Below are 57671 nucleotides of genomic sequence, written 5' to 3'. Positions count from 1 at the left end.
GAATGCTGAAATAAGAAAGTCCAAGCGATTTTTTTATAAGAGCATTTGCTTTTGTTTTGTTGTCAAAAGTAAAATTACCATTTTTTAGAGTTAAAGAAATTAGTTGTTTTATTTCTTTTTCTGTTGGTAAATTGAATCCAATAGAAAAGTCAAATCTTCTTAATAAGGCATCATCAAGCATTTCTTTTTGATTAGTTGCAGCAATGACAATACTACTTTGAGGTAAATAATCAAACAATTGTAGAATTGTATTTACTACTCTTTTCATTTCTCCATGATCTTGACTATAATCTCTAATTTTTCCTAAAGAATCAAATTCATCAATAAAAATTATACAATCTTCAGAAGCTGCTTTTCGAAATATTTTTGAAAGATTCTTGCTAGTTTCACCAAGTTTAGATGATACAATTGCTCCAAGATTAACAACTACCATCATTTTTTTAAGTTCTCCAGCTACAACGTATGAAGCTAAAGTTTTCCCACAGCCAGATGGGCCGTGTAATAATAACTTATTAGCAATAGGCAAACCGAATTTTTTTAAGACATCTGATTTATGGTGCTCCTCTATGAAATGATTTAAATTTTGACTAACATTATTATCTGCAATAATGTTTTCAAGTTTGTAGTCAGAGGTAAGTTTTTCTAAAATAAGATCGCCAGTTTCACGATCTTCTATTCTATTGAAGTATGATTCGGTGCCTACTTTTGTAAGAGTACTGATTTTTTGTTCACGAATAGATTCTTTTAATATAGATTGCAATTGAATTGCAAAATTTGTCTTTTTACTTTTTTTTGAATAATCAATGAATTCATTCAGAGCAGACAATAATTTCTCCTGATCATTCTCAAGACCATATTTAGCAATATCTTTTATGTAATCGGATTGACTCATCTCGCGCAAAAGTAATGATTTTTTTATGTTTTTCTGAAATTTGTTTTTATTATGAAAATTATAAATCCAACATAAAATTTTATTTCCAGTTTAGTAATTTTTACTTCTAGGTTACAAAAAACAATTACACCGCAAATTAATATCTATCTTTGTTTTCAATATAAATTTAGCATTATAATTTAAAAAAACAAATAAAAGTAGGTTATTTCTTTCTTTTTAAAATAAAAGCATATCTTTGTTCTCGACAAAACATTTTATCGGCAATCGAGAACTTTGAAACTTTATAAGTTAACATAAGCGAAGCCCTCATTCACGTTGCTGGAGCTAGTGATAGCCCTAATCTCATTCGATAAGAATGTTTTGTCACAACCGAAGATGAGGGTTTCGTGCGTTTAATATTTTCAGAAAAATGACAAAAGAAAATCAAAAACCAACACATCGTGATGTAGTGCCATCCGTAATTAATTTCCTTTCAGACGAATTGTTTGAGGGAGATTACAAAGAACAGCCCCTGTATTTGCAGGAAATCTTCGAGATTCTACTTCGCACAGAATATGGAAACGATCTCGATTTAAGGCAAAAGATGCTAAGTTGTTTACGAACAAGCAGAAATTTTGCAGAAGCATTATCTCCATTTTCAGATAAACAAATTTATGAAGCTTGTGCCGATGTAAATCGGTAAAAGAAACCAATAAAAACTTAAACCCCACAAATACCAATTGTGGGGTTTAAGTTTTAAAGTAAAGAAATAATAGAGTATTGAAAACCTTCATAGTCAAAGGCAGAACAGTTAAGTCAGGCAAGTAAAAAGGAGGAAACAGTGTTAAGAAAAATTAACAAGAGAATTATATAAATAGAAAAAAACTTCTACATTTGCACCCGTAATAAAAAAACAAAAAATACAGATGATACTTTCAGTAAGACAATATTTTGATCACTTAGCAGGAAATCTTCCGGCTAAAATATCAGGATGTATCATGTATTTTTATGAAATTGAAATGTAAATTTTAGAGTTCAACTCAACATAAAATATAAAAGCGTCCTTATTTCGGGACGCTTTTTTTGTTTTTAAGCATTTCGATTTTGGTTAATAAGCACTTCGACTTCGCTCAGTGTGACAAAAAGTTGGCGAGAATGACAAGAAAAATGATAAAAAATAAACCATAACTAAAAATAATTAAAAAAATAATTGACCAAATGTTTAATGCATAATCTAAATAGCGAAATATAATCTTGAAAAGTAATCTGATGAGAGACAGTCATTTGATACAAAAAGGAATCTGCACCAGTATGCGGACAAGGATTTCTATGTTTTAATTTTAAATATAACTATTTGATAACCAATAAAATAATTTTAAAAATGATTTGGATAATTGATTTTTTCGACTTTATCTTTGCCGAAGAAAATTTGAAAACAGAAATTCAAATATCAACAACAATTTCAAAATATAATACAACATATAAAATGGCTTTACATAACAACATATACAACACACAACTGCTAGACCCGAGATTCGATCTTGGATGTTTAACAACACAGGTGCATCAATACAGGCAATAGGATAGTTATATCATATTGAATTTATAAAGCACCTTTAACCGGGTGCTTTTTTTATGCCCAAAAATTAATGATTTTGTAGCTCAGCTGGATAGAGCGTCTGTCTTCTAAGCAGATGGTCGAAGGTTCGAATCCTTCCAAAATCACTCGTTCTCTAGAAGGAACTGGCTCATTGGGGTTACTGGCTAACCTTCCCGACTGTCTCTCGGGAGAAACGGGTTCGACTCCCGTATGGGCCGCTTTTTTAAAGGTGCTGAGGTTCTGAGGGACTAAGGTACTGAGGAAGGTGCAGAGGTTCAAAGGTATCTGCACAATCAAATTTAAACTTAGCGTCTTTGCGACTTTGCGAGAGATTGACAGAGTATGGGTAAAAAGATTAAATGGCGAGCAGTTTTCTCGCAAAGTCGCAAAGACGCAAAGAAAAATAAACGCAATGTCTTTGAATTTTTGTGACAGAACATAAAATGGTGTTTTTAGTTTATTAGGTAAAACCTCGGGCTGTGAATCCGAAGAACAGGGTTCGATTCCCGAAAACACCCAAAACTGGGAAGATAACGGTGGTTATCCGATAGCTACCGTGATTGCTTCCCAGACAAATGGAAATACGCTAAAGTTGGAGAGTTAGGTCGGTCTGTAAAACCGTTGTCTTTTGACTGAGTAGGTTCGAATCCTACTATTTCCACAAATTGAGCAGATTTACTTGAAGTAAAAACTTTGCGACTCTGCGACTTTGCGAGAGATTGACAAAGTATTGTAAAGAGAGCTGGCGAGCAATTTTCTTGCAAAGTCGCAAAAACGCAAAGAAAATAACCTTTGTGTCTTCGTGCCTTAGCGGCAGAAAAAAAATGCAGGAATGGCGCAATTTGTAGACGCGGCTGACTTAGAATCAGTTTTTTGAGAGTTCGTCCCGATAGCTATCGGGACTCTTCCTGTACAAATAAATAGATTATGTGAGAATTAAATTTAAAAACAAGTAACATTTAAAATTAAAAACGATGAAACAAAAATACAACCGAATTGCCCTTGTTGGAATTGAACAGGAAGAATACGACATTATAAAAGCCCAGTATTCAGGACATGTTATCTGGCATCAGTCTATACCAAAAATTGTGGTTAAAGATGAGGTTTTGTATATGGAAAAATCGATTGGAGTTGGAATGTTACCTGTAGATAAAGTGGTCTATTACGGAATTTACGATAATGATTTTGATTTTATTGCAGGTCTTGCGATCTGGAATGGAGATTGTTATCCAAAGGCTTCAGCAATGCTGGACTGCCGTTTTAAAATTCCTTGTCTGGTAAAAGCATTGTCTCTTTCAAGATTCAGCGCTCCACGCGGATTTATAAGTGCAGGCGCTTCTGTAAACACAACAGGAGATACGATTGCAAAATGGGGAAACTGGCATTGTGGTGAAAACAAACATCGCTTTACCGGAGAATGGGAAAGCGAATTTACCGCAACGATTGAACCTTATTTTGAAGGTGAAGCTGTTCGTATCATGATGATTGGCGAAACCTATTGGCAGATAAAACTTGAAGGTGACGATTGGTTAAAATCTATCCATCCTGATAATGCCAATTTTATGCCTGTCGATCAGGATTTGTTAGAAGATACGCTTTACATCAAGAATGTTTTGCAAATGGATATGATAGGAAATGATTACATCGTTGGAAAAGACGGTTCTAAATATTTATTAGAAGTCAATCATATTCCCAATATAACCCGATTTGATGAGGTTAGACAAGTCTATCTATCGACTGTAATAGAATGGATTAACTAAAAGTTTTTGCACTGCGCAAAATTACTGCGCAGTATAATTTGAATATTTGTTCAGGAATTAAAACAAGTTCTTTTATAAAATGAAATGCATCAAAGTTTTGGCTTTGATTAAAAATATCAAACAAGCCCAGTTGCGTGTTTCTGTATAGCACCATTGTAGGGAACTTTCCGCGAAAGCGAATTATGTTTTTCTATGCAGCTTGGTTTGGAGGTTTTCGGGAGGTTTTCCAAAAAACTATTCCACCAAGATCTATGTGTCATGGGTTCGACCCCCATTCGCAGCAATGCGATAGCTCAGTCTGGTTAGAGCAATAGAAATTTGCAGGTTCGAATCCTGTACTGATACGCTCAGTTTGACAATTGGTAGTCACGCGGGTCTCAAAAACCTGTTGAAAAGAGACCATCACTCTTAAAAAGATGACCAAAAAAAAAAAGCTGATTTGTCTTTGTCAGTGAAACTAAGATTTTCGAATCTAAAATTTCACACTCATGATAAAGCCAGTGCGAAAAGCAATGTTTTTTGAAATACTTGTTTTCTTTCCGATTTGATTGTGAAGATGATTTGGGGATCGTCTCTGCAAAATACAATCGAAAACAATTCGGGTAAACAAATTACAAACTCTTCATCCGTTTTTTTCGGAGGAGAAAGGCAAAGAGGTTTTTTTTATTAAAAAGTTAGATGTTAGAAGTAAAAAGTTAGAAGCAAGAGAATAGAGTAAAGAGGATAGAATAAAGATTTTCGACCGTTCTACAACTTGAAACTTGAAACAAAAAAGACCTGAAACAAAAAATAAAAATATAGAACAAAGATTTTCGACTGTTTCACAACTTGAAACTTGAAACAAAGAAAAACTTGAAACAAAAAAATACCATGATTAAAAGAATTAAAATCGAAGGTTACCAAGTAGGTTTGGTTTTCGAAAACAGAAAATTAGTAAAAGTATTAGAAGAAGGTTTGTACTGGATTTTTGGAGATAAAAATGTGATGATTTATGATATGAATGCCGTTTTTCACGCACCTTTTGAATTAAATATTTTATTGCAGAATGAAGTTTTGGCTTCAATGCTTGAAGTTGTTGAGATTGCCGATAATGAGATTGTTTTGCAATTTGTAAACGGAAACTTTAAAGGAGTTTTAACTCCGGGAAGACATGCTTTCTGGAAAGGAATTGTCAAAAATGAATTCAAAAAAATTGATCTTTCTAAAATTGAAATCACAGAAAATATTCCGGTAAACTTATTAGAACATAATCAATTAAGATACTTTACAAGAAAGTTTATTGTAGCAAGCAATGACAAAGCGTTGTTGTATGTAAATGGAACTTTTGTTAAAGAATTAAAATCTGGAACGCATTATTTTTGGAATAACGCGATTACAATTGAAGTAAAAACAATCGATACAAGACAACAGCAAATTGAGATCTCTGGTCAGGAATTATTAACTAAAGATAAAGCAGGATTAAGAATCAATTTTTTTGTGAGATATCAGGTTGTTGATATTATGAAAGCTTTGATTGAAAACAAAGATTTTGAAAAGCAATTGTATGTTGCAATGCAATTGGCTTTAAGAGCTTTTGTTGGGGGATTGACTTTAGATGAATTACTGGCGAAGAAAGACACTATTGCCGAATTAATTTTGGCCGAAGTGACAACTAAAATTGAAGACTTAGGTTTGAAGATTTCTGATGCCGGAATTCGTGATGTAATCTTGCCAGGAGATATGAAAGAAATCATGAATCAGGTTTTGGTTGCCGAGAAAAAAGCACAGGCCAACAGTATCATGAGAAGAGAAGAAACCGCTGCAACAAGAAGTTTATTAAACACAGCAAAGCTGATGGAGGAAAACGAAATGTTGTGGAAATTGAAAGAGATGGAATACGTAGAAAAAATCGCCGACAAAATTGGAGAAATCACAATTTCCGGAAGCGGAAACGTAATTGGTCAATTGAAGGAAATCTTCGTGAAATAAGAAAAAAGATTTATAAACACATAGAAACATAGATTTTATTCTTCAAAAAAGAGAATAAAGAGAAATGTATTTCTTTCACATAGCATCTATGTGAATTTAAAATAGTGAAAGTCTTTATGCGACGTCAAATAACTATGATTCTATGTGTTTAATTAATTACAAAAAATCAGAAAAAATGAAAACTACAGATAAAATTATCATCATTGATTTAGAAGCCACATGCTGGCAGGGCGCGGTCCCGAAAGGTCAGCAAAACGAAATTATCGAAATCGGATTAGCCGTTTTAGATTCAGAAACCGGACAAATTACCAAGAACAAAGGTATTTTAATTAAGCCGCAGCGTTCTAGCGTAAGTACGTTTTGTACCGAATTAACAACCATAACTCAGGATTTACTGGATAAAAATGGAGTTAGTTTTGAAGATGCTGTAAATGAATTAATCGACGAATATAATCCCGATTTATACACTTGGGCAAGTTACGGTCAGTACGATTTGAATATGCTTAAAAAACAATGTAAATCGTTTGGAGTTCCTTACCCAATGGGAGACGATCACATTAATGTAAAAGAGCATTTTGCCGAAAAATTTGGTTTACAGAGATCAACCGGAATGAACGGCGCTTTACAATTGCTGAATATTCCGCTGGAAGGAACACATCACCGCGGAATTGACGATGCCAAAAACATCGCTAAGATTTTACATTGGTGTCTTCGTAATTAATTAAAAAAGGCTGTCTTATTAAGACAGCCTTTTTCTTTGGTTAAAAATATTTTGGTTTATTAATTGTTCCCGTATATTTTAGCGTAAAGATCTTTATAAATCTCTTTAATAATTTTACGCTTTAATTTTAAAGTAGGAGTAAGCTGCCCGCCGTCGATAGACCAAACATCTGGAGTCAATTCAAAACGCTTTATTTGTTCCCAGTGTCCAAATTTTTTGTTGATGCTTTCTACTTCTTCATCAATACGTTTAATAACATCAGGATTTTGACTAATTTCTTTATCAGAACTTCCTAAAGTAATTTTGTGGATTTTTGCCCATTCTTTTACAAATTCAAAGTTTGGCTGAATAAAAGCGGCCGGCATTTTTTCGCCTTCACCAATAACCATAATCTGCTCAATAAAACGAGATTGTTTCATAGCATTTTCGATCATTTGCGGCGCAATATATTTCCCTCCCGATGTTTTGAACATTTCTTTTTTACGATCTGTAATTTTTAAGAAACCTTCGCTGTCGATTTCACCAATATCCCCAGTATGGAAATAACCATCCTGCAAAGCTTCGGCAGTTTTTTCAGGATCTTTGTAATAGCCTAACATTACGTTTGGACCTTTACAAAGAATTTCTCCGTCTTCAGCAATTTTTACTTCAATATTGCGAATTGGTTTTCCAACAGTTCCAATTTTAAACCCTTTGTTTCTTTGATCGTTAACGGCAATTACCGGAGAAGTTTCAGATAAACCGTAACCTTCCATAACCGGAATTTCTGCAGCAGCAAAAACTCTTGTTAAACGAGGTTGTAAAGCGGCACTTCCGGAAACCATTAAATCTAAATTGCCGCCCAAACCTTCTTTCCATTTGCTGAAAATAAGTTTGCGTGCAATTTTTAACTGAAATTCATACCAAAAGCCGTTTGCTCCGTATGGTTCGTATTTTAAACCTAAATCAATAGCCCAGAAAAACAGTTTTTTCTTAATCCCTGTTAATTCAGTTCCTTTAGCATAAATTTTATCGTAAACTTTTTCTAAAAGTCTTGGTACAGCTGTAATAACAGTTGGTTTAACTTCTTTTAGATTGTCACTGATTTTATCAATAGATTCTCCAAAATAAACCGAAACACCATAATATTGATAAATGTATAAAATCATTCTCTCAAAAATATGGCAGATAGGCAGGAAGCTCAATGCAGAACTTTTACCCGGATCAAACGGAATTCTTGGTGCGCTGTCTAAAACATTCGAAACAATGTTTTTATGCGAAAGCATAACACCTTTAGGCTTTCCTGTAGTTCCTGAAGTATATATAATAGTGGCTAAATCATCGGTTTTGATGCTTTCTTTTCTGGCTTCAACTTCATTTTGATTGCTTTGGTCTTCGCCTAAAGTTAACAGCTCTGACCAGTGCTTACAACCCGGGATTTCATTAAAAGAATAAACCTCTTTTAAAGTTGGCACATTAGCCCTGATAGCTTGTACTTTTTGGTAAACTTCATCATCAGAAACAAAGCAGTAGATACTGCCGCTGTGATTTAAAATATATTCGTAATCTTCTTCGGCAATCGTTGGATAAATTGGAACATTTTGCGCACCTGTCTGCAAAATACCAATATCCATTACATTCCATTCTGTGCGGTTATTTGAAGTAATTAATGCGATTTTATCATCTTTTTGAACACCCATGCGCAATAATGCTCTCGAAACGGCATTAGCTTTTGCAATATATTCTTCGCTAGATGTTTTTTCCCAGACTCCATTTTTTTTGGTTGCAAGAGCAACTGGAAGGTTATAAGTTTCTTGTTGATAATAGGGAAAATCAAAAAGTCGTGTGATTGAAACCATGTTTAATATATTGAATTTTACTGCAAATTAAATAAAAATAAGGTATGATTTTTTATTTTATGGAATTTTATGGGAAAATTTATAGAGACTATTAAAAATCAACGAAAACGTTTTCTTTTTTATAGCGAATATTCCCAAAAATCAAGAAAAATTTAATTTGAAGGACGTTTTTAAAGGACTATTGTACGTTATAATCTTCGTATTCTTTTACTCTTTCTCCCATTAAGAACATTTTTTTCTTGGCAAAATGAATAGAGAATTGAGAATAAAACCATTCATTACCCTCAACAGGTCTGTACCAAAATGTATACGATTTACTATTGAATCCTTCCTTAAAAACCGGAGTTCCTTCTTCGGTACATTCAATTCCCCAATTGATCTTTTGTTTACTTAAGTCATCAGCCTGAATAAAACCTGTTCCGTCTGGGTTTAAAACCGTAACGGGTTGTTTTAAACCAATTGGAGCATAAGTTCCCTGAACAGGATAACCAATAGTTGTAGTAATATAACGTTCTTTAGAATTATGGGTAATTACATTTACTTCAACTTGAGAATATGATTTTGAGGCAATAAAAAAGAATGTAATCAGTAATAAATGTAAGGCTTTCATTTCTATATAAGATTAAAGTGTTTTTGGGCATCAATATAAAATCTGCAGCAGATTTTATGTAGCGAATATAACTTAAATTTTAATAGAAATTTTGAATCTAAATAACAAGAGATGCAATTTTTTTCAATTTATATTTTTCAGCCAAATTTTATTCTGTAGAAAACTGATTTTCGAGTAGTTTTTCTTTAAAATCAGATTTAAAAGTATAGGCAAAAGTAAGCATTACAGCGCGGGTATCTGATTTGTTTATTCTTGTATTACTGAATAATAATGTAGTGTTTTTATATCCGCTTTCGAGAGTATTGAACATATCCGTTACTACCAGCCCCAAACGTGCATTTCCTTTTCCTAATTTTTGCTGAAAACCCATATCAATATTGTAAATCGGAATTCGTTCTCCCTGAGCTGTTGCCAATGCCGAATTGTAATTCCCAATCAGCTGAAGTTTTCCGCCTTTCCATGGTACAAAATTATTAATGATTTTTCCATACCAGTTAAAAGCATCACTTACAGTATCTTCCGTTAGGTTAGAAGCATCTATATGCTGATGGAAAGCTGTTATGCTAATGTTGGCATCATAAAAAGGAAATGGTTTTAAACTAAAAATAGTTTCTAAACCATAGGTTACAGTATTTCCTATATTTCTGGGCTGTAACAAAACAACGCCATTATCCTGAAGTTCTGCATATTGTCTGATAACATCTTTTGCATTTCTGTAAAAAACATTAGTTGAAAAAGAATAATTTGTCCAGGTTTTATTATAACTCAATTCGCCAATATGAACAATTTCGGGTTTTAAATACGGATTTCCTCCGTGTGGATTCAACGCATCTGTAATATCAATAAACGGATTCAAATCATCTAAATCAGGACGATTAATGCGTTTGCTGTAGCCTAATTTTACAAATTCATTTTGTGCAGTATTCAGCTGAACTGATGCCGATGGAAACAATTTTAAATAATTATTACTAAAACGGTCGCTATTGTTTTTCGTCGCTCCGGTGTTGGAAACATTTTCTGCACGCAAACCTAAATTGTATTTCCATTTTGGGTTTTCCTTATCGCCGGTAAACGAATTCAGCATTCCGTAAACAGCATTAATCTGTTCGTTAAATTTAAAAGAATTGCTCGCTAAAGGATTTATAACATAATTACCATTTTCGAAATCAGCACTTTCAAAATCAGAATTAAAAAAACGGAATGTTCCTTTATAACCGGTTTCTACAATTGCTTTTTCTGAAACTGGAAGTGTGTAATTAACGATAGCATTAGAAATATTTTCGTTTTCATAATTATGAGTTCTTTGTAAAAAAGCATCGCCTATTTGTTGATGATATTGGTCATAATTATAGGTGTCAATATCTGTATTTTCTTTATGTTTTCCGAAAGAAGAAGTAATAGAACCAGAAAGGCTTTTTCGTTCGTCAGAGAATTTTCGGTCATAGATAAAAGCCAATTCGCCTACTTTTGAGCGTTCTAGTTCTAAAGAATGTCTTCTGTTATCAGAGAAAAACTGATTTGAACTTGTGTTTACACTCGTGTACAAAGTTTCGTCATTATCCTGAGTTTCGATGTTTCCTAAAGCTTCAAATGAAAAAGTATTTCTTTCATTTGGAGTAAAATCGACATTGAATTTTAAATTTTGTAAACCTTCCTTGCGTTCATCATTTCTGTTTTGATGGATATAATGTTCATCATCAATAAAATAATTAGTACGATCGGCCTTTATTTTTTTGGTTCGGCCGGCAAAACGATTATCATAACCCAGTCCAAAATTCCATTTTTCAGTTTTATGATTCAAAAGAACAGAGCTGTTTATTCTTCCTTTTGCACCAAAACCGGTTCCCAGAACTACTGCACCATTCAAACCGCTTTGGTTGTTTTTTTTAAGTTTGATATTAATAATTCCGCTTTCTGCATTTGCATCGTATTTTGCCGTAGGATTATTAATAATTTCAATACTTTCGATACTGCTTGCCGCAATTTGATCCATATTTGTAATAGCCAAATTTTTGCCATTAATTAAAATCATAGGTGATTTTCCTCTTAACGTAATTCCGCCCTCTGCATCGACTGCAACAGTAGGGATATTTTTTAGCATATCTGTTGCTGTTCCTCCAGATTGAGAAATGTTTGAAACAGCATTAAAAATGAAACCTTCATCCGTTTTCTGAATTTGCTTTTTTTGGGAATTAACCACTACAGTATTCAATAAATTGGTGTCATTTTTTAAGACAACGGTTCCAATAGAAATAGGAGATCCTGTAAAATTTATTTTTCGGATATCAGTTTTATAACCCATTAATTTTAACTGAAGCAAATATTCACCGGCATTAATGTTTTCTAAAGAAAAGCTTCCAGAAACATCAGTTATAGTATAATTGACAATTTTAGTAGAATCGGCAGTATTTTTTAAAACAACATCAACAAATTCGACAGGAAGTTTTCCGTCTGTAATTTTTCCGTTTAAAGAAGAATTCTGCTGACCAAAAGCAAATTGGTTTGCAAAAAATATAGCAAAAATAAGTGCAGTTTTAATCATTTTTTTCATAAAGCAAAGATATTTATCTCCATAAATGAAGCTTAAAAAACCGTCTTAAGATATCATTAAACTAGTCTTACGTATGCATTAGAGCAAGGTTAAGCAAAAAGAAAATGGGGATTTTTCCCCTTCGAAAAACAGTAGTTTACCTAGATTATATGGTATTGACTTGTTCTATTTTTACGCGGATTAAAATGCGTAAGCCGAAAAGCATATAGAGTAGGCACTAACCAAACTAAAAATATGGAAACTGCCTTCTATTTAGCAATGGGCTGGTGCGGAACCAAATACCCAGGCTGGTGGAATCGCTTTTGGAGAAGTCCTCCGCCGCCTCCGGATCCGGAACCCTGGTGGACGATTGTATTAATTGGAATTGGATTGGTGGCTGGAGCCGCCGGCGGATTATTCTTTAGTAATGCAATCGCAGAAAATCAGTTTTTTGCAGGTCAAAATGCAATTGCTTCGGGGTTATTTGCATTTGGAACTGCCAATATTGTAACCGGAATCGCATCAGCTTTTAAAGACTGAAAATAAAAAATGCTTCGGCTTAGGGATAGCGTCGGGGCATTTTTTTTTATGTTTTAGCCACGAATTATTATTTTAAAAATAGCCACATATTAAAGGGATTAAATGATTTTTTAAACTTTAAAAATAATCTGTGATAATCCCTTTAATATGTGGTAAAAAAAACACCCGAATTTATCGGGCGTTTTTAATAAAATATATTTCTTAGTTTTTCTCAATCCATTTTCTGGCATTAACAAAAGCTTCGTGCCAAGGCGAAACCTCGTCATTTCTGTCTTTTGGATAATGTGCCCAGTTCCATTGGAAAGTCGAACGCTCAATGTGAGGCATCATTACTAAGTGTCTTCCTGTTTTATCACACATCATTGCTGTGTTGTAATCAGAACCGTTAGGGTTTGCAGGATATCCTTCGTAAGCATATTTAGAAACAATGTTGTATTGATCTTCTGAATACGGCAATTTGAATTTACCTTCTCCGTGAGAAACCCAAACTCCTAAAGTACTTCCAGCCAAAGTCGATAACATAACTGAGTTATTTTCCTGAACTTTTACAGAAGTAAAGATACTTTCGTGTTTCTGGCTTTCGTTATGAAGCATTTTTCCGTGAACTTCGTGTTCCGGATTAATAACTTCTAATTCCATAAACAACTGACATCCGTTACAGATACCAACAGAAAGCGTATCTTCTCTTTTGAAGAAATTATCCAAAGCTGTTTTTGCTTTTTCGTTGTATAAGAAAGCTCCAGCCCAACCTTTAGCAGAACCTAAAACGTCAGAGTTAGAGAAACCTCCAACAGCTCCAATAAACTGAATATCTTCAAGCGTTTCACGACCAGAAATTAAATCGGTCATGTGAACGTCTTTTACGTCAAAACCTGCTAAGTACATAGCATTTGCCATTTCACGCTCAGAATTACTTCCTTTTTCACGGATAATCGCCGCTTTTGGTCTCGGTTTAGAGTTGTCTATTTCTGGTTTCTTTCCTGTAAAATGTGCAGGGAAAGTATAATTTAAAACCTGATTTTTATAGTTTTCAAAACGCGCCTGAGCTCTTCCGTTTTTAGATTGTTTTTGATCTAATAAATAAGAAGTTTCAAACCAAACGTCTCTGTAAGCTTTTATGTCTAAAGTCCAAGGTCCAAGGTCTAAAGTCTCAGTAGTTGTCGCTTTTCCTAATTTGAAAAATTCGATGTTGTTTGCATTTAATTTAGCTTCAACAGCTGCATCAGATTTTGCCTGGAAAACAATTCCGATGTTTTCTGCGAAAAGGATTTTCAATAAGTCTTTTTCCGCGAAAGCGCTGAAATCAATTTTTGCTCCTAAATTCACATCAGCAAAACACATTTCTAATAAAGTAGTGATTAAACCACCGCTTCCGATATCGTGACCTGCTAAAATTTGGCTTTCGCCGATTAATTCCTGAACTGTATTAAAAGCATTTTTGAAGAAAGCCGAATCTTTAATTGTAGAAGTTTTGTTTCCGATTGTGTTTCTGATTTGTGCAAAAGATGAACCTCCAAGTTTGAAATCATCCTGAGACAAATTGATATAATAGATTGAATCTCCATTTTTCTGTAAAACTGGTTCAACTACTTTTCTAATATCTGTACAGTTTCCAGCAGCCGAAATAATAACCGTTCCCGGTGCGATTACTTCGTCGTTTGGATATTTTTGTTTCATTGAAAGTGAATCTTTTCCTGTCGGAATATTGATTCCTAATTCGATGGCAAAATCAGAACAACCTTGTACAGCTTCGTATAAACGAGCATCTTCGCCTTCGTTTTTACAAGCCCACATCCAGTTTGCAGATAATGAAATTCCTTTTAACTGATCTTTAATTGGAGCCCAGATAATATTTGATAACGATTCTGCGATCGCATTTCTACTTCCCGCAACCGGATCGATCAACGCAGCAATAGGAGCGTGACCAATAGAAGTTGCAATTCCTTCTTTTCCTAAATAATCCAGAGCCATAACTCCAACATTATTCAATGGCAATTGTAACGGACCTGCATTTTGTTGTTTTGCTACTTTTCCTCCAACACAACGGTCAACTTTGTTTGTTAACCAGTCTTTTGAAGCAACAGCTTCTAAACGTAAAACGTCTTTTAAGTATGATTCAAAATCTGCAGCGTTATAAGCAACGTCAGTATATTTTCTGTCAACGGTATTATCAGTCATAACCGTTTTTGGAGAACTTCCGAAGAAATCTTCTAAAGCATAATCCATCGGTTTTGAACCGTTTGACTGCGATTGGAAAGTAAAACGGTGATCTCCCGTAACATCTCCAACTTCGTACATTGGCGAACGCTCTCTATCAGCAATTCTTTGTAATGTATCGATATCTTTTTGACCAATAACCAATCCCATTCTTTCCTGAGATTCGTTACCGATAATTTCTTTTGCAGAAAGAGTAGGGTCTCCAACTGGCAATTTATCTAAATCGATTAAACCTCCAGTTTCTTCCACTAATTCCGAAAGACAGTTTAAGTGTCCACCCGCACCGTGATCATGTATCGAAACAATTGGATTGTTATCACTTTCTACTAAACCACGAATTGCGTTTGCAGCACGTTTTTGCATTTCAGGATTTGAACGCTGAATGGCATTTAACTCGATTCCTGAACCGAAAGCGCCTGTATCTGCAGAAGAAACCGCAGCACCACCCATTCCGATTCTATAATTTTCTCCACCAAGAATTACAATTTTATCGCCTTCTTTTGGTTTGTGTTTGATAGATTGATCTAGTTTTCCGTAACCAATTCCACCCGCCTGCATGATTACTTTATCGTAACCAATTTTACGGTTGTCTTCTTCGTGTTCAAAAGTTAAAACAGAACCTGTAATAAGCGGCTGACCGAATTTATTTCCAAAATCAGAAGCTCCGTTTGAAGCTTTGATTAAAATATCCATTGGTGTTTGGTACAACCATTTTCTTTCTTCAACTGCATTTTCCCATTTTCTGTCATCGTTCAAACGAGAATATGAAGTCATGTAAACTGCAGTTCCTGCTAATGGCAATGATCCTTGTCCTCCGGCTAAACGGTCACGAATTTCTCCTCCAGAACCAGTCGCAGCTCCATTGAAAGGCTCAACTGTTGTTGGGAAATTGTGTGTTTCTGCTTTTAAAGAGATTACAGAATCAAATTCTTTTATTTCGTAAAAATCAGGTTTGTCTGCCGATTTTGGTGCAAATTGCTGCACTTTTGGTCCTTTTACAAAAGCAACGTTGTCTTTGTAAGCAGACACAATATCGTTTGGGTTTTCCTGAGATGTTTTTTTGATTAATTTAAAAAGAGAAGTTTCTTTTTCTTCTCCGTCGATTACAAATGTTCCGTTGAAGATTTTGTGACGGCAGTGCTCTGAGTTTGCCTGAGAGAAAGCAAAAATCTCAGAATCGGTTAATTTTCTTCCTAGTTTAGTTGAAAGATTGTTTAGGTAATCAACTTCTTCTTCGCTTAAAGCTAAACCTTCCACTTTGTTGTAAGCAGCAATATCATCAATCTCCAGAATTGGTTCCGGCTGAATGTTGATAGTGAAAATTTCCTGATCTAATTGATTGAATTTTTGAAAAAGCATTGGGTCAAAATCGGTAAAATCTTCCGTTGCCGGATGAAATTCTTCAATTCTGATAATGCCGGGAATACCCATATTTTGAGTGATTTCTACAGCATTTGTACTCCATGGAGTGATCATAGTGGCGCGTGGACCAACAAAAAAATCCGTCAGTGCGGATTTTTCGATCTTATTCGCGTCGGCAAAAAGCCAGTTTAATTTTGAAATGTCTTGAGCTGAAATTTCGTTTTGCGTTTGTACGGCAAAAACAGTTTTGCTTTGGTTTTCAAAGAAATGGATCATTGTGATGTGTAGTTTGTTGTATTGAGCTGCAAATTTAGTGTAAATAAATAGCAGGCGCAAATTTGATAACAAACTCTTTTGAAAAAAATGAACTTGCTCTGAAATTAGGCTAAAAATTAAGAATTTATCCGTTTTTTATTGAGGTGCTAAGTTAATAAGATGCTAAGGATCTAAGGTTTTTTTTATGTACTGAGTTTTTTTGTTTCACGCAGATTAAGCAGATTGTGCAGATTTAATGGGTTTAGAGTTATTAATAAATCTGTGTCAATATTTATTAAGTTTTCCTGATCTGCAATATCTGCTGAATCTGTGTGAAAAAAATATTTAGTTGATGATTATTTTTTTAATAATTGTTTTTGAATCTTTTTCGATTTTAACCAAATAAATTCCGCTCGAAAGATGACTTACTGATATTACAGAATCTGCAGCATTTTGTTTTTCGAAAACTTTTTGTCCTGAAAAAGAAAGAATTTCTATTGAATAAGGCGAATCTAAACAGTCTAAACCAACGTAGAAATTTCCGTCAGAAGGATTTGGATAAATTACAATTTCATCTGAAGTTTCTACAATTTCTTCTGCAGGTTTTACTATTTTGCTTCCTAGATTATTACAAGTGTCAGATGAGTACGAATCCCATTGAGCACTTAAATTAAAAGTTGTACTTGGAGAAGTAACAGTAGATTTTCTTCTTAAAGTTACATCAATGGCAAAATTGGCAGTTCCGCCATTAAAAGTTCCAATGATATCGATTAAAACTCCGTTTTTGAATAAACCTACAGCATCATTTCCATTAAAAGTCAATTCAGTTGCTGTTGTTGAAATATTTGCTGAACCTGGTGAAAAGCAAGTTGAAGAAATAGAACTGTTTACAATTACAAATTTGCTTCCGGTTGCTAAAGTTCCGCTCAAAGCCAAACCTGTACTCCACGAACCAGAACCATTAGTTTGTTTTTTAATGGTATAAGCCGATAAACTAACAGAATTTCCGGTATTGTTGGCGATTTCTAAAGCTTTGTTATTTCCAGAACCTTCAATATATTCTGAGAAAAGTAAATCGGTAGCCGTTCCGCCTGAGCTGTTTGTTGTAACCGAAATGGTGTTGCTTGATGCAGAAGTATTTCCAGCCGCATCTTTTGCTTTTACATAAATAGAATAAGCTGTGGAAGCTGTTAAACCCGTAATTGTAGCTGTTGTACCAGAAACAGTTGTTTTTAAAGCGCTGTTTGCATAAACATCGTAACCCGTTACGGCTACATTGTCTGTAGATGCTGTCCACGAAAGTGAAATTGAAGTTGCAGTTTTTGAAGTCGAAGCTAAACTTGTTGGAGTAGTTGGTGCCTGAGTGTCTCCAGAAGGAGTTCCGCCCCAAATTTGATTTACATATTCCGGATGATCAATATATGGATTTCTATTTCCCTGACGTGCATACACTGCATTGTTTCTTGCAATTTCCCTTGCACTTACAGGATCCTGCGCGTGCCACGCCAAAAGCATATTTAAGAAATCCGTTGTAAAAACTTGGTTGTTTGAACCATTAAACATGGCATAAGAATATCCTGCAACTGTATTTTCATATCGTGTAGCAAAGTAAAAATACATTCTTGCAATATCGCCTTTGAAAGCATTGATTGGTTCAAAAACGGTTCCAGAGTATCCAGAAACAGAACTTGACCCTAGTTTACTTCCGTTTTGAGAAGTATACGTTGCAGTACTAACAGTTCCGTGTGGATAGTTAGAACGCATTCCGTTTACTTTTCCGTCGGTTGGGGTGATGAAATGTGCATCGGCAACCATTGGAGACTGCTCATTAAAAACTGATTGTGGAATTATATGTTCTCTGTTGTAGCAATCGCCTTCTGCAGAATAATTTCCGCATCGTTGTGTACTTCCTGTGCTGTAATTGTATGGATCTGTTCCTGATGGATTTTCAGAATACATGTCTAATACTGTTCCGTCATTTTCATAAAAATTATCAACGTCAGAAGTTTGATATGTGGTGTATAAACCTGCATATCCGTTATCAGTATGACCTTTAATAATATTATACAATTGAGTTTTTAAAGTGTAACCCGTTCCGGTTGCAGTATTGTAATAACCGGATGGAATCTGAGCAAAGCCAATTGCAGAAAACAACAATAACAGTAAAAAGTAGTTTTTTTTCATAAAAATAGGGGTTTTAGGTTTGGTTATAATACTTTTTAAAAATCTGATTTTTAGAATTTTAAATAAGTATTGTAGCAAATCTATTACTTTTATGAATACGAAACGTTAAGCGATGTTTATTTTTAGGTATATTTTCTTACTGGTGGGTCTTGTGCCATTAGGCACATAAAATCGGTAGCCAATAGATCTAAAGTTAGCTGGCGTGCCGTAGGTACGCAATATTATTTTATCGCGTACCTACGGCACGCTTAATTATTCTCCATTTATGTTTTTCTACCGATATTTAGTGCCTAACGGCACTTATTTATACTGAAGAACTATTTTCCAACGGACTTTTTATATGGTTTAAAAATTTTACTTCGGAAAATCTTTACTTTGATAAGCGCCCAAATCAGGAGGAGAAGTTCTGGTAATTCCTAAAATATCTAACGGAATACTATACGCCTGATTCCCTTTCGCGAAAGCGGAAGAAGTTTTATCAATATTCAACTGATTTTTAGAAACATTATAAAACTTCGGATTTTCATTTAAAATGATGTTGTTATAATGTTCCGTATCAGTTTTAAATTGATAATCAGCATTTGATGTGTTGCCAAATTTCAAAAGACAATTATTTAACTGGTAAACAAAAGCGGCACTTGTATTTTTTTGTAAATTAAATTCATTCGTGCTGGAGCCGTAAATAATACAATTATTGAAAGTAGCCTGTGTTAACGGATTTGTTTCCGGAGTTGCTCCTGCCAGACTATTACTTAAATTAACCGCAAAATGTGAACTGTTTTGCCAATTATTGTTGAAAGTACAATGTGTAAAACTGTAACTTCCGCCATAAACGCAGGATAAACTCGAAATTCCGGCATAATTAATTACAATATTTTCGCCATTGATGTGAGCGTTTTGAGCCAGAATTCCATATTCGACGCAATTGTAAATTTGTGTGTTTTTAATTTCAATGGTGTTTAGCGGATTTTTAAAATCTAAACCAACAACGGCATTTTTTAAAGTTAAGTGATTGATCGAGTGATTTGTACTTCCGCTTGCAAAAATTACAGATTTCCATTGCCCCGGAATATCAGAATAAAGAGATTCCAAACGATCGCCTTCAAAAATAACTTCTTTTTCAAGTTTTTCGGTTGTTGAAATATCTCCATTAATTTGAAGAGTAGCTTTATTCCCAACATACAAACCAGAATTAGAATGGAAATGAACTCGCGCTCCGGCTTCAAAAGTTACCGTTTTATTTTCCGGAACTCCGGCATACCCATAAATTACATAAGGTTTTTGTTTGGTAAAAATAAGTTCGTTTCCGTTTTCAGAATCATTTTCGTCAAGATAAAATCCGTCAACATCTTTACCGTCAATTTGGATTTTTTCTTTCGTTCCGTCGGCATTTTGTTTTGGATAAAGAAAAACAGCATCCTGAATCAAGGTTACCAGTGCAACTTCCTGCAGATTAGCGCCGCTGTCAAACTGAATTTCATCAGTATACAAAAAATCTGTCGGGTCAGCATCAGTAATATCAGCAGTAGTTTCTATGAAAATATATAAACTGTCTTTTGCTAAAAGCGTAACATCTTTAAATATTTTTCCGTTGTTGCCGGTCATTCCGTCAACGGTCATTCTGTATTTAGAGTTTAATCCTTTTTTAAGTTGTATAATCGGAATCGAAATATCGTTTTTACTTCGGTTATAAACTTTTAACTGATAAGTACTTGAACCAATATTTTTAAAAACAGTATCCAAATAAACAGTGTCTTTTGAAAACTTCAAATCTCCGGTACTGGCAACGGTGTCAAAATCAGTTCGGCAAGAACTAAAAGCCAGAATTATTCCGAAAATAAAAAGTACAAAGTATTGACGCATTTGAATAGTTTTTTTAGCCGCGAATTCACGAATTATTTATTTTTTAGATTAGAAGAATTCGTGAATTCGCGGCGAAAAAATTCAACGCAAAGTATTTCGAAATCCTTCTAATCTGTGTAATCTGTGGCCCAAAAAAGCCAAAGATTAATGTTTGATTGTTTTTGTAAAAATAGCAAAAAACTTACATGTTTGAAGTTGAATTTTAATTTTAGAATATGATTTTAGATTTGTATCTCATCTTTTCTTTAATTTTACGATTTTAAAGTCTATTTTAATGAACTATACAAAAGAACAAATTATAGCGTATTGCAATGAGTTTTCTAAAAACACGTTGATGGAAACGCTAAAAATTGAATATATCGACGCCGGAGAAGATTTTTTAACGGCAAAAATGCCAGTAAATCCAAGTGTTCACCAGCCAATGGGACTGCTTCATGGCGGCGCTTCTGTAGCGTTGGCAGAAAGTGTAGGAAGTGCGGCTTCTCATTTTTTTATAAATCCAAAAGAACAGGAAGTCCGCGGAATCGAAATCTCTGCAAATCATTTAAAAAGTATTCGAGAAGGTGTCGTTTTTGGCACAGCCAGAATTATTCACAAAGGAAGAAGCCTTCATCTTTGGGAAATTAAAATTACAGACGAAGCAGGAAATTTGATTTCGCTTTGCAAACTAACTAATATTGTTTTAGAGAAAAAGAAAATTTAAAAATCCTGCATCACTTAATTATTTAAAATTTAATGACCCAAAATTACAAAGCTCCGGTTTCTTCTACTTTCAAAAAGATGACCACAAAAGCGATTCTTTCTGTTTTGTTCTTTTTATTAATTTATATCCTTTTAATTCTTTCCGGAATAGGTATTACCGCTTTAGCAGTTATTGGCGGAATAGCAATTATAGCTATAAAACCAATGTTTGTAACCATTATGATTGGAGCAGGGTTATTGTGCATGGGATTACTCGTTTTGGTTTTTCTTTTCAAATTTATGTTTGTAAAACATAAGGTAGACCGTTCTCATTTAATCGAAATTACCCGCGCTGAAGAACCAAGATTATTTGCTTTTATTGATGAAATTGTAAACAAAGTCCAAACCGATTTTCCTAAAAAGGTTTATTTGTCATCTGATGTAAATGCTTGTGTTTTTTATGATTCTACTTTTTGGAGCATGTTTCTGCCTATCAAGAAAAATCTGCAGATTGGGGTTGGACTTGTAAATTCAGTTTCAGAAATTGAGCTTAAAGCTATTTTGGCACACGAATTTGGACATTTTTCTCAAAAAAGTATGAAAGTAGGAAGTTATGTTTACAATGTAAATCAAATTATTCATAACATGCTTTACGACAATGATTCGTATAATTCTATTGCACAAAGCTGGGGAAGTGTTAACGGATATTTTGCTTTTTTTACTATGGTTGCCGTTAAAATTGTAACAGGAATTCAGTGGGTTTTGCAGCAGGTTTATAATGTTGTAAATATTAGTTACCGCGCATTATCAAGGCAAATGGAGTTTCATGCTGATGCCGTTGCGGCAAGTGTTACAGGATCAAGACCTTTGATTACATCGTTATTGAGATTAGATCTTGCAGATCATTCTTTTAATGCTGTTTTAGATTATTACGGAAAGAAAATTCCAGATTCAATTGCAACAGAAAACTTATATCAGCAGCAGTCATTTGTAATGAATTTTATTGCCACAAACAGCAATTTACACGTTGAAAATGATTTACCTCAATTAACTCCGGATTTTTTAAACAGATTTAATAAATCAAAACTGGTTATCGAAAATAAATGGGAAACTCACCCAAGTACCGAAGATCGAATTAAAGAATTAGAAAGGTTAAATCTGGATGTAACAAACGATAGTAAAGCACTAGCGATTGGATTGTTTCAGGATGGAGTTGCATTGCAGAGTAAATTTACCAATAAACTCTTTTCGTCAATAAAATATTCTAACGCAGTTGTTTTTCATAAAAACGAAGATTTTATTAATGAATATGAAAAAGATTTTTTTACGAATTCATTTAATGAGATTTTCAATAAATATTACGATAACAAAAATCCTGAAGTTTTTGACATAGATTTATTAGGAAAAGAATCTTCAAATAAAGATCTTAAAGAATTATTCAGCAATTCGGCTGTAGATTTAGTTTATAATTCTATTTCATTAGAAAATGATGTCAATGTATTAAAACAAATTGCAGGCGGGAATTTTAAAATAAAATCATTTTCGTACGACGGACATAAAATGTCTTCTAAAGATGCTCAGGAATTAGTAAACGAACTAGAACTGGATTTGAAGAAAATTAAAGAAGACGTTCTTGAAAACGACAAACAAATCTATTTCTACTTTTTAACTTTGGCAGATAATCAAAATAAAGCCGAAGAATTAAAGCAGCATTATAAAGATCTTTTCCTGTTAGATAAAAGCTACGATGAAAAAATCGATTTTTATATAAAAATGATGAATGCTTCTGAATTTATCTACAGAACCTGTACAATAGATGTTATCGAACAGAATATGCGTTTGCTTAAAATAGAAGAAGACAAATTTAAAAATGAAATAGAAAAAATGCTGGAAGACGATATTTATAGAAAAGCTATAACAATCGATATGAGAGTTGCTTTTAATAAATATTTATCTGAAGACTGGAAATATTTTAATGGAAATCAATATCTGGAAGAAGTATTAAAATTACTTTCTGAATCTTTGAATAATTATCAGACTGTTATATCAAAAACATTCTTTCAAACTAAAAAAGAGCTTTTAGAATATGAAGCTCAACTTTTAAATCATGAATAATTTTTTCACAAAAATAAAACAACATTACAATCAAAACTTACCTTTTGTAATGTATTCTAAACCTAATACAACAAGTGTTTTTGGCCTTTTACAACAAAATAACACTTTATATAAAATTACTGATTACAGTGAAAAAGGATTTGTTTTTGCTTCTTTTGATGAAAAACAACTCGTTTTAATTCCTGAAAGCGAATCGGAAATTATTACGACTGAAAAAGAAATTACAGCATTTGAATCAACAGAAATTGATGATCTGAATTTTAATGCTGAAGCTAAAAAACAATACGAAGATTTGGTTTCAAAAGGAATTGAAGCCATTAAAAATGAAGAATTCAAAAAAGTAGTTTTATCCCGAAGCGAAAGAGTAAATTTATCTGAATTTGATTTTTCTGAAACGTTTCAGCATTTGGTTCAATTATATCCAACTACTTTTTGTTATTGTTTTTTTCATCCTAAAATTGGATTTTGGATGGGAGCAACGCCAGAGCAGCTTTTAAAAGCAAACGGAAATGTTTTTGAAACAACTGCTTTGGCAGGAACGCAAAAAGCAAATCTGGAAACCGAAATCAGCTGGGGACAGAAAGAAAAAGACGAACAGCAATACGTAACTGATTTTATTGTAAAACGTTTACGTGAAGTTGCCAATTCAGTTGTGGTTACAGAACCATATAGCTTAAAAGCCGGATCGATCTGGCATATTAAAACGGATATTTCGGGAGTTTTAAATGAAAATTCGACTTTAGAGGAAGTAATTGATACGCTTCATCCAACGCCTGCCGTTTGCGGACTGCCAAAGAAAAAAGCAAAAGCATTTATTATTGAAAATGAAAATTACGACAGAACTTTCTATACGGGTTTTCTGGGCGAATTAAACAGCAGTTTTGCCGGCAGTAAAACTAGTTCTGATTTATTTGTAAATTTGCGCAGCATGCAGATTCAGGATAAAACTGCGATTTTATACATGGGCTGCGGCATTACAAAAGAAAGTGTTCCTGAAAAAGAGTGGGAGGAAAGCGTCAATAAATCAATGACGATGAAAAGAGTTTTGAAAAAATAGTTTATAAATCGTTTCAGGTTTCAGGTTTCAAGTTCTGTTGACAACTTGAAACCTGAAACTTGAAACTTGAAACAAAAAATAATGAAATTAGACATATTAGCCTTTGGCGCACATCCTGATGATGTAGAATTAGGTTGTGCCGGGACAATTTTAAAAGAAGTTTCCTTAGGGAAAAAAGTAGGGATTGTGGATTTAACACGCGGCGAATTAGGAACGCGTGGAACTGCTGAAATTAGAGATGAAGAAGCAAAAGCTGCGGCAAAGATTTTAGGTGTTTCTGTTCGTGAGAATTTAGGTCTTCGTGATGGTTTTTTTGTTAACGATGAAAAACACCAATTAGAGGTCATAAAAATGATCCGAAAATACAAACCGGAAATTGTTTTGTGCAACGCAATCGACGATCGACATATTGATCACGGAAAAGGAAGTAAATTAGTCTCTGATGCCTGCTTTTTATCTGGATTGATGAAAATCGAAACTTCAATTGATGGAGAAAAACAAGAAGCCTGGAGACCAAAAGTAGTTTATCATTATATTCAGTGGAAAAATATTACTCCGGACTTTGTAGTAGATATAACAGGATTTGAAAAAAAGAAAGTAGAAGCAATTTCGGCTTATAAAACACAATTTTATGATCCAGATTCAAAAGAACCTGCTACGCCAATTACTAGTAAAAACTTCTTTGAAAGCTTAAATTATCGTGCGCAGGACTTAGGAAGACTAGTTGGAAAAGATTTTGCGGAAGGTTTTACTGTTGAAAGGTGTTTGGCAGTCAATAGCTTAGAAAATTTGTTGTAATTTTTTCATTTTTTTCTTTGTAGAACTCAACCTTTGTTATATATTTGCACTCGCTAAGCAAAAATGGTGGTTGTAGCTCAGCTGGTTAGAGTAGCGGTTTGTGGTGCCGCGGGTCGCCGGTTCGAACCCGGTCAGCCACCCAGATTTAAAGCCTTGAAGAAATTCAAGGCTTTTTTTGTGCGTTTAACTTTTTTTGAACCATATAAGTTATATAAGGTCATTTTAGATTTATGCTTGAATGCTGTAATTAATAAGTTTAAAAAGAAAATAGCTCAATATTCTTATATCTAAATTTTTTTGTATTTCAAATATAGTCCGCGGTTTCAACCTTGAGGACGTTTTGGGTGCGTTTTGTATAAAATGCGTTGTCTTATCGTTTCGTCTTAGCGGTTTAAACCGCTGTCTATGTTTGCTAATATGACTTATAATTAATTTGCATTGAAATAAACACAAAGCAATCTAAAATGAACTTACATCACTTATATGCTGTAAAACAAAAAAAAAGCATGACGGTTAAATCATGCTTTTGGTGGTTATTATAATTTGGTTTAATGTATTATCGAATTTCTTCAAAGGTTGTACCTTGATTAATGTCGCCTGTTTTAAAACCTTTTTTAAACCAGTACATTCTTTGTTCTGATGTTCCGTGTGTAAAAGAGTCCGGAACAATTTGTCCCTGCATTTTACTTTGAATAGCATCGTCTCCAACTGCATTGGCAGCACTTAAGGCTTCTTCTATATCACCATCATCTAAATTTTTCTGATTATAATGCGCCCAGACTCCAGCGTAAAAATCGGCCTGTAATTCTAAAGCTACTGAAAGTTTATTGGCTTCGGCCTGACTTTTTCCTTCTTGTTCCTGATGCATTTTGGCAGATGTTCCTAATAAGGTCTGAACGTGATGGCCAATTTCATGAGCAATAACATAAGCAATGGCAAAATCTCCGCCTTTAGCACCAAATCTTGTCTTAAGTTCTTCAAAAAATCCTAAATCCATGTACACTTTTTGATCTGCCGGACAATAAAATGGCCCTGATGCAGATGAAGCACCTCCACATGAAGTTTGCACAGAGCCTTTGAAAAGGACTAATTTTGGGTTTTTATAGGTCATACCATTTTCGGCAAATATTTTCCCCCAAATATCTTCTGTATCAGCTAAAGTAACTTTTACGAATTCTCCTAATTGTTTATCTTCTTCGCTTAATGGTGCAGCAGCTTCAGTTTGTGTTTGCCCGCCCTGCATTTGTTCTAAAACAGGAGTAATAAGTTTTGCGTTTTCACCTCCAAAGACATTAAGAAGCAGAATAATTATTCCAATAACGCCGCCTCCAACTGCAATTTTTCCTCCTGAGATTCCTCTGCGGTCTTCTACATTATCACTTTGTCTTCTGCCTTGCCATTTCATAGTAAATTGTATTTAAGCTTTTTAAGTTTTTTCTTGTACGAATTTATAGAATTTTTAGCAATTACTAATTATTTCAGGCCATTTAGTTTTAATTATTTTAACCATTTTACCAAAGTTTCTTCTACTGAACCTTTCATGATAGGTTTTGAAATATAATCGTCCATTCCGGCAGAAATACATTTGTTGCGTTCCTCTTTTTCTGCTCCAGCTGTTACAGCAATAATTGGAATATTTTTTCCTGCAATGGTATTTCTGATGGCTTTTGTAGTTTCATAACCATTCATAATAGGCATTTGAATATCCATAAATACAAGCGTTGGATTTATGCTTTCGAATTGTTTTACAGCTTCATAGCCATTTTCGCATTCGTAAATAAAAGCGTTATTGTAGAGGTTTTTTACAATCGTTTTTAGCAGCAGCATATTTACCTTATTATCTTCAACAATTAGGAAACGTATGCTTTTGTTATTGGTTTCGATATGATTTTCTACGGTCGCTGCATTTAAATTTTTAAGTTCGTTATTATATTTTTCGTTAATACTCTGATTGCTGGTTTTTAAATTTAAATCGAAGAAAAAGTTACTGCCTTCACCAATTGTACTTTCGAGCTGTAGTCGGCTTTCCATTAAGGCCAAGAGCTGATTTGAAATTGTTAATCCTAAACCTGTTCCGCCAAATTTTCTTGTTGTAGAACTATCTGCCTGCGAGAATGCTTTAAAAATCTTTTTCTGGTTTTTCTCCATAATCCCAATTCCGGTATCAATTACAGAAAAACGAATAGTGCAATTGTTGTTTTTGTTTTTTTCCAAAACAGAAACATTCAATTTGATAGAACCTTCATTGGTGAATTTTACTGCATTTGAAAGCAGATTAATCAGGATTTGTTTTATTCTGACAATATCGGTCCAGATATATTTCGGGACATCCGGATCAACATTCAGTTCCAGCTGCAGATTTTTTTGATTGGATTCGAAAACAATTAAATCGAAAACCTGACCCAATACTTTTTTAATATCATATAAGTCGATAAAGAGCTCCAGTTTTCCAGCTTCGATTTTAGAGAAATCGAGAATATCATTGATGATTTCCAATAAAGAATGTGCCGATTGATTAATGGTTGTCATGTATTTTTCCTGAATTTCTTCTAATTCAGTTTTCATCAATAAATGAGTGAAACCAATAATTCCATTCAAAGGAGTTCTGATTTCGTGCGACATATTGGCCAGAAAATCAGATTTTGATTTATTGGCAGCTTCGGCTAGTTGTTTGGCTTTAATCGCATCTTCGGTTTCTTTTTTATTGGTGATATCAAAATAAATTCCTCCTACAAATTCAATTTCATCACCTTTTTTAATAACGTCTCCAAATTCTTCAACCCAGATATATTCGCCGGTTTTTCGTTTAATTCGGTAAACGTTATGCAGAGGAACTCCGTTTTGAAGATTATCGATTTGATTATTAATAACTTCGTCCCGATCTTCATGGTGAATAAGTGATAAGAACGACAAATTGTTTTCGATAAATTCTGCTTTAGAATATCCGGTTAAATTATAAATTTCATCGTTTAGGAAAATTTTAGTCGAAAATGCATCAAACTTAGACAGATAAACCGTTCCCGGAATATTATTGGCAATTAATTTGAATTTTTCCTCACTTTCAATAATCTTGCTTTCATTTCGGTTTCTTTCTAATGCAGATGAAATATTATTGGCCAAAACCTGAAAAATATATATCTCTTCTTCAGACCATCTTCGTTCTTTGGTGCAGTCGTCAAAGCCAATGAATCCGGTAAAAATATCGTTGATATACAACGGAAGAATCAGGATTGATTTTATTTCATTATTGATTAGCAGTTGCTTAAAAAATCCATCTTCTAACTTTCTTGTAAAAGTGTTTACGATGCGTTTATTTTTTGCAGCTTCGAAAATTTCGTTCAGATTATCTTCGCTCATGTGGCGCAAAGGTGTAATTTGATGCGGAATTCCTTTTCTGGACCATTTGTATTTTTGCGAAACGGTATTGGTTGTAAAGTCTCGTTCATAATAAAACATATGATCTGCTTTTGAGGCTTTTCCAATTAAATCATACGTTTCCTGAAACATTTGCTCTGTAGATTTACTCAGCAAAAATTTCTCTGTACAAAGCGAAAGTGCCGATAAAAGCTGACTTTTGAATTCTAATCGGCGTTCTGTTTCCAAACGCATCTGCATCGAAATGGCAAGCGAAATAACATCCGAAATCGTTCGGGCATAATTAATATCCTCATTATCCCAATCTCTTTGTTCTTCGGTACTTTCAAAACAAACCACACCAGCCAGTTGTCCGCTTAAAAAAATCGGAACATCCAGCATTGATTTTATTTTGTTTTTGGTAAAATAAAGCGTTTGAAATTCTGATGTTTCCAGTTTATTAAAAACGTCTGGTGCGTTTATTATGGCTTTGTTTTTTAAGGTTTCAAAATATATAGGATACGATTCCTTGTCCAGAATATTTTTATCAGTCAGGTTTTGATTATCAACGCTGTATAGGTTTTTGCAGGTAATAAGGTCTCTGGAGTATTTCCAAAAGCTAACGCGATTTGATTTGCTTACAGTCGAAGCTTCTTTAATAATATAATCAATAACAGTATTTAAGTTATTGTAAGTACTAAAATCGGTTGTAGATAATTTTTTAGTAGAATTATTATATGCTTCGATTTTTTCGAGACGTCTTTTTTTCTCGTTTTCTGCATTTTTAATTTCGGTAATATCTCGTGCAATTCCCGCAAAACCAATAGTTTGATCTAAATCATTTTTACGAATAATTATCTTTTGCGAAATCCATAATTCCTGTCCGTTTTTCTTTAAAATAGGAAGTTCTATTATTGGGAATTTGTTTCCGTTATTTTCAAAATTTTCATAAAAATCAACTGCTGTCATCGAATAATTTTCATGAATAAAATTCGAGTAATGTTTTTGGATTATTTCATCTTCGGCATAACCCAGCAGCGAATAGGCAATTTCATTTATAAAAGTAAAATGACCATCGGCATCAACTTCAAAAATAATATCGGTTGCGGTTTGAATTAAGTTTTTGTATTGATCCTGTACTATAACCTGCTCGGTAACATCCTGACCAATACTGATAATTAAATCATCGGAGAATTTTTTATCTTTCCATTGAATGTATTTATATTCTCCATTTTTGCTCTTCAGTTTTCGGGTATAAATTTTGTTTTCTTCACGATTTATCGGGGTGATATTCTTATGGTATTCATCGCCTTTTGTGAGTCTCCAAAAATTTAATCCCATAACTTCTTCCGGCTGATAACCTAAAATTGAAGTTATAGTTTCGCTGCAAAATAATATTTCGCCTTTTTTATCCGTCGCAATTGTTAAGGAATTTCCTTTGTGGACAATTTCGTTGGTAAACCTGAAATTATCTCGATTATTTTGTAAAACTGCATATTTTACCTGATTGATAATGAAAATCAGGATGCAGAAATTTATCAATAAAATAGAGGATTTTAGTGGAATAAGATGAAATACTACGGTCGAAATAAGAAATACAAAAACGATTGCCACAAAAAACCAGTAAATTTTTATTGGTTTTAAAATGTTGTATGAAAAGAAAAAAGAGATTAAAAAAACGATTATCGGAACAACATCATTATACAGGAAAACAATGTTGTAGCAAACGTAGCTGATATAAATAAAGAAGCTGAAAATAAAAATCTTCTGAATTCTGTCTCTTAGCCATTTTACTTTATCAGTAACTATATAGGTTACAAGAACAAAGAAACCAATTGAAACATTTACAACCAATAAACTTTTTGGTCTTATTTTAAAAATTTCATTTATAATTTCGATTACAATAACCGCAATTCCAAAAAACAAAATATAAAGCTGATATTCTCTCCCTGCTGTTTCAGCCTCTTTCTTTTTTTCGATGAAATTTCCAATTTTTGCTTTGATGCGGAAAAACTGATAAACCAGTAAACCCAAAAAGCCCAGTAATGAAAGACCGAGAATAATAAATTTGGGATTATTGTAAAAAATAATATCTGAATTAAAAACGTACCAATTTGTCATAATTGATTTCAGGGTATTGCCAAAACTGGCAATTCCTGAAAACCATAAACTGAAAAAACTACAGCGTTCTACCATAGATTTTGGGGTAAGTTTGGTTTAGTAAATAGCAATTAAAATTCTAATTTAAAGAGATGGTCAGGCTCTTTAAATTCTTAGAATTTTTGTTTTATTCTAAATCCGATCTGCCGATTGAGTCAATCGGATCTCGTTTTTCTTCATCATCAAAAATAGAAAAATAAGCTGCGTAAGTTATAGAGGTATTGAATACGGCTGTAAAAAACACCCCGACAACGCAGATAACAACCCCTACAACTGAGCCAATATAACCTATAATAAAAAGGCCAAAAATAGTTATTGGGTTTTTGCTTACAAGGATTAAACTTGATTTAATAGCGCTAAAAACATTTAAATTTCCAAAAACAATTAGTGGAATTGTAAAAAATGTAAAGTAGGAAATAAACAATGAAAATGCAGTGCCTGCAAAGCCAGCTCCCACGCTTTCGAAAAAATAAGAAATCGAACCGCTTACAACTCCTAAAATAAAAGCTGTAGAAATTAATGGGAATACATAAGGTGCTTTATAATAACTGAAAATGGCCGCAAAATCAAATTTCTGGTCTTTATCTGCATATTGTGCCATTTTTAAAAATCCAGCGCCAAAAGGAGTAAATAAAGCAGTTATAAATGTTATTGAAGCGATCAGAATTATATATTCTACTGAAGATGTATTTTGGTTTCCAAGAATTTTAACCAAATTTTCTGACCAGCCTTTTAAATCACCAAAAATTGTTCCTAATACTGTAAATAGTAAAAAAAGAACAAGGGTTAATACTAACATTACTATCCCGGAATAAACAGCTATTTTTTTATAGTTTTCAAAAGCATCATTAAAAACATTAGAAAAATCTATTGAATAGCCATCTCTTTTGATGTCCTCAATTTGTTCAAGTGTAGATTTCATTTTAAAAAGTAGAGTTGTATTATATTCCTAATCTTAAATAATTGTTGACGTAAATATAATATTTTAAATCAATTTCGAATAAAAATCTACAAACATTACTAAAATTGTTTAGTAATTTAAAGCCAGTCTAAAATGCGTTTTATTGGAGCCAGTTTATCTTTGTAAGGTGCGTAACGCATAGGCAGATCAAGCCAGTTGCCCTTTTTGACCATCGCTTTGTGATGAGAGAAAATATCAAAGCTCAATTTACCGTGATAAGCACCAATTCCGCTATGACCGACACCGCCAAAAGGCAGTCTTTTATTAGAAAAATGGACTACTGTATCGTTTATGCAACCTCCTCCAAAAGAGTAATTTGCAATTAATTTTTTAGCAAATGATTTATTTTCGCTAAAAATATAAAATGCGAGAGGTTTTTCGTACTTACTAATTACGTTGTGAATGTCAGATTCTGTTTCATAAGTTAGAATTGGCAAAATTGGTCCAAATATTTCTTCTTTCATAACCGGACTGTCCAGACTAGGTTCTTCAATTAAAGTTGGAGAAATATATAATTTGTCGTGATTGGTTTCTCCTCCAAAAATTACTTTTTCGCGTTCAATCATCTGATCTAAACGAACCCAGTTTTTAGTATTTATTATTCGTGCAAAATCTGGAGATTTGTCTATTTTTTTTCCATAAGCTTTTACAATTTCTTCCATTAAAAACGAAATAAAATTGACTTTCATGTTTTTCTGGATTAAAATATAATCCGGAGCGATACAGGTTTGTCCGGCATTTATAAATTTTCCCCAGACAATTCTTTTTGCGGCTAATTTTAAATTTGCCGTTTCATCGATAACACAAGGATTTTTTCCTCCTAACTCTAAAGTTACTGGAGTCAGATTTTCGGCTGCAGCTTTTGCAACGATTTTTCCAACAGAAACACTTCCGGTAAAAAAGATATAATCCCAGCGTTCGGCTAATAATTTATTTGAAACTTCAACACCGCCTTCAAAAACTTCAACATGGTTAACATGAAATGTTTTTTGAATAATTTTGGCAATGACAGAAGAAGTATGCGGAGTAAGTTCTGAAGGTTTTAATACGACCCTGTTTCCTGCTGCAACAGCAGAAATTAAAGGACATAAAGCTAGTTGAAACGGATAATTCCACGGAGCAATTACTAAAACCTTTCCGTAAGGTTCTTTATAAATATAGTCTGAAGAAGGAAAGTTAAGAATAGAAGGAAAGACACGTTTTGGTTTTGCCCAGGAATTAATGTTCTTAATAGTATCTTTTAATTCCGAAATAACATAATTCGTTTCAGTTAAAACCGCTTCAAATTCAGGTTTTTTAAAATCATCGTATAAAGCTTTTACAATTAAATCTTCGCTTTCTTTAATGTTATGTAATAACTTTTTCAGCGTTTCTTTTCTGTATCCGATGTCGTTTTTGAAGTCCATTTCCTGATTAGCTTGTTTTTTAGGATATGCAAGTTAATCGATAAAAATTAAAAAAATTACAATTTAATCATAAAAATCATACCGCTTTCCAAACCGTTTCATCAGGAACCGGAGCAATAATAGTGATGTTTTCTTTTGAAACCGGATGGATAAAAACGAGTTTTCTGGCATGAAGATGAATTCCGCCGTCGGGGTTACTTCGGTCAAAACCATATTTTAAATCCCCTTTTATTGGAGAACCAATTGCCGACAATTGTGCCCTGATTTGATGATGACGCCCAGTGTGAAGATTAATTTCCAGAGCCGTATAGTTTTGAAGTTCCTTGATTATTTTATAATCCAAACTTGCCAGTTTACTATCCGGAACTTCTTTTAAATGCGCTTTTGAAGTATTGTTTTTTTCGTTTCTTTTTAAATAATGAACCAATTTGGCCGATGCTTCGGCAGGTTTATTCTTTACTACAGCCCAATATGTTTTTTTAGTTTCACGATTGCTGAACAACTCATTCATTCGTGATAAAGCTTTACTGGTTCTGGCAAAAACAACAATTCCCGTTGTGGGCCTGTCCAAACGATGAATTACCCCTAAAAATACATCCCCGGGTTTGTTGTATTTCTCTTTAATATATTGTTTCACAATGTCTGATAAAGGTTTGTCGCCAGTTTTGTCTCCTTGCACAATATCACCCACACGTTTGTTAACCACAATAATGTGATTGTCTTCATGAAGTATCTGTAAATTACTTTTGTTAGAAAGAATTTTCATTTTTTAATTGAAATTTAGATTGGAGAAAATTTGGCTAAAGCCATTAGAGAAATTAAAAATAAACCTCCAGCTAAAGCTGGAGGCAATTTATGTAAACCTTTGAGTCTTTGCTGCCTTGTCTCTTTGAGTTTAAAACCTTAGTATCTCAGAACCTTAGCGACTTAGAGCCTCAAAAAAAATTAATATTGTTCCCCAGCATTAGGAAAATCACTAGACTTGACATCAGCAGCATATTGACCAATAGCTTTTGTCATTAACTCATATAAATTTAAATAACGACGAAGAAAACGCGGACTGAATTCATTATTCATTCCCAGCATGTCGTGAATGACCAAAACCTGACCGTCAACGCCGCCGCCGGCACCAATTCCGATAACTGGGATTGAGATGCTTTTTGCAACTTTTTCAGCCAAATCTGCAGGGATTTTTTCAAGAACAACTGCAAAACATCCTACTTTTTCAAGCATTTGAGCATCTTCGATAAGTTTTTCGGCTTCTTGTTCTTCTTTTGCGCGAACGCTGTATGTTCCAAATTTATAGATTGATTGAGGTGTTAAACCCAAATGTCCCATAACCGGAATTCCCGCATTCAATATTTTTTTGATAGATTCTTTAATTTCTTTCCCACCTTCTAATTTAACAGCATGTCCGCCGCTTTCTTTCATAATTCTGATAGCAGAACGCAAAGCTTCTTTAGGGTCAGACTGGTAGCTTCCGAAAGGTAAATCTACAACAACCAAACCTCTTTCTACAGCACGAACTACAGAGGAAGCATGATAAATCATTTGATCTAAAGTAATTGGCAGAGTCGTTTCGTGACCCGCCATAACGTTTGAAGCAGAATCTCCTACTAGAATCACATCGACTCCGGCAGTATCAACAATTTTAGCCATTGTATAATCATACGCGGTAAGCATAGAGATTTTTTCTCCGTTGCTTTTCATTTCAATTAATGACTTTGTTGTGATTCTTTTATAATCTTTTTTTGCTACTGACATTTTAATTTTTTTTGATAATGTAAAAGTATTGAATAATTGTAAAAAGGGAATCAGCAATAAAAGAATATTTCGACAGAAAAAAGTTTTCCGTCTTTAAATTCTAATCTAAACTGACTGTCTTCCATTACAATAGAATATTTATGAGGCGATTTTAACGAAGCTTCGATATAAGTTCCATATTTTTCAATGAAAGCTTTTTCTGATATCGAATTATCTAAAATTGAGTTTGCGTTAATAATCAATTTGTTGTTTTCGTTTATGAAGACCTTTACAATTTCGGCCTGATTTTTCTTTTCATCAACAGAAACTTCTAAGTCAGGATAATAGTAAAATAAATCACTTAAATAAATGCCGCATTCATCGCTGACATTTGCTTTTTTTGTTGGTTTTCCAAAGATTTTTACTAATTCGGTTTGAGATAAATACAATGATCTTGTTTTTGTCCCTTTCAGGCTGAATTCTGCTTTTTTGGTAAATGCAAAAATTTCTTCTGCCTTTTTAGATTTCATTAAACCCCTGGCTATAGCCATATTCAATTCGGTATCAGCAAGAAGTTTAGGATCGTTTAATTGCTTGATAACTTCGTAATATCTTTGATACGCCGGAAGCAGAGTAGTTTTGTCGCTATTCCATGCCAGTTCAACAATTCGTTCGCTGATCGTTTTTCGGTCAGCTATATTTTCTACGTTTAAATTATCAAAGTCTTTTAGTAAAACCTTCATGTCAGGTCTTTTTCCAACAAATTTTCTTAACGTAAATCTAGCATATTCGGGATCAAAACTTCCGGATATATTAACCCATTCGTCTTCATTTTTTGGAAGATAATCAATAGTAACAGGATCTCCTGTAAATAAAATTTCTCTAATTTTTGAATTTTTATCAGGTAAACTTCTTGCTTTTAAACCAGCGGCCAATACAAAAAGATGATTACTGCCGTGATAATTATCGCCTCCAAAAATAATTGGATTCTCAGGATCTGTGGTTTTAATATCACTTGCATTTAATGACTTGGATATAAATTTACCCGGAACATATCCTTCGGTTAAATTATCAGCCTGGACTTTATACCATCCATTTAAATTTTCTGATAATAATTGTACTTGAGCACCGTATTTAAAATAACCTAAAAAATTAGAAGTATTCGCAGAAGTATATAGACGAGTATCTGAATTAATAAAATATCGTTCTTGTGAATGCAGTAAAATTGAGCAGAAAAATGCAAGTAAGAAGTAGAATTTTTTCATGAAGTATTTTTGTTTTTTACCACAAATTAAAAATCTTTTCAGATTTATTAATCTGTGGTAATAAATTTTTTAGCAATCGGCCATATTTACGGCAATTGCCAGTCCGCCTTCTGAAGTTTCTTTGTATTTAGAATTCATGTCTTTTGCAGTTTCCCACATTGTTCCAATTACTTTATCCAGAGGAACTTTTGCATTTTTAGAATCGGTTTCAAGAGCCAGTTCGGCGGCATTAATGGCTTTTATGGCACCCATTGTATTTCTTTCAATGCACGGAATCTGAACCAGACCGCCAATTGGATCACAGGTTAAGCCAAGATGATGTTCCATTGCAATTTCTGCCGCCATTAAAACCTGAGCCGGAGTTCCGCCCATTAATTCGCAAAGTGCCGCCGCCGCCATCGATGACGAAACGCCAATTTCGGCCTGACAGCCACCCATTGCGGCAGAAATGGTAGAACCTTTCTTAAAGATACTTCCAATTTCTCCGGCAACCATCAAAAATTGTTTGATTTCTTTTTCGCCTGCATTATGATTTTCAATAACCATATAATACATTAAAACCGCTGGAATAACGCCTGCGCTTCCGTTGGTTGGTGCCGTAACTACCCGGCCTAAAGAAGCATTTACTTCGTTTACAGCCAGTGCAAAACAGCTTACCCATTTTAAAATTTGACGAAATTTAACCTCGGTTTTTCTAATTTCCTGAAGCCACGATTGAGGATCTGTATAATTAGAAAGTCCAATTAAATTTTGATGCATATCAAAAGCGCGTCTGCGAACATGTAAGCCGCCAGGAAGAATTCCTTCTGAATGACAGCCAATGTACATGCACTCCAGCATTGTATTCCAAATACGCATTAATTCTGAATGGATTTCCTCTTCAGAACGCATCGATTTTTCATTTTCATATACGATTTCAGAAATCGATTTGTTTTCAGAAATAGTATAGTTTAAAAGTTCAACCGCATTTTGAACCGGAAAAGGGAAAGCACATTTTATAACTTCTTTGATTTTGGCATTTTCGCGTTCTTCTTTTACCACAAATCCACCACCGATAGAATAAAAAGTAGATTCGTATTCAGAATCATCTTCTTTGTAGGCCGTAAATTTTAATCCATTTGCATGGAAAGGAAGAAATTCTTTATTGAAAACAATGTCCTGAAGAAAATAAAACGGAATTTTATATTCGTTTGCGAGATGAATCTCGTTTGTGTCTTCGATAGTTTTAATAATTCCGGCAATATTTTCAACCGGAATATATTCAGGATCCTGTCCACTCAAACCAAGCATAACAGATAAATCAGTAGCATGTCCTTTTCCGGTCAAAGAAAGGGAACCGTATAAATCAACTTTTACACGTTTAACCTGATCTAAAATCGATTCGTTTTTTAACTCTTCTAAAAAACGTTCGGCGGCTCTCCACGGACCTAAAGTATGTGAGCTTGAAGGGCCAACGCCAATTTTAAGCATATCAAAAACAGAGATACATTCTTCCATTGTTCAAGTTTTGTTAAGACAAAGATAATTGAATAATGCAATGATGTATTAATTTTGAATGTTAATCTTGCGTATTTGTTAAAAAAGATATTAAATTTTAATAATTTGGCAACGAAATAAATTTAATTCCGTAATATGGGGTTTTCGTAAAAAGTTAACCTTTTTTCGGTATTTTTGTAAAGATGCAACTCTCTAAATCTGCTGTTTCTTTTAATTATCTAAAAATTGCAATTAACCGAAACTTCAGATGATTTCGTTTTAATTCTAGCAATGTCTTTTTACGAAAATTTAGAATACCACAAAAAGATAAAATTACATTATGATAGAATTTTTCAAGCATTTTTTACACGAATTTGAACTTCCTTTAAGCAATCCGGTATTGATTTTTTCATTAATACTTTTTATTATTTTGCTGTCGCCGATTTTGCTTAAAAAAATAAATATTCCCGGAATTATTGGTTTGATTATTTCCGGAGTTATTATTGGCCCGCACGGATTGAATATTTTGGCTAAAAACTCTGCAGTCGATTTATTTTCGACAATCGGACTTTTGTATATCATGTTTATTGCCGGTCTTGAACTTGATATGAACGAATTTAAAGCTAATAGAAACAAAAGTTTATTGTTTGGATTTTTTACCTTCATTTTACCACTTTCTATTGGTTTTCCGGTTTGTTTTTACTTGCTAAAATATGATTTTAATGCCAGTTTTTTAACAGCCAGTATGTTTGCGACACACACTTTGGTAGCTTATCCAATTGTGAGCAAACTCGGAATTGCAAAAAATCAGGCCGTTGCCATAACTGTTGGAGGAACAATTTTAACCGATACTGCAGTTTTAATAATTTTGGCCGTAATTATGGGAAGCGCTCAGGGAAGCTTAAATCAGGCTTTTTGGATAAAATTAGGCGTTTCTTTGGCCATTTTCTCTGCCATTATGTTTTTACTGATTCCGAGAATTGCCAAATGGTTTTTTAAAAAGCTTGAAAGCGAAAAACACGCCCATTATATTTTTGTATTGTCTGTCGTATTCTTTGCAGCGTTTTTAGCGGAAGTGGCTGGAGTAGAACCAATTATTGGCGCTTTCGTTGCAGGTTTGGCATTAAATCCATTAATACCGCATTCATCAGCTTTAATGAACAGAATTGAATTTATAGGGAATTCATTGTTTATTCCTTTCTTTCTTATTTCTGTTGGAATGCTGGTAGATGTAAGTGTGATTTTGAGTGGTCCAATGGCTCTAATTGTGGCCGCAACTTTGAGTGTTGTTGCTATTTTTGGGAAATGGATTGCAGCATTTTTTACTCAAGTCGTTTTTAAATACAGCAAAACCGAAAGACAGCTTATTTTTGGTCTGAGCAGTGCGCATGCCGCGGCAACACTTGCTGTAATTTTAGTTGGTTTTAAGGCTAAAATTTTGGATGAGAATATTTTAAACGGAACTATTATTTTAATTCTGATAACCTGTATTGTTGCCTCCTTTGCAACCGAAAAGGCAGCTAAAAAGATTGCAATTTGCGAAGAGGAGATTTCGCATGAAAATGAAGGAAGCGATCAAATTTTAGATGAACATATTTTAATTCCGTTAGCAAAAACTTCGGCAGCAGCCAGTTTGCTTGATTTTGCACTTTTGATAAAAGATAAAAAATCATCAAATCCGGTTACGCTTTTAACAATTGTTCCTAATAACGATCAGGCCGAAAAAAACATTTTAAAATACAGAAAAGCAGTTGATAAATTTGTAATTCAGGGATCTGCATCTGAAGTGAAAATAAATACAATTGCTAGAATTGACCATAATCCTGCGAGCGGAATTGCAAGAACTTCCAAAGAAATAATGTCGGATATTGTGATTGTGGGCTGGCCGAAAAAGACCGGTTTCTTAGACAAAATTTTTGGAGAAAATGTTGATTCGATTATAAACAATGTTGATAAAAGTTTATTTATAAGCAGGTTTCAGCGAAATTTTATTGAAGATAAAAGATTGGTTTTTATTTGTCCGCCTTTTTCAGAAAGAGGAATTGGGTTTCAGCTTTTATTACAAAAAATATGCAGATTGTCACAGGAATTAAGTATTCCGATAGTTCTTTATGCCGAATATAAAACGCATCAAACTATTCAGCAAATTGCCAATAACCTTCGATTAAATGCTAAATTAGGTTTTAAATCTGTTACAGAATGGGATGATTTTGAAGCTATTTCTGATGAAATTAAACCAACAGATTTAATTGTTTTCAATTTATCGAGAAAAGGTTCCGTTTCATATCATTCTATTTTTGACAGACTGCCGCAAAAGTTCGAAAAATTCTTCAACGATAATAATATCATTCTGGTTTATCCGCAAGACGATCGTAAAATTAGTTCGATGGATGCTTATGAAGATTTTACCGCAACTCCATTAACCAAAAGTCTGGAAGCTATTGAGCAGATTGGACGTGGTTTAGGAAGTATTTTGAAGAAGGGGTAAAAATATTTTTTTTGATAGGTTAGCAAGTTTAAAAAAATAATTAATATCAATTGAAATGAACCACAGCATAAAATCAATACGACCATTTATAGGCGCTAAAAATTTCGAAGTTTCGAGAAGCTTTTATCGTGATTTAGGTTTTGAAGAAGTAGTTTTAGAATCTAATTTTTCAGTTTTTAAATCAGGAGATACGGCTTTTTATCTACAAGATTATTATGATAAAAACTGGATTGAAAATACGATGATTTTCCTTGAAGTTGATGACGCTGAGCGTTATTATAACGAACTTTTTGCCTTAAACTTAACTGAAAAATATGGCGTAAAACTAACACCAACACGTCATTTAGATTGGGGGAGCGAATGTTTTCTCCACGATCCGTCTGGGGTTTTGTGGCATTTTGGAACTTTTAAAAAATAATTTTTCCGCCACGACCGAGCGATAGAGAACTGGTGAATTGTTGGCGAAAACTCAACTCAAATTAAACTCAGCTAAATCAATTGTGTTTTTTTTTCTCTGATACCAATCATTAAAAACTAATTCGAGTTTATTGGCTGTAAATTCTCCGAAATTATAATTACGAAATTGCTCGACAACGTCCATTAATTTTTTTGTATTTTGAAGTTTTTCTGTAAAGCGTATTACGGTTGAATGCGCCGTAGCAATAGAATACCGACTGTCGATACTTTGTTCTAAAGCTGAACTTTTAAAATTCTTGCGAAGCTTATTTCTTAAATCATTTAAAGATTCGTCAGAAGGAAATCCCTGAATCATTATGGCAGAATTTGAAGCTGTTACGCCTTTAAAATCGATTTTAATTTCTCTTAATTCTTTTACACTTTTTTGAATGATTTTGATATAGTCTTTGATATCAATTTTTTCTAAACTAAAACCTTCGTAACATGAAATAATAGACATTACTGTTATGTGAATGTCAGAATCAGGATAATAATATTGATTAGGTTCGATAGCTTTTAATTCGTTTAAAAACTGTTTAATGTTGGTTTTGATTTTTTCGCTGGGGCGCAGAAGGAGGGCAATACCAAATCGGGAATCGGAAACGGAATTTATTTTTGCATCTAAATCGTAATTTCCATTTAAAATGGTATCAGAAGAAGTTTTGTAAAGTTGATTGTAATGTTCTGCTAAATTCATTTCTTTTTTGCTTTCTCCAGATTTTCTTTCACTCTAAATTTTACAATTTTAGTAATTAAATCATAAGGCATTTTTTCTTTTAAAGGAAACTGAACAGAACCTTTTCCGGATTTATATTTAGAAAGTTCTTCCTTAAAAGCTTCATGTCCGCTTGGAAAAGCGTAAAGTCCGATATGATTTTTAAAAGCAGCAAAATAGACCACAATTCCGTTTTGTTCAAAAGCCGGCATCGAATAACTGATTTTTTCTTTTGCCTCCGGAGCCGCTTTTTGAATCGTCATTCTCACTTTTTCTAAAATTTCCTGAACGTCATTCGGAAATCCACCGATGTATTCGTCGATATTTTCGGGTTTCTTAGTTTCCATAATTTTTTGTTTAAAGTTTCAGGTTTCAGGTTTCAAGTTTCAGGTTGAAGCACGGAACTTGAAATTCTAATAAAACCTGAAACCCGAAACTAAATTTATGCTAATCCTTTTGGAAATCTGTCCAAAACTAAATTTAATTGTAATTGATGTTCCAGATAAGCTTTTGCTCCGGCTAAAACTAACGTAAAGCCTTCCGTAGAATTGCGAACCTGATCGATTATTTTATCTGAATCTCCTTTTAAACCGGAATTTGTTATACTTACAAAAGTTTCATTTTCGTTTAAAGGTGTAAAAATCCATTCGACTAAAGTTGTTTCATCAGGATTTCCCCATTCAACGACAATCTTTTTATTTTCCTGCAAAACCAATGTCGTCACAGAAAGAGAAAAACCATACATTTCCCAGGTCCATTCTGTTTTTTGGTTTTCTACTAATTTTCCGGAGCCTTTTGTAAACCAAAATTTACTGGTTATTTCCGGGTCAATAAAAGCCTGAAAAACTTCTGAAACAGGTTTTCTAATCAGCATTTCGGCTTTTGCATATTTGTTGTTTTCTGTTTTCATTTTTTTATATATGAAGTAAATTTTAATCGTAATATTTTTTGAGGTAACTAATTTAGGAAATAAAAAAAGCTTTACAGGAATTTGTAAAGCTTTTATTATATTAAAAAATGGTTTTTTAGAATATCGTATATCCAAAAATAAGCGCAATGGTTTTATAATCAGACGTCCAAGCGCCATATTTGCTAAAAAGATCTCTTGACAAACCCATTCTAAACTCAGTACTATATTTTTTCTTGTAGTTATATCCCAAACCAAATGTGATGCCTCCGGATGAATCAACATTTAAATCGTCTGCTAAATTTGTAACTTTAAAAGATGCTTTATTTTTTATAGCTATATCAATTTGATACTGAGCGTTTACAAATATTTTAGAAGTATTGTTCAGGAAAAAATAATGCCTAATACCAATAGGCAATTCGATAGAACTGTAATCAATTTTTGAAGTTAAATTGGGTTGAGAATCCTCAGCTTTATAAGATTGGTAAGTTGGTTCAATTATTATTGCCCATTTATTTTTATTAAAAGGCAAAATCATTTCAGCTTCAACACCAAGTCTAAAGCCAATTTTAGATCCAAAATCAGCATTATAATTAGTATAAATAGCATTTTTTGCAGAAAAACTTGAATTTTTGATACCAGGTCTAATAGTTAAATTAAATAAATCTTTCTTTTGCGTCGTTTCAAAATTTGTAAACTCAGAGTTTTGGCATTGATTGTATTTTGCAAAAATTTTAGATAAACCAGCTTTTGTATAATTGAGGTATTTAATGCTTTGAATGTTGATGTTTTCACATTTTAATTCGGTATAGATTTGATTTCTAAACGTGTTGTTTTCTCCTACTTCAGTATCTGATATTTTGTATGATTTGCAAATTAATTGTGTAATAGGTGTATTCTCAGTCTTAAAAAAGAAACGGCTGATATCTGAGTTTTCATATTCATATAAATTAGCTTTTCCTTCGATTAAAACTTTTAAAAATAATTTTTCTTCATTGAATTTTGGACTTTTGTCATAATCCAGCTCGCTTAAAATTGTTCTTGAACGGTCAATATTTACAGTTTGTCTTATGTATTTTGAAACCTTATAAATTCCAAATTCTTTAGCTTGTGTGATATTGATTTTTTGAGACTGATCCTGTTCGTCTAATTTGTATTCAAATTCAGTTGGATTGTTACGCCAGTCTAAATTTTTAATAAGGCATTCTGTTTTTTTATCGTTATTGTCAATAAAATACCCTTTTTCAAAAGTAATTTGGGCATAAGAATGCATGCTTAATATGAAAAGCAGCAATAGTAATGGTTTTTTCATTTTTGGTTTAAATAGTTAGATTTATTTTTGGGTGCGAATATAGGTTTTATTTTTTTAGACTTTACCTTTATCAATCCACTTTCCAACCGACGGCGGAACATAATTTTTCATCTGCTTTAATAAATCGTCAATATCATCGCTTACCAAAAGCATATTTTTGTTTACTTCTTTCAAAAGACCTTTTTCGGTCATAGTTTCAAGTAATTCTAAAAGAGAGTCATAAAACCCATTAATGTTTAAAATTGCGATAGGTTTTTTATGAAGCCCTAATTGTGCCCATGTGAGCATTTCAAAAAGTTCTTCCAGAGTTCCAAAACCACCCGGAAGCGCAATTACACCATCACATAAATCATTCATTTTGGTTTTGCGCTCATGCATGCTTTCAACCAAAATTAATTCGGTTAAGCCAAGATGGGCAATTTCTTTTGATCTTAAAAAGTTAGGCAAAACACCAATTACAGTTCCATTTTCGCTTAAAGCTCCATCTGCTACGGCGCCCATTAAACCAACATTTGCTCCGCCGTATACCAAACCAATATTTTGCTTTGCTAATGTTTTTCCTAATAATTCGGCTTGTTCTTTATAGATTTCTTCGGTACCAAAACTTGATCCGCAAAAAACGGTTATTCTATTCATTGTTTTATTTAGTTATGAATTATAAGTTATGAATTATAAGTTATGAATTATAAGTTATGAATTATAAATTATAAGTTATAAGTTATGTGTTGTGAGTTATTAATTAAACACAGGGTAAAGCAACTCACAACTCATCATTCATACTCATAATTTTTTAAGTAATTGATATTCAAAATGCGGAATGCTTACGCCGTTATGCGTAACAAGAATTGTATTTATTTTCTCTGCTCCGAGTTTTGAAACTGCTTTTTGCGAACGGAAGTTTTCGACGCCGATATGAAACAAAACCGAGTCTACATGCTGAAATGCATAATCTATCAATAGTTTCTTTGTAGAATTATTATAAGGACCGCCCCAATATTTTCGGGCAATAAATGTATAACCAATCGCAACGCTCGATTTTTCGGGATTATAATCATAATAACGTGTAGTTCCCATAATTTCATTGGTTTTTTTATCCAGAATTAAAAATGAACCTTTTGAATTTATGGCTGTTTCAAAAAAGGATTGAAAAACATCCCTTTTATAGCGGTCTTTAATTGGATGTTGTTCCCAAATTAAAGGATCTGAAGCGACTTTATACAATTCTTCAAAATCACTTTCTTTTAACGGAACTAATTTTGTGATTTCATCTTCCAGAAAATCTGGTTGTAAATTGAAATATGGTGTTGTCATTTTTTAATTTTTTTGTTAGTATTTCTTAATCTGTACACAGGAAACATTTTCCATTTTAATTTGTTTTCCTGTTTTTTTAAGTAATCCGGTTTTAGGATTTCTTCTAAAAACAATAATATTTCCTGTAATCACATTTGATGCAATTAAAAATTTCCCGCTTTCATCAATCGCAAAAACTCTTGGATGTTTTCCTAAAGTCGATTGATAACCAATATTTTTCAAAAGACCGTTTTCATCTATAGAAAATATAGCAATGTTGTTTTCTTTGCCGCGGTTTGTGGCGTACAGAAATTTTCCGTCTGGAGAAATATGAATATCAGAGCTTTCAAACCCGTCTTTAATTTTATCAATATGTGTGGCAATACGCTGAATTTTATTTAAAACACCCTTTTCATACTTATAAACACTGATTTGTCCGGCCATTTCTTCAATGCAATAACCAAATTTTTGATTTGGGTGAAAAGTAAAATGCCGCGGTCCGGCTTCTAAATCAGTTTTTATAAACGGATTTTTTGTTTCCGTTAAAGGCTGTTTTTTATTTTCATCAAATGCGTAACAGCGAATTTTATCGGCACCTAGATCGGGTAAAAACAAATAATCGAATTGAGGCGAAAATACGGCCGAATGAACATGTGATCTTGTTTGTCTTTCTTTGTGTGTACTTCCTTCCGTATATTGAAAATTCTGTGCAATCGAATCGATTTTTCCGTTTTCAAGAATTGGATAAACCGAAACACTTCCTTCGGTATAATTAGCATTAGCAAGCCATTTTCCGCTTTTGTGAACAGAAACATATACCGGATTTTCGCCGCCGCTTCTCTGACTGTTTAAAAAAGTAAGGCTTTTGTTTTCAGGATTAAATTCAAAACTGCTGACACTTCCGGCATTTGGTGTTTTGGTATCGGTGCAGGCATAAACGTATTTTCCGTTAGGAGAAATTGCCAAATAAGATGGATTTACAATATTTTTAACCGCCGTAACTTTTGTCAGTTTTCCGTTTAAAGTATCCAATTGAAAAACCTGAATTGCTTCTGCTGATTTATCACGATTATACGATCCTAAAAAGACATAGGTATTTTGCGAAAATGCATTGTATACAAGGAAAAATGCTATTATGAATAGATTTATTTTTTGTTTCATTTTTTTAAATTTCAAGGTAACTACAATCAACCATCAACCATTAACAATCAAAAATTACCTAACCCCTTTCCACCATTGTTTAAATTCCTGATTTTTATTTTTTAGTTCTACTAATTCTCCAATCATGGGTGTAATTAGCGGAATAGGATTTTCGGAATTTGCATTCAATTCAGATATTCTAATTAAAGGTTCATCCCAGGAATGAAGTGATAATGCAAATTTTGATGAATGTACAGGAAAAACTCGTTTTGCTCTTAAATCTTTCATTGCTTTTATAACATCTTCGGGCATGTTATGAATGTATTTCCATTTTGGGTTATATTGCCCGTTATCGAGTAAAACAATGTCAAAAGAGCCGAATTTTTCGCCAATTTCAGCAAAATGTTTGTCATAACCGCTGTCTCCTCCCAAATACATTCTGAAATCTTTGGTTTCCAGAATAAATGAAGTCCAAAGTGTATTGCAGCGTTTAAAACTTCTGCCGGAAAAATGTCTTGCAGGTGCTGTATATAGCGTTAGATTTTCATCTAATTCGATTTTTTCGTTCCAGTCTTTTTCTATAATATTTTCTGTAGGAAATCCCCAAAACTCAAAGTGTGAGCCAACGCCAAGCGCTGTAATTATTTTTTTGACTTTTGGTTTTAATTCGATAATCGTTTTATAATCTAAATGATCATAATGGTCATGTGTTATTAATAAATAATCAATTTCCGGAAGATCATCAACGGTATAAATATCACTTCCTTTAAAGGATTTTGTTGTGCCCGAAATAGGAGAGGCGTTTCCGCTGAAAACGGGATCGATTAAAAAACGTTTTCCTTCAATCTGAATAAAGTACGACGAATGCCCAAACCAAACTAAGACATCCTGATCGGGAGAAAGCTCATGTAAATTGGTTTTTATAGACGGAATCAAATCTTTCGGTATTTTTCTTTCGACTTTTTTAAATAAAAATTCTATTAAAACGCCAATAAAACTTTCTTCTTCGGCCAGATCTGGTGTGAAACTCTGGTTTTCAAATTTTCCATTTTTATATTGTGGCGACTTTTCGATTAAAGCTAATCTTTCGCCGGAAGGTTTTTTTCCGAATTTTGGATGTTGTAAAAAATTGTAAACCAGAAGAACTATTACTAATAATAGAATTAAGAATGTGATCATTGTTATTTTTGAGGATATAAATTTTGAGTGTATTCAATCGAAAGTAAAATTATCTTTTTTAAAATTTCGATATCAATATCTGCTAATTTTTTGATGTAAATGCATGCTTTTGAGACTTTGTATTTTCCCAGATTTACAAAAAGTTCATCTCTTTTTTCTTCGGGTAAATAAAAGTAAATTGTTGTTGCTGCTTTTCTGGGAGAAAATGCTGCCAAAGGCGCGTCGCCTTCATGTCCTGTTGCATATTTGTAATGATAACTTCCAAAACCAATAATGCTTGGTCCCCACATTTTTGGTTCAAAACCTGTAATTGATTTCATTATTCTTATCAGTTCAAAAGCATCATTTCTTTTTGCTTCACTGTCTACAGCATTTATAAAATCAATAACGCTGCCTTCTGTTTCTGCTGTTTTATTTTTTGCCATGCCTACTATTTTTGACGAACTAAATCGCTTTTTAACAGAATGTTTTTGATTTTAAGTTCAGAAATATAAAACAAATCGCGATTTTCATTCATTTGATTTTCTAAAACAATTAAACTGACGCTGCTTTCGGGAAAGTATAAGTTTACAGAAGAAAATCCGTCGCCAAGTCCCGTATGGCCAACATATTTAACTACTTCATTTTCGATAATTTTAATTCCGTATCCATAACCTTCATCAGCTTTGCCAAAAAAATCATGTTGTGCAGCAATAGTATATTTTAGCATTAATTGGTATATTTCTGGTTTTAGAATTTTTCCTTTGTGAAGATTATTATTCCAAATCGATAAGTCATTTACAGTCGAAACAACTCCGTCTGCACCTAAACTTTGGGGTGTGATTTGAGTTGAAGTAACAGGTTCTAAAACATTTTTTGCATTGTAATATCCTGTCGCTAAATTTTGGGTTTTGTCTTTAGAATAGCAAAATGTATTGTTCATTTTTAGCTTTTTAAAAAGAGCATCGGCAGTTTCTGAATATTTTTTCTGAGTGCTGAATTCTACAATTTTTTCCACAAGACCAAAACTTAAGTTTCCGTAACTAAATTTGGTTCCGGGTTTAAAAGCCAAAGGTTTTTGCAAATCAACAATTCCGTGCGAATGATTTAAAAGCTGATGAACCGTAACAGAATCTGCCCATGATTGCGTTAATTCAGGAAGATATTTTTTAATAGGAGAGTTTAAATCGACTTTACCTTTTTCAACTTCCAGTAAAAGTAAAATTGCCGCAACCTGTTTACTGTTTGACATAATTTCAAACTGAGAATTTATGGTTAAAGGCTTTTTGGTCTCAAAATTGGCAAAACCTTTTACATTCGAATATAATGTTTTTCCGTTTTTGGAAATTAATACGGCGCCATTAAAAAACGGAGAAGTGCTATTTTCAATAACACTGTCAATCTTTGTAGAGAAATCATCTTTTTTTTGTGCAGATGAATTACAGCACGATAAAAGAAAAGTAAAAAATAATAAAACAGGAATTTTGTATTGAATGTTCATTTTCAGTCTAAGTTTTCAGCTTTCAGAAATATTTTATAATTAACAATTCACCATTAACAATTCACCATTAACAATTAATCAAAACATTCCATTTTCATTAATAGTATCTTTTGGAATTGGTTGCCCGAGATCCCAAAGTTCTACAATTTTATCAGATTTGAACTTTAAAATATGAACTACGGCAAAACCGATATCAGCTGGTGTTTGTTTTAAATGCGAATGCACCGCAACCAGATTTTCATCTTCTAAAATATGATGAATTTTAAAAATTTTATTGGGATTTTTTCTCGAAGATTCTTCCATTGCCAGCATCAAAGTATCGGCATCTCCTTTAAAATGAGCATTATGATGTTTGAAATTTTTGCCCACATACAATCGGAACGCTTCGTGTGAATGTCCGCTTGCGGCAAGCTTTAAAAAGTTTTCTGCAATTTCTTTCTTAGTCATAATTTAAAGGATTAAAAGCAAACTAAGGTAAGGAATTTAAGGGTACGTTTTTGAAATTAAATGAAAACGATTTTTTATAAATCTTCTGATTTTATCTGAGAAATATCAAGGCCTAATTTTGCGAATTCTTTTAAGCCTAAATCTGTAATGTAAAAATGTTTATCAGTTGGAGTTTTCTTTGCAATCCAGCCTTTTTCTGCAAAATTTATGGCGAGTAATTGCCCCAGTTTTCCACCTAAATGTTCGTAACACATTTTTGCCGGTTTTTGTTTTGCAGGTTTCTCGCTCATTATTTTGCTTTTTTCTGTTTTCTACAAGCAAATCTTAACGCTAAATACGCCATCGGGATATAAGCAAAGACAAGATCTGCTATTGTAAACCAAATAGGAGAAGGAAGCGAACAAACCATTACAATTCCTCCAAAAAGGAAAAATGCACCAATACCCAGAGCTAATTTCTTTTTATGTTTTATGGCAATTAAAGCTGTTGTAACGGCACCGAAAAATGTCCCTACAGCATGGGCGAGAAATGGAAATATATAATGCTTTGCTTCATACAAATGCATTGTTTTTTGAAGTCCTTCCATTGTTTTATTATCAACTCCTTCCGGAAGCGGGATAATGGATTCACTTATTGCGATAATGCTCATATTAATAAAACTCCCAACAACAATTCCGGCTATAACAGCTAAAGTATTCCTTAAAAAGGGACTCATAAGTTTCAATTTTTTAATCTTACGAATATAGGAAAATTATGAGTGTTTACATTTAATTTTTTTTAATTGAAAGACTGCCTGAATTCTATGGGCGAAACACTGGTCTTGGTTTTGAATAACTTACTAAAAGACTGCTGATGTTCAAAACCTAATTCAAAAGCGATTTCGCTGACTGAAAGATTTGTGGTAGATAGTTTTTCTTTTGCTTTTTCAATCAGTTTATCGTGAATGTGCTGCTGCGTACTCTGTCCCGTAAGATGTTTTAATAAGGCACTTAAATAATTAGGAGAAACATTTAAGTTTTCGGCAATAAACAGAACTGTCGGCAGACCTTTTTTGGATAAAGAATCATTTGTAAAATATTGTTCCAGAAGTTTTTCTAAACGAGCTAAAATTTCGTGATTGCTTATTTTTCTGGTGATAAACTGTCTGTTGTAAAAACGTTCAGAATAGGTGAGTAATAATTCTATTTGTGCAATAATTACATCCTCGCTGAATTTATCAATATTAGATTGATATTCCTGCTGAATATTTTTCATAATATCGATAATCATTTTTTCTTCTTTATCAGAAAGATGCAGCGCTTCATGAACCGCATATCCAAAATATTCGTATTGCTTTATTTTTTGCGCAAGCGGCGTATTCCATAAAAAGTCAGGGTGAATTAATAAAGAATATCCCGTGTGCTGTAATTCTGAATTGCCTTCGATAGAAAAAACCTGGCCGGGTGCAATAAATAATAATACGCCTTCTTTAAAATCATATTCCTGCTGGCCGTAACGCATTACGGCATTGGCATTTTTTTTGAGTGCAATGGAATAAAAATCAAGGATTAAGCTTTTTGGTTCCTGTTCGTTCAGGTATTTTAAATCTTTAAAATTATAAACGCTTACAAGCGGATGCTCTGGCTTTGGCAAACCCCTAAACTCATGAAATTCGCTGATACTTTTTATTCGATGTGGTTGTAGATTTGCCATAGCCTAAGTTACCTATTTTTGGTTATAAATTGCAGCAAATTCTTTTGCATAATCTGCCAGTTTTGTTTTTCCTAAAACTTCCGGACGATTTTGATAGTAATCTGCGCCTAAAGTATCGTTGTTAAGTGCGGCATACATTTCGACTAAACCTGCAGCGATTTTCGGCTGCATTCCCACAGAAATTAATCCGTTTAGAACTTCTTCATCACTGATTAATTTCCATTCTAAATCTGGTTTTCCAATGGCTTCGCCCAGGATTTTAGCAGTTTCATGTCCGTTTAATTCTTCGCTTGCTACATAACGAACTTTTTTTCCGTCAAGCGAAGTTGTAAGTTCTTCAGCAATGGCGCTGGCAATATCGTTTGGAGAAACCCACGGAATTGTAGAATGTGCTCCGTAATTTGCCGAAATAAAACCTTGATTTTTAATCGCAGGAATATAAGCCAGCAGATTGTAATAAAACGAAGTTGGACGCATAAATGTAATGGAAACATCTGAGAGTTGATTTAAAACCGACTCGATTTCATTATAACGCTGAATGATTCCTGATTTTTCTTTTAAATGTGCGCCAATACTGCTCAGGAATACAACATGTTTTACGCCAGATTGTTTAATGGCTTGGGCATACACATTTCCTGTTTTTCGGGTAAAACTATCTAAGTCAAGATTGGGATCAAAATAATTGGCACGCGGAATCATACAATAAACGGCATCTGCCCCGGTAAAAGCCTGGGTTAAAAAGCTTAAATCCTGTACAGAACCAATTGCTGCTTTTGCGCCTAATGCTTCTATTTCATTTTTTCTCTCGTTACTGCTCGTAATTACGGTAACGGAATGTCCTTTTTGAATTAATTCTTTCGCCAAAGGTTTGCTGATGTTCCCTAAAGAACCTGTAATTGTAATTTTCATAAATCTTAAATTTTGATGTTACAAAGTTGCGTAACATTAAAACTTTGGCTGTAGCCAAATCTATGATTGTTGTAGCTTAAAAGTGGCTGAGATTCTAAGTTACTAAGATGCTATGGTTTTGAGCATTGCCCACAGATTTTATGGATGAAACGGATTTTTGCTGTTTACTTTTTCACATTTTTTTAATCATTTAATCTGTGGTAAATTTTAAAATAAGCTGTAAAAATCTGTTTAATCTGTAAAATCTGCGGGCCAAAAATTAGTTTGCAGATAATTTTTTTTCGTTTTCGGTTTGAGGTTTTCCGCTTGCGTTTGGGTTTCCTTTTCCGGTTTCGATTAAATTTTTCAAACTTTTTTGAATGTAATTTGTCCAGGCATCGCGGCAGATTTCAAAACATTCATACTCTGATGTTAATCCAAAATGTGTAAATCGAAGTTCTGTTTTTCCATCTTTTTCAGAAATTTCAAAAGTTGGTTTTGTGCCTGTCCATTCGTTTTTGTCTTCGGTAAATTTGAAAAAGTTTTCTTCAATCAGCCAGACAATTTTCCGATTCGGAATTACTTCTATTAGTTTGATTTTACAGCGATGAACATCTTCATAATGATAATCAAATTCATCATTTAAATTGGCTGTATTGCCTTCAATTTCTTCAGACCACCAGTCTCGCACATTTGTAGCAGCTCTAAAAACTTCTTCTGGAGACTGATCGACTTTTATTGTTGTTGTAAAATCTGTTGCGCTCATTTTTATGATTTTTAAAAATTATATCAAATTTATTCTTTAAAAATCAATTGGTTGGGTTTTAATAAGACAATTCTAGGGGTAATTTCGGACAAATTTTATCAATCGGGCAAAACATTAATAACTACTCGCTCCGGAGAAATTGTAGAAAGTACTCTTTCGCATTTCCATTTTGATCCGCTTTCAATTCCTTCTAAAGTGTTTCCGTTTTCTATAATATCACCATTTTCAAAAACATAATAAACATAATTCCAAATCCAGTTTGCAATATCATTAGCATCAAATCCAGAGAACTGAATTTGAAAATCGGGCAGTCCAAAGGAATGAAGTCCAACGCTGTCCATAATCATTTCATTATTTTCAGAATCGGAAATATTGTATAATCTTACATTGCAAAGTATGTCCAGAATTGAGTTATGTCCGCTTTCCCAGGCATCAATAAATTCAACAGGATTTATTATTTTTTCTGCATGAAATGAATAAATAGCGTTTGGCTGTGTCATTTTGGTCACTGCCGCTAAAAATTCCATGTACAAATTGAATCTTTCTTTGTAAGGCAGAGTTCTGGACATAAAATCAGTAACTAATATTTCGTAATTACAATTTCGGACAATTTCTTCAGCTTCAGGCCAATTCCAGTTTTGCTGAAAAGCAGTGTCAGGAATTTCGATCTCAAATTTTCCATCATCTGGAACTGCAATAAGACATTGCGCCGGAATTGTCGCATCTGCCAGTTCAATTTGAAAATCAGGAAACTGAAACATAAAAGACTTGTCTTTACTGACATTTTCAACATTATCAAAATGCCTTTTTAATTCGTCTAAAATTTTGTCGCCATCTATTTTAGGTTCACCAATAAACAATAGTTTGCAATTAAGCATTTCAGCATAATTTTCTAATCTGTCTTCTTCGTTATCTTCGGGTTTGTTTTTTGAAAAATTGAATAATTTCATTGGTTTTATATTTTTAGAAGGCTTATTTTATTACCTGATTATATTCATTCTGCTAATTTTCTCATTTGTTATTTTTGAGTGTTTTCTTCATTTTTGCCAGAAAGCCATAATTCAAATTCGTTATTTTTTATACTTTCAAATTCCTTTGGGATCATAAATAGAAAAATTACGGCCCAAAATTGTAATATTATTTGAGAAAGACTTAGAATTCCGTTCAATGGAAAATTGGTCAAATTAAAAATTAAAGTATGTATAGAACCTAATAATCCAATTGAAAATAATACTAAAAGAAGAACCTTTAACTCACGTCCTTGTCGAACAAAGTATCCTAGAATTGCAAGAAAAGTAAAAGCTATGCTAGCCGGAATAAATTCAATTTTAGTGTCTATATACATAGCTAAAATTAAGTTTATTATTCCTAGAGCTACTGAAATAAAAATAAAATTTGATGATTTTATATGATTTTGATGTATAGGTAGTATTTTTTTTTCTTCCTTTTTATTAATCAGTAAATTAATCAATTCTATTTCTTCATCTGAAAATTGACGCCCTCTTTTTTTAAGTATTTCAAAAGCAATTTTAGTGGCTTCAGGAACAAATGTAGTTTCAGGTTTAATATATTTTTCTAATTCAACATCAGACATCTTTTCTAATACACCTTTTTTAACAGCCATTTTTTAAATTAATTTTAATTGAGACTCTAAAATAATTGATTTAAATGAGATGCTGCTTTATTTTCGTGCATATATTTTCTATCTGCAAAAAGTGGTTTTCCATAACTTTTTCTAATTCTAAAGTTCCGCCTAAAATCAGCATTTCTTTATTTCTGAAACGTTTTCCTAAACGATCTTCCAGCATAATGGTTTCCATGCTTTGTGCCATTCCTATTTCGTTTAAAAAATCATTTGGATGTCCGGCGGTACAAATAACAAGTCCAAAGGGAATGATTTTCATTTTTGGGAAATTATCCGTTTGTCCGTAAGCATATCCAACTGAATAAACCCGGTCGAACCAGCCTTTTAATTTTGCCGGACAATCGCTCCACCAAACCGGATATAGAAAAATGATGCAATCGGCTTTTTCGATTTTTTTATGTTCTGCCAAAACATCTTCTGAAATGGGCAGATCAAGTTTTGCAAAACCTTCTCTTTCATATTCTTTTTCAGACATATCGCTTTGGAAATTGGAAGCGTATAAATCTGAAATTTCCAGATTCCAGTTTTGTTTTACAATTGCAGATTTTAATTGTTCTAAAACCTGAAATGTATACGATTTTTTGCTTGGATGACTGTAAACAATTAAGATATTCATTGGTTTGATTTTAGAAATTATTAAATCAAAAAAGAGAACCGAAAAGTTCTCTTTAATACGAAAATACAAATAAATTCGATTCAATTATTTTTCTACAAATTCTAAAATATCTCCCGGCTGGCATTCGAGAACTTTACAAATTGCTTCGAGCGTACTAAAACGAACCGCTTTTGCTTTGCCCGTTTTTAATATCGAAAGATTGGATAGAGTCAAATCAACTTTTTCAGAAAGTTCGTTTAATGACATTTTTCGCTTGGCCATCATTACGTCTAAATTTACTATAATCGGCATAATTTATATGGTTAATTCGCTTTCTTTTTGAAGTTCGATTCCTTTTGCAAAAAGCTGTGAGATAAAATATAAAATTCCGGCAAAAAATAAGAAAGCATCACCAAGCCCGATATGTTCGGTAAGATTTGGAAGCGGAATGCCTATTGCTGTAAATTTTTGAGAATAATTAGCCGTTACGTTGCTGAAAATACCCACTAAAAACGAAAATGCACTCATTTTTTGAATCAGTTTTCCTATGGTTTCATGAAACGGACTAACATAATTAATTTTAAGGAAAATCTGAATTACCGAGTAAAATACCAAAGCTTCGAGAATTGTAATTATGGTTATAGAGAAAACCATAATAGAATAATCTACAACATCATACGCTTTTAATTGAGACAGATCTAGACCTAATTGAAGGTTCTTTGCTCCAACTTCGTTGAAAAACATACTAATTCCGTAAGAGGTTAAAAGTGTACCTGCTTTTATACAAAGTCCAATAAAAGCAATCCACGACATTACGTTTAAGAACTTTAAAATGTAAGTTGATTTTGTTGACATAATATTTTGATTTAAATAGTATGTCGCAAATATAATAATATTTATTGTTTTTCGATAAATATTTTTTATTTTTTAATTAAAATTTATTTTTATTTAAAATATAAATTATAGTCAAAGTGTTATTTCAGCCGAATCAAAACACCTTTTCGCTTTACTATATTTTTATAATCCCACTGGATATTTCTGGCTTTTTCAAGCCATCTTTTTAAATCTTTAATATTAATTTGATCGTGTGAAGTATATTTTGCTTCGGCAGCTTTAAAACTTCCTTCGTTTTGAAGTCCACTTTCATCAAAAGATTGCCCGCTCCAAAAAAGAAGTCTTACAGAACCTTTTAATTTGCTGTAACCCACAACCGGATTTCCATCTAAAAACCAAACCGGATGCCCATGCCAGATTTTGCTTTCGGCTTCATTCAGGAAATCATTAATTTCAGAACTTAGAATACGGCATATTTTTTTGTCTTCTACATTTTGAGAATCATTATATTCCTGAATTTGCTTATTCATGTTTTTTAAATTTTAATTAATATTTTCTGAAAGTTCAAACAAGATATAAGTTCCGTTTCCGGATCTGCCTTTTTCTTTTTCAATAAATCCTTTTCTTTTATAAAATTCAACAGCTTTAATATTGTTTTCTAAACATTTTAAAGTAATCGGAAATTTAGTTTTTTGAATTGCTGCTTTTATTAGTTCTGTTCCAATTTTTTTGCCTTGATATTTTTGATCGACATATAAATGATGAATAAAATTATTAGGCATCCAGATTGAAATAAAACCAACCGGAATTTTATCAATATGTGCAACTAAAATATATTCTCCCTGCGTTTGTTTTTCAAAATCATCCAATTCAAATTCTGATGTGTCAAGCCAGGAAAAAGTTCTTTTTCTTTCTTCTAAAAATAGAATTTTTAAAGTTTCGAAATCATTTGTTTTAATTTCTTCTATTTTCATTAAATGATATTTGTTCTAATTTCTTTAAAATTAAAAATTTTATTGATTATATAATGTTTTGAAAATCAATTATTAAAGTGTTTATTAAAAGTCGAAGTAAGATTGTTAACAAAATCTTTTGTGTATTCCCCCGTTTTATCTAAATCCGGATCTAGAATTGTAATTTCAAGTCCGCTTAGCTTTTGACTTTGAAACAAATAGGAGGTAAGTTCATTAAATTCGTCATACGTTAAACCATCTGGAGTTCGGCTGTCTACGCACGGCATAATTTCATCATTAAGAACATCGACATCAATATGCAGCCAGAAACCGTCTAAGTTTTTATTTTGAATTTCTGAAAGGAATTTTTTTGTGCAATTAGCAATTCCTTGTTTTCGAAGTTCCTGAAGGCTGATATAAGTTGCAGATGATTTTCTGATTTCATTTTCGTATTCATCATCATATTCGCGATTGCCAATACACCAAAGATTTTCTTCTTTTATATAAGGAGATAAATTGAGAATATTAGTTAGTTTTTCGTGTCCGTTTCCGGTTACGATTGAAGCCGCCATTCCGCCAACGCCGCCTGTTTCAGATAAAGAAATATCCATAAAATCGGTATGGCCATCTAGGTAAAATAATCCATAATTGCCTTTTTGTTTTAAAGCCATGGCAACTCCTAAAAGAATACTGCAATCTCCGCCCAAAACAAACGGAAATTTATTAGCACTCAATAAATTATTGATCAAATAAGCTTGTTCTCTGGAATAAGTTACGAGCGAATCTGCGTTGAGAATATTAGTTTCAGGATCTTTGATATTCGAATATTTTGGCGGATCTACCCGAATAATATTTTTAGGATTGATTGACTTATGCAAATTATGTTTCCATAACCAGTCTGGCAAACGATTTACGCCTGGTTCTTTTCCTGTTTGCGGTTCTTTTAAACCTAAATTAGAAGTGAATTCAACAATGCATATTTCTTTCATAAAATTAGTATTTACCGATAAAGTTATTAAAATTAATTGCGCAGCAAATGTTTTTTAACAGCCCAAAATGAAAAATCCGATCTGTTTTACAAATCGGATTTTGATATTTTAAGCTGTAAATTTTATTTCTGTTTAAGTCTGTAATTTGTATTTTAAAGAATGTTAATATGTTTTTAATTTACTCATAATTTGCTCTACAGCAAGCTCCAGACCTTTACCATAATCCCCTTTTTTAAATTCGGGAACAGCGTAAGTGGTTATAATACTCTGCGTATCGTTATCGCTTAATTTGTAGCGAATCAAGTCGATACTTTGTACCTGAATCTGTCTTAATTCTTTACTTACTACAATTAAAATAGTGGGGTCTAGTTTTGGATCTTTTGCCAGGTATTTGTCTAATTCTAATGCATAATCAGGAAATGAAGTATAAGGCTGTATTGTAGAGGTTGTTACAACAGTAATTTTATAAAGAAACTGTTTTTCGAATGCTTTTAATGTATTTGTTAAAGATGCTGTTTGATTTGGATTTAATATTTTTTCGAAGTCATTTACATAATCAT

Annotated in this window: 51 protein-coding genes and 6 tRNA genes (2 of these 57 only partly in view); 17 read left to right on the top strand and 40 right to left on the bottom strand. The window is 33.0% G+C overall.

The window, feature by feature from the left end; all coding sequences use genetic code 11:
* On the bottom strand, positions 1–892 hold the 5' portion of the coding sequence (locus tag BUC29_RS13290; RefSeq protein ID WP_073416655.1) for an AAA family ATPase. The gene continues 134 nt to the left of window position 1, outside the view; 892 of the gene's 1026 nt are visible here — the first part of the coding sequence; it begins with the start codon at positions 890–892; the stop codon falls past the left edge of the window.
* A gap of 409 nt (positions 893–1301) precedes the next feature.
* Here BUC29_RS13290 and BUC29_RS13285 point away from each other — a divergent pair, with 409 nt between their 5' ends.
* The 9 genes from BUC29_RS13285 (at position 1302) to BUC29_RS13255 (ending at position 6920) form a co-directional block, all read left to right on the top strand.
* On the top strand, positions 1302–1574 hold the full coding sequence (locus BUC29_RS13285; RefSeq protein ID WP_073416654.1) for a hypothetical protein: 273 nt from the start codon (positions 1302–1304) through the stop codon (positions 1572–1574).
* Positions 1575–2522: 948 nt separating this feature from the next.
* Positions 2523–2596, top strand: a tRNA-Arg gene (locus tag BUC29_RS13275).
* A gap of 20 nt (positions 2597–2616) precedes the next feature.
* A tRNA-Asp gene (locus BUC29_RS21550) sits at positions 2617–2689 on the top strand.
* Between the two features lie 228 nt (positions 2690–2917).
* Positions 2918–2988: transfer RNA gene (locus BUC29_RS13270), tRNA-His, on the top strand.
* Positions 2989–3048: 60 nt separating this feature from the next.
* Positions 3049–3132, top strand: a tRNA-Tyr gene (locus tag BUC29_RS21545).
* Between the two features lie 165 nt (positions 3133–3297).
* Positions 3298–3384, top strand: a tRNA-Leu gene (locus BUC29_RS21540).
* A 61-nt stretch (positions 3385–3445) separates the two neighbouring features.
* Positions 3446–4231 carry an ATP-grasp domain-containing protein gene (locus BUC29_RS13265; RefSeq protein ID WP_073416652.1) on the top strand — a complete coding sequence of 262 codons (786 nt, stop codon included), beginning with the start codon at positions 3446–3448 and terminating at the stop codon, positions 4229–4231.
* An 870-nt stretch (positions 4232–5101) separates the two neighbouring features.
* A complete protein-coding gene (locus tag BUC29_RS13260) occupies positions 5102–6199 on the top strand; it encodes a slipin family protein (protein WP_073416730.1) in 1098 nt (365 codons plus the stop codon).
* A 175-nt stretch (positions 6200–6374) separates the two neighbouring features.
* Entirely contained in the window at positions 6375–6920 is a 546-nt protein-coding gene (locus BUC29_RS13255; RefSeq protein ID WP_073416729.1) for a 3'-5' exonuclease, read from the top strand.
* A 59-nt stretch (positions 6921–6979) separates the two neighbouring features.
* On the opposite strand, the gene BUC29_RS13250 is transcribed toward BUC29_RS13255, so the two are convergent.
* The 3 genes from BUC29_RS13250 to BUC29_RS13240 form a co-directional block, all read right to left on the bottom strand.
* Entirely contained in the window at positions 6980–8758 is a 1779-nt protein-coding gene (locus BUC29_RS13250; RefSeq protein WP_073416651.1) for an AMP-dependent synthetase/ligase, read from the bottom strand.
* Positions 8759–8936: 178 nt separating this feature from the next.
* Positions 8937–9368 (bottom strand): hypothetical protein, encoded by a 432-nt coding sequence (locus BUC29_RS13245; RefSeq protein ID WP_073416650.1) that lies wholly within the window; start codon positions 9366–9368, stop codon positions 8937–8939.
* Positions 9369–9516: 148 nt separating this feature from the next.
* Positions 9517–11919 (bottom strand): TonB-dependent receptor, encoded by a 2403-nt coding sequence (locus BUC29_RS13240; RefSeq protein ID WP_073416649.1) that lies wholly within the window; start codon positions 11917–11919, stop codon positions 9517–9519.
* Positions 11920–12153: 234 nt separating this feature from the next.
* On the opposite strand from BUC29_RS13240, the gene BUC29_RS13235 reads away from it, so the two are divergent.
* A complete protein-coding gene (locus BUC29_RS13235) occupies positions 12154–12438 on the top strand; it encodes a hypothetical protein (RefSeq protein ID WP_139260514.1) in 285 nt (94 codons plus the stop codon).
* Positions 12439–12639: 201 nt separating this feature from the next.
* On the opposite strand, the gene purL is transcribed toward BUC29_RS13235, so the two are convergent.
* From purL to BUC29_RS13220, 3 genes are all read right to left on the bottom strand, one after another.
* Positions 12640–16293 carry a phosphoribosylformylglycinamidine synthase gene (gene purL / locus BUC29_RS13230; protein ID WP_073416647.1) on the bottom strand — a complete coding sequence of 1218 codons (3654 nt, stop codon included), beginning with the start codon at positions 16291–16293 and terminating at the stop codon, positions 12640–12642.
* A gap of 324 nt (positions 16294–16617) precedes the next feature.
* Positions 16618–18456 (bottom strand): endonuclease, encoded by a 1839-nt coding sequence (locus tag BUC29_RS13225; protein WP_073416646.1) that lies wholly within the window; start codon positions 18454–18456, stop codon positions 16618–16620.
* A 354-nt stretch (positions 18457–18810) separates the two neighbouring features.
* On the bottom strand, positions 18811–20319 hold the full coding sequence (locus BUC29_RS13220) for a hypothetical protein (protein ID WP_073416645.1): 1509 nt from the start codon (positions 20317–20319) through the stop codon (positions 18811–18813).
* A 274-nt stretch (positions 20320–20593) separates the two neighbouring features.
* Between BUC29_RS13220 and BUC29_RS13215 the strand changes: the two genes are divergently transcribed.
* The 5 genes from BUC29_RS13215 to BUC29_RS13195 all read left to right on the top strand — a co-directional run bounded on the left by BUC29_RS13215 (position 20594) and on the right by BUC29_RS13195 (position 25110).
* Positions 20594–21022: a PaaI family thioesterase gene (locus BUC29_RS13215; protein WP_073416644.1), complete on the top strand. Its 429-nt coding sequence runs from the start codon at positions 20594–20596 to the stop codon at positions 21020–21022.
* 32 nt (positions 21023–21054) lie between these two features.
* Positions 21055–23115: a M48 family metallopeptidase gene (locus BUC29_RS13210; RefSeq protein ID WP_073416643.1), complete on the top strand. Its 2061-nt coding sequence runs from the start codon at positions 21055–21057 to the stop codon at positions 23113–23115.
* Positions 23108–24172 (top strand): chorismate-binding protein, encoded by a 1065-nt coding sequence (locus BUC29_RS13205; protein ID WP_073416642.1) that lies wholly within the window; start codon positions 23108–23110, stop codon positions 24170–24172. Before BUC29_RS13210 ends, BUC29_RS13205 begins: the two co-directional genes overlap by 8 nt.
* Before the next feature lie 81 nt (positions 24173–24253).
* The gene (bshB1, locus tag BUC29_RS13200) at positions 24254–24970 is read left to right on the top strand and encodes a bacillithiol biosynthesis deacetylase BshB1 (RefSeq protein ID WP_073416641.1); all 717 of its coding nucleotides are present in this window, start codon (positions 24254–24256) and stop codon (positions 24968–24970) included.
* A 66-nt stretch (positions 24971–25036) separates the two neighbouring features.
* A tRNA-His gene (locus BUC29_RS13195) sits at positions 25037–25110 on the top strand.
* A gap of 416 nt (positions 25111–25526) precedes the next feature.
* On the opposite strand, the gene ypfJ is transcribed toward BUC29_RS13195, so the two are convergent.
* The 8 genes from ypfJ to BUC29_RS13155 form a co-directional block, all read right to left on the bottom strand.
* Positions 25527–26375 carry a KPN_02809 family neutral zinc metallopeptidase gene (ypfJ, locus tag BUC29_RS13190; protein WP_073416640.1) on the bottom strand — a complete coding sequence of 283 codons (849 nt, stop codon included), beginning with the start codon at positions 26373–26375 and terminating at the stop codon, positions 25527–25529.
* Between the two features lie 92 nt (positions 26376–26467).
* Positions 26468–30520 (bottom strand): PAS domain S-box protein, encoded by a 4053-nt coding sequence (locus BUC29_RS13185; RefSeq protein ID WP_073416639.1) that lies wholly within the window; start codon positions 30518–30520, stop codon positions 26468–26470.
* Between the two features lie 91 nt (positions 30521–30611).
* The gene (locus BUC29_RS13180) at positions 30612–31406 is read right to left on the bottom strand and encodes a hypothetical protein (RefSeq protein ID WP_073416638.1); all 795 of its coding nucleotides are present in this window, start codon (positions 31404–31406) and stop codon (positions 30612–30614) included.
* Positions 31407–31522: 116 nt separating this feature from the next.
* On the bottom strand, positions 31523–32851 hold the full coding sequence (locus tag BUC29_RS13175; RefSeq protein WP_073416637.1) for an aldehyde dehydrogenase: 1329 nt from the start codon (positions 32849–32851) through the stop codon (positions 31523–31525).
* Positions 32852–32927: 76 nt separating this feature from the next.
* Positions 32928–33617, bottom strand: a complete 690-nt coding sequence (locus BUC29_RS13170) for an RluA family pseudouridine synthase (RefSeq protein ID WP_073416636.1) — start codon at positions 33615–33617, stop codon at positions 32928–32930.
* Between the two features lie 179 nt (positions 33618–33796).
* On the bottom strand, positions 33797–34615 hold the full coding sequence (gene panB, locus BUC29_RS13165; RefSeq protein ID WP_073416635.1) for a 3-methyl-2-oxobutanoate hydroxymethyltransferase: 819 nt from the start codon (positions 34613–34615) through the stop codon (positions 33797–33799).
* Positions 34616–34665: 50 nt separating this feature from the next.
* The gene (locus BUC29_RS13160; protein ID WP_073416634.1) at positions 34666–35859 is read right to left on the bottom strand and encodes an SH3 domain-containing protein; all 1194 of its coding nucleotides are present in this window, start codon (positions 35857–35859) and stop codon (positions 34666–34668) included.
* Positions 35860–35928: 69 nt separating this feature from the next.
* On the bottom strand, positions 35929–37356 hold the full coding sequence (locus tag BUC29_RS13155) for an L-serine ammonia-lyase (protein ID WP_073416633.1): 1428 nt from the start codon (positions 37354–37356) through the stop codon (positions 35929–35931).
* 319 nt (positions 37357–37675) lie between these two features.
* Here BUC29_RS13155 and BUC29_RS13150 point away from each other — a divergent pair, with 319 nt between their 5' ends.
* Together BUC29_RS13150 and BUC29_RS13145 are read left to right on the top strand one after the other, a co-directional pair.
* A complete protein-coding gene (locus BUC29_RS13150) occupies positions 37676–39823 on the top strand; it encodes a cation:proton antiporter (RefSeq protein ID WP_073416632.1) in 2148 nt (715 codons plus the stop codon).
* Between the two features lie 55 nt (positions 39824–39878).
* On the top strand, positions 39879–40241 hold the full coding sequence (locus tag BUC29_RS13145; RefSeq protein ID WP_073416631.1) for a VOC family protein: 363 nt from the start codon (positions 39879–39881) through the stop codon (positions 40239–40241).
* A 51-nt stretch (positions 40242–40292) separates the two neighbouring features.
* Here BUC29_RS13145 and BUC29_RS13140 read toward each other — a convergent pair whose 3' ends face one another.
* From BUC29_RS13140 to BUC29_RS13020, 25 genes are all read right to left on the bottom strand, one after another.
* Positions 40293–40976, bottom strand: a complete 684-nt coding sequence (locus tag BUC29_RS13140) for a mutarotase (protein WP_073416630.1) — start codon at positions 40974–40976, stop codon at positions 40293–40295.
* Entirely contained in the window at positions 40973–41341 is a 369-nt protein-coding gene (locus BUC29_RS13135) for an iron chaperone (RefSeq protein WP_073416629.1), read from the bottom strand. Before BUC29_RS13135 ends, BUC29_RS13140 begins: the two co-directional genes overlap by 4 nt.
* Positions 41342–41436: 95 nt before the next feature.
* Positions 41437–41904: an SRPBCC family protein gene (locus tag BUC29_RS13130; protein ID WP_073416728.1), complete on the bottom strand. Its 468-nt coding sequence runs from the start codon at positions 41902–41904 to the stop codon at positions 41437–41439.
* Between the two features lie 115 nt (positions 41905–42019).
* Positions 42020–43213 (bottom strand): outer membrane beta-barrel protein, encoded by a 1194-nt coding sequence (locus BUC29_RS13125; RefSeq protein WP_073416628.1) that lies wholly within the window; start codon positions 43211–43213, stop codon positions 42020–42022.
* Between the two features lie 54 nt (positions 43214–43267).
* Positions 43268–43849, bottom strand: a complete 582-nt coding sequence (locus BUC29_RS13120; protein ID WP_073416627.1) for an LOG family protein — start codon at positions 43847–43849, stop codon at positions 43268–43270.
* 144 nt (positions 43850–43993) lie between these two features.
* Complete coding sequence (locus BUC29_RS13115) at positions 43994–44524, bottom strand: GNAT family N-acetyltransferase (protein ID WP_073416626.1); 531 nt, start codon at positions 44522–44524, stop codon at positions 43994–43996.
* 15 nt (positions 44525–44539) lie between these two features.
* Positions 44540–45664: a lactonase family protein gene (locus tag BUC29_RS13110; RefSeq protein WP_073416625.1), complete on the bottom strand. Its 1125-nt coding sequence runs from the start codon at positions 45662–45664 to the stop codon at positions 44540–44542.
* 54 nt (positions 45665–45718) lie between these two features.
* Positions 45719–46822, bottom strand: coding sequence for an MBL fold metallo-hydrolase (locus tag BUC29_RS13105; RefSeq protein ID WP_073416624.1), 1104 nt, complete (start codon positions 46820–46822; stop codon positions 45719–45721).
* 2 nt (positions 46823–46824) lie between these two features.
* A complete protein-coding gene (locus BUC29_RS13100) occupies positions 46825–47247 on the bottom strand; it encodes a DUF1801 domain-containing protein (RefSeq protein ID WP_073416623.1) in 423 nt (140 codons plus the stop codon).
* Between the two features lie 5 nt (positions 47248–47252).
* Entirely contained in the window at positions 47253–48302 is a 1050-nt protein-coding gene (locus tag BUC29_RS13095; protein ID WP_073416622.1) for a serine hydrolase domain-containing protein, read from the bottom strand.
* Between the two features lie 78 nt (positions 48303–48380).
* Positions 48381–48749: a nuclear transport factor 2 family protein gene (locus BUC29_RS13090; protein WP_073416621.1), complete on the bottom strand. Its 369-nt coding sequence runs from the start codon at positions 48747–48749 to the stop codon at positions 48381–48383.
* Between the two features lie 74 nt (positions 48750–48823).
* Positions 48824–49039, bottom strand: a complete 216-nt coding sequence (locus BUC29_RS13085; protein WP_073416620.1) for an ArsR family transcriptional regulator — start codon at positions 49037–49039, stop codon at positions 48824–48826.
* Positions 49039–49464, bottom strand: coding sequence for a hypothetical protein (locus BUC29_RS13080; RefSeq protein ID WP_073416619.1), 426 nt, complete (start codon positions 49462–49464; stop codon positions 49039–49041). The genes BUC29_RS13085 and BUC29_RS13080 overlap by 1 nt, the downstream gene beginning before the upstream one ends.
* Positions 49465–49526: 62 nt before the next feature.
* The gene (locus tag BUC29_RS13075; RefSeq protein ID WP_073416618.1) at positions 49527–50441 is read right to left on the bottom strand and encodes a helix-turn-helix domain-containing protein; all 915 of its coding nucleotides are present in this window, start codon (positions 50439–50441) and stop codon (positions 49527–49529) included.
* Between the two features lie 12 nt (positions 50442–50453).
* Entirely contained in the window at positions 50454–51350 is an 897-nt protein-coding gene (locus BUC29_RS13070; RefSeq protein WP_073416617.1) for an NmrA family NAD(P)-binding protein, read from the bottom strand.
* Between the two features lie 259 nt (positions 51351–51609).
* Positions 51610–52095, bottom strand: coding sequence for an SRPBCC family protein (locus tag BUC29_RS13065; protein WP_073416616.1), 486 nt, complete (start codon positions 52093–52095; stop codon positions 51610–51612).
* Between the two features lie 98 nt (positions 52096–52193).
* Positions 52194–53045, bottom strand: coding sequence for a DUF4261 domain-containing protein (locus tag BUC29_RS13060; protein WP_073416615.1), 852 nt, complete (start codon positions 53043–53045; stop codon positions 52194–52196).
* A gap of 68 nt (positions 53046–53113) precedes the next feature.
* Complete coding sequence (locus BUC29_RS13055; RefSeq protein ID WP_073416614.1) at positions 53114–53719, bottom strand: hypothetical protein; 606 nt, start codon at positions 53717–53719, stop codon at positions 53114–53116.
* A gap of 40 nt (positions 53720–53759) precedes the next feature.
* Positions 53760–54356, bottom strand: a complete 597-nt coding sequence (locus tag BUC29_RS13050; RefSeq protein WP_073416727.1) for an NAD(P)H-dependent oxidoreductase — start codon at positions 54354–54356, stop codon at positions 53760–53762.
* Between the two features lie 84 nt (positions 54357–54440).
* Positions 54441–54647, bottom strand: a complete 207-nt coding sequence (locus BUC29_RS13045; protein ID WP_073416613.1) for a helix-turn-helix domain-containing protein — start codon at positions 54645–54647, stop codon at positions 54441–54443.
* Between the two features lie 3 nt (positions 54648–54650).
* Positions 54651–55190 carry a hypothetical protein gene (locus tag BUC29_RS13040; protein WP_073416612.1) on the bottom strand — a complete coding sequence of 180 codons (540 nt, stop codon included), beginning with the start codon at positions 55188–55190 and terminating at the stop codon, positions 54651–54653.
* Positions 55191–55309: 119 nt separating this feature from the next.
* A complete protein-coding gene (locus BUC29_RS13035) occupies positions 55310–55699 on the bottom strand; it encodes a DUF1801 domain-containing protein (protein ID WP_073416611.1) in 390 nt (129 codons plus the stop codon).
* Between the two features lie 12 nt (positions 55700–55711).
* Positions 55712–56143 carry a GNAT family N-acetyltransferase gene (locus BUC29_RS13030; RefSeq protein ID WP_073416610.1) on the bottom strand — a complete coding sequence of 144 codons (432 nt, stop codon included), beginning with the start codon at positions 56141–56143 and terminating at the stop codon, positions 55712–55714.
* Positions 56144–56208: 65 nt separating this feature from the next.
* Entirely contained in the window at positions 56209–57111 is a 903-nt protein-coding gene (locus tag BUC29_RS13025; RefSeq protein ID WP_073416609.1) for an arginase family protein, read from the bottom strand.
* A gap of 162 nt (positions 57112–57273) precedes the next feature.
* Positions 57274–57671: the 3' portion of a TPM domain-containing protein gene (locus BUC29_RS13020; RefSeq protein ID WP_073416608.1), read on the bottom strand. The gene runs 115 nt beyond the window's last position; 398 of the gene's 513 nt are visible here — the last part of the coding sequence; its start codon lies off the right edge, out of view — the gene reads right to left on this strand; the stop codon is at positions 57274–57276.

It is taken from the genome of Flavobacterium defluvii (genome assembly GCF_900129555.1).
Lineage (GTDB): Bacteria > Bacteroidota > Bacteroidia > Flavobacteriales > Flavobacteriaceae > Flavobacterium > Flavobacterium defluvii.
The sequence above is the reverse complement of the archived record's forward strand: the minus strand, read 5'-3'. Positions and strand labels throughout refer to the sequence as shown.

Coding starts and splice junctions, on each gene's coding strand:
- BUC29_RS13285 (WP_073416654.1), top strand. CDS start 1,302: ATGACAAAAGAAAATCAAAAACCAACACATCGTGATGTAGTGCCATCC.
- BUC29_RS13265 (WP_073416652.1), top strand. CDS start 3,446: ATGAAACAAAAATACAACCGAATTGCCCTTGTTGGAATTGAACAGGAA.
- BUC29_RS13260 (WP_073416730.1), top strand. CDS start 5,102: ATGATTAAAAGAATTAAAATCGAAGGTTACCAAGTAGGTTTGGTTTTC.
- BUC29_RS13255 (WP_073416729.1), top strand. CDS start 6,375: ATGAAAACTACAGATAAAATTATCATCATTGATTTAGAAGCCACATGC.
- BUC29_RS13250 (WP_073416651.1), bottom strand. CDS start 8,758: ATGGTTTCAATCACACGACTTTTTGATTTTCCCTATTATCAACAAGAA.
- BUC29_RS13245 (WP_073416650.1), bottom strand. CDS start 9,368: ATGAAAGCCTTACATTTATTACTGATTACATTCTTTTTTATTGCCTCA.
- BUC29_RS13240 (WP_073416649.1), bottom strand. CDS start 11,919: ATGAAAAAAATGATTAAAACTGCACTTATTTTTGCTATATTTTTTGCA.
- BUC29_RS13235 (WP_139260514.1), top strand. CDS start 12,154: ATGGAAACTGCCTTCTATTTAGCAATGGGCTGGTGCGGAACCAAATAC.
- purL (WP_073416647.1), bottom strand. CDS start 16,293: ATGATCCATTTCTTTGAAAACCAAAGCAAAACTGTTTTTGCCGTACAA.
- BUC29_RS13225 (WP_073416646.1), bottom strand. CDS start 18,456: ATGAAAAAAAACTACTTTTTACTGTTATTGTTGTTTTCTGCAATTGGC.
- BUC29_RS13220 (WP_073416645.1), bottom strand. CDS start 20,319: ATGCGTCAATACTTTGTACTTTTTATTTTCGGAATAATTCTGGCTTTT.
- BUC29_RS13215 (WP_073416644.1), top strand. CDS start 20,594: ATGAACTATACAAAAGAACAAATTATAGCGTATTGCAATGAGTTTTCT.
- BUC29_RS13210 (WP_073416643.1), top strand. CDS start 21,055: ATGACCCAAAATTACAAAGCTCCGGTTTCTTCTACTTTCAAAAAGATG.
- BUC29_RS13205 (WP_073416642.1), top strand. CDS start 23,108: ATGAATAATTTTTTCACAAAAATAAAACAACATTACAATCAAAACTTA.
- bshB1 (WP_073416641.1), top strand. CDS start 24,254: ATGAAATTAGACATATTAGCCTTTGGCGCACATCCTGATGATGTAGAA.
- ypfJ (WP_073416640.1), bottom strand. CDS start 26,375: ATGAAATGGCAAGGCAGAAGACAAAGTGATAATGTAGAAGACCGCAGA.
- BUC29_RS13185 (WP_073416639.1), bottom strand. CDS start 30,520: ATGGTAGAACGCTGTAGTTTTTTCAGTTTATGGTTTTCAGGAATTGCC.
- BUC29_RS13180 (WP_073416638.1), bottom strand. CDS start 31,406: ATGAAATCTACACTTGAACAAATTGAGGACATCAAAAGAGATGGCTAT.
- BUC29_RS13175 (WP_073416637.1), bottom strand. CDS start 32,851: ATGGACTTCAAAAACGACATCGGATACAGAAAAGAAACGCTGAAAAAG.
- BUC29_RS13170 (WP_073416636.1), bottom strand. CDS start 33,617: ATGAAAATTCTTTCTAACAAAAGTAATTTACAGATACTTCATGAAGAC.
- panB (WP_073416635.1), bottom strand. CDS start 34,615: ATGTCAGTAGCAAAAAAAGATTATAAAAGAATCACAACAAAGTCATTA.
- BUC29_RS13160 (WP_073416634.1), bottom strand. CDS start 35,859: ATGAAAAAATTCTACTTCTTACTTGCATTTTTCTGCTCAATTTTACTG.
- BUC29_RS13155 (WP_073416633.1), bottom strand. CDS start 37,356: ATGGAAGAATGTATCTCTGTTTTTGATATGCTTAAAATTGGCGTTGGC.
- BUC29_RS13150 (WP_073416632.1), top strand. CDS start 37,676: ATGATAGAATTTTTCAAGCATTTTTTACACGAATTTGAACTTCCTTTA.
- BUC29_RS13145 (WP_073416631.1), top strand. CDS start 39,879: ATGAACCACAGCATAAAATCAATACGACCATTTATAGGCGCTAAAAAT.
- BUC29_RS13140 (WP_073416630.1), bottom strand. CDS start 40,976: ATGAATTTAGCAGAACATTACAATCAACTTTACAAAACTTCTTCTGAT.
- BUC29_RS13135 (WP_073416629.1), bottom strand. CDS start 41,341: ATGGAAACTAAGAAACCCGAAAATATCGACGAATACATCGGTGGATTT.
- BUC29_RS13130 (WP_073416728.1), bottom strand. CDS start 41,904: ATGAAAACAGAAAACAACAAATATGCAAAAGCCGAAATGCTGATTAGA.
- BUC29_RS13125 (WP_073416628.1), bottom strand. CDS start 43,213: ATGAAAAAACCATTACTATTGCTGCTTTTCATATTAAGCATGCATTCT.
- BUC29_RS13120 (WP_073416627.1), bottom strand. CDS start 43,849: ATGAATAGAATAACCGTTTTTTGCGGATCAAGTTTTGGTACCGAAGAA.
- BUC29_RS13115 (WP_073416626.1), bottom strand. CDS start 44,524: ATGACAACACCATATTTCAATTTACAACCAGATTTTCTGGAAGATGAA.
- BUC29_RS13110 (WP_073416625.1), bottom strand. CDS start 45,664: ATGAAACAAAAAATAAATCTATTCATAATAGCATTTTTCCTTGTATAC.
- BUC29_RS13105 (WP_073416624.1), bottom strand. CDS start 46,822: ATGATCACATTCTTAATTCTATTATTAGTAATAGTTCTTCTGGTTTAC.
- BUC29_RS13100 (WP_073416623.1), bottom strand. CDS start 47,247: ATGGCAAAAAATAAAACAGCAGAAACAGAAGGCAGCGTTATTGATTTT.
- BUC29_RS13095 (WP_073416622.1), bottom strand. CDS start 48,302: ATGAACATTCAATACAAAATTCCTGTTTTATTATTTTTTACTTTTCTT.
- BUC29_RS13090 (WP_073416621.1), bottom strand. CDS start 48,749: ATGACTAAGAAAGAAATTGCAGAAAACTTTTTAAAGCTTGCCGCAAGC.
- BUC29_RS13085 (WP_073416620.1), bottom strand. CDS start 49,039: ATGAGCGAGAAACCTGCAAAACAAAAACCGGCAAAAATGTGTTACGAA.
- BUC29_RS13080 (WP_073416619.1), bottom strand. CDS start 49,464: ATGAGTCCCTTTTTAAGGAATACTTTAGCTGTTATAGCCGGAATTGTT.
- BUC29_RS13075 (WP_073416618.1), bottom strand. CDS start 50,441: ATGGCAAATCTACAACCACATCGAATAAAAAGTATCAGCGAATTTCAT.
- BUC29_RS13070 (WP_073416617.1), bottom strand. CDS start 51,350: ATGAAAATTACAATTACAGGTTCTTTAGGGAACATCAGCAAACCTTTG.
- BUC29_RS13065 (WP_073416616.1), bottom strand. CDS start 52,095: ATGAGCGCAACAGATTTTACAACAACAATAAAAGTCGATCAGTCTCCA.
- BUC29_RS13060 (WP_073416615.1), bottom strand. CDS start 53,045: ATGAAATTATTCAATTTTTCAAAAAACAAACCCGAAGATAACGAAGAA.
- BUC29_RS13055 (WP_073416614.1), bottom strand. CDS start 53,719: ATGGCTGTTAAAAAAGGTGTATTAGAAAAGATGTCTGATGTTGAATTA.
- BUC29_RS13050 (WP_073416727.1), bottom strand. CDS start 54,356: ATGAATATCTTAATTGTTTACAGTCATCCAAGCAAAAAATCGTATACA.
- BUC29_RS13045 (WP_073416613.1), bottom strand. CDS start 54,647: ATGCCGATTATAGTAAATTTAGACGTAATGATGGCCAAGCGAAAAATG.
- BUC29_RS13040 (WP_073416612.1), bottom strand. CDS start 55,190: ATGTCAACAAAATCAACTTACATTTTAAAGTTCTTAAACGTAATGTCG.
- BUC29_RS13035 (WP_073416611.1), bottom strand. CDS start 55,699: ATGAATAAGCAAATTCAGGAATATAATGATTCTCAAAATGTAGAAGAC.
- BUC29_RS13030 (WP_073416610.1), bottom strand. CDS start 56,143: ATGAAAATAGAAGAAATTAAAACAAATGATTTCGAAACTTTAAAAATT.
- BUC29_RS13025 (WP_073416609.1), bottom strand. CDS start 57,111: ATGAAAGAAATATGCATTGTTGAATTCACTTCTAATTTAGGTTTAAAA.